The sequence below is a fragment of the Stakelama marina genome, assembly GCF_018122655.1.
Lineage (GTDB): Bacteria > Pseudomonadota > Alphaproteobacteria > Sphingomonadales > Sphingomonadaceae > Sphingomonas > Sphingomonas marina.
Genome location: NZ_JAGRQC010000001.1, coordinates 1244528 through 1301566, shown reverse-complemented (window position 1 = coordinate 1301566; position 57039 = coordinate 1244528). Strand labels below are relative to the sequence as shown.

At 63.3% G+C, this 57039-nt stretch carries 53 protein-coding genes, 2 tRNA genes and 3 pseudogenes (2 of these 58 only partly in view); 24 read left to right on the top strand and 34 right to left on the bottom strand.

The genetic code is table 11. The features are described 5' to 3' along the window. On the bottom strand, positions 1 to 294 hold the start of the coding sequence (gene wecC / locus J7S20_RS06240; protein WP_284053343.1) for a UDP-N-acetyl-D-mannosamine dehydrogenase. It extends 1005 nt beyond the left edge of the window; the window shows 294 of its 1299 coding nt (coding positions 1–294); the start codon lies at positions 292 to 294; the stop codon falls past the left edge of the window. Then, positions 278 to 1411 carry a non-hydrolyzing UDP-N-acetylglucosamine 2-epimerase gene (gene wecB, locus J7S20_RS06235; RefSeq protein WP_284053342.1) on the bottom strand — a complete coding sequence of 378 codons (1134 nt, stop codon included), beginning with the start codon at positions 1409 to 1411 and terminating at the stop codon, positions 278 to 280. The genes wecC and wecB overlap by 17 nt, the downstream gene beginning before the upstream one ends. 107 nt (positions 1412 to 1518) lie before the next feature. Between wecB and galU the strand changes: the two genes are divergently transcribed. Continuing rightward, positions 1519 to 2385, top strand: coding sequence for a UTP--glucose-1-phosphate uridylyltransferase GalU (gene galU, locus J7S20_RS06230; RefSeq protein ID WP_284053341.1), 867 nt, complete (start codon positions 1519 to 1521; stop codon positions 2383 to 2385). Between the two features lie 91 nt (positions 2386 to 2476). Here the strand turns inward: galU and J7S20_RS06225 are convergent, their stop codons facing one another. The 10 genes from J7S20_RS06225 to J7S20_RS06180 form a co-directional block, all read right to left on the bottom strand. Then, entirely contained in the window at positions 2477 to 2776 is a 300-nt protein-coding gene (locus J7S20_RS06225; protein ID WP_284053411.1) for a DUF2061 domain-containing protein, read from the bottom strand. Between the two features lie 144 nt (positions 2777 to 2920). Beyond that, on the bottom strand, positions 2921 to 3244 hold the full coding sequence (locus J7S20_RS06220) for a DsrE family protein (protein ID WP_284053340.1): 324 nt from the start codon (positions 3242 to 3244) through the stop codon (positions 2921 to 2923). Continuing rightward, positions 3232 to 3981, bottom strand: coding sequence for a HesA/MoeB/ThiF family protein (locus J7S20_RS06215; RefSeq protein WP_284053339.1), 750 nt, complete (start codon positions 3979 to 3981; stop codon positions 3232 to 3234). The genes J7S20_RS06220 and J7S20_RS06215 overlap by 13 nt, the downstream gene beginning before the upstream one ends. 3 nt (positions 3982 to 3984) lie before the next feature. Next, the gene (locus tag J7S20_RS06210; protein ID WP_284053338.1) at positions 3985 to 4392 is read right to left on the bottom strand and encodes a hypothetical protein; all 408 of its coding nucleotides are present in this window, start codon (positions 4390 to 4392) and stop codon (positions 3985 to 3987) included. Continuing rightward, complete coding sequence (gene dut / locus J7S20_RS06205) at positions 4389 to 4835, bottom strand: dUTP diphosphatase (protein WP_284053337.1); 447 nt, start codon at positions 4833 to 4835, stop codon at positions 4389 to 4391. The genes J7S20_RS06210 and dut overlap by 4 nt, the downstream gene beginning before the upstream one ends. Continuing rightward, positions 4832 to 5581 (bottom strand): alpha/beta hydrolase, encoded by a 750-nt coding sequence (locus tag J7S20_RS06200; RefSeq protein WP_284053336.1) that lies wholly within the window; start codon positions 5579 to 5581, stop codon positions 4832 to 4834. The genes dut and J7S20_RS06200 overlap by 4 nt, the downstream gene beginning before the upstream one ends. 37 nt (positions 5582 to 5618) lie before the next feature. Further along, positions 5619 to 6794, bottom strand: a complete 1176-nt coding sequence (coaBC, locus tag J7S20_RS06195; protein ID WP_284053335.1) for a bifunctional phosphopantothenoylcysteine decarboxylase/phosphopantothenate--cysteine ligase CoaBC — start codon at positions 6792 to 6794, stop codon at positions 5619 to 5621. Continuing rightward, complete coding sequence (locus J7S20_RS06190; protein WP_284053334.1) at positions 6791 to 7906, bottom strand: hypothetical protein; 1116 nt, start codon at positions 7904 to 7906, stop codon at positions 6791 to 6793. The genes coaBC and J7S20_RS06190 overlap by 4 nt, the downstream gene beginning before the upstream one ends. Then, positions 7906 to 9435 carry a 2-polyprenylphenol 6-hydroxylase gene (gene ubiB / locus J7S20_RS06185; RefSeq protein WP_284053333.1) on the bottom strand — a complete coding sequence of 510 codons (1530 nt, stop codon included), beginning with the start codon at positions 9433 to 9435 and terminating at the stop codon, positions 7906 to 7908. The genes J7S20_RS06190 and ubiB overlap by 1 nt, the downstream gene beginning before the upstream one ends. Positions 9436 to 9451: 16 nt before the next feature. Next, entirely contained in the window at positions 9452 to 10183 is a 732-nt protein-coding gene (locus tag J7S20_RS06180; protein WP_284053332.1) for a class I SAM-dependent methyltransferase, read from the bottom strand. A gap of 60 nt (positions 10184 to 10243) precedes the next feature. Here J7S20_RS06180 and mutM point away from each other — a divergent pair, with 60 nt between their 5' ends. The 3 genes from mutM (at position 10244) to dnaA (ending at position 13248) form a co-directional block, all read left to right on the top strand. Further along, on the top strand, positions 10244 to 11056 hold the full coding sequence (mutM, locus tag J7S20_RS06175) for a bifunctional DNA-formamidopyrimidine glycosylase/DNA-(apurinic or apyrimidinic site) lyase (RefSeq protein ID WP_284053331.1): 813 nt from the start codon (positions 10244 to 10246) through the stop codon (positions 11054 to 11056). Between the two features lie 101 nt (positions 11057 to 11157). Further along, complete coding sequence (rpsT, locus tag J7S20_RS06170) at positions 11158 to 11421, top strand: 30S ribosomal protein S20 (RefSeq protein ID WP_284053330.1); 264 nt, start codon at positions 11158 to 11160, stop codon at positions 11419 to 11421. A 420-nt stretch (positions 11422 to 11841) separates the two neighbouring features. Beyond that, on the top strand, positions 11842 to 13248 hold the full coding sequence (dnaA, locus tag J7S20_RS06165) for a chromosomal replication initiator protein DnaA (protein ID WP_430980908.1): 1407 nt from the start codon (positions 11842 to 11844) through the stop codon (positions 13246 to 13248). 114 nt (positions 13249 to 13362) lie between these two features. Here dnaA and trpS read toward each other — a convergent pair whose 3' ends face one another. Genes trpS through secB form a run of 3 tightly spaced genes read right to left on the bottom strand, consistent with a single transcriptional unit; the run spans position 13363 to position 16504 of the window. Continuing rightward, entirely contained in the window at positions 13363 to 14370 is a 1008-nt protein-coding gene (trpS, locus tag J7S20_RS06160) for a tryptophan--tRNA ligase (protein ID WP_284053329.1), read from the bottom strand. An 11-nt stretch (positions 14371 to 14381) separates the two neighbouring features. Next, positions 14382 to 15953, bottom strand: coding sequence for a murein biosynthesis integral membrane protein MurJ (gene murJ / locus J7S20_RS06155; RefSeq protein ID WP_284053328.1), 1572 nt, complete (start codon positions 15951 to 15953; stop codon positions 14382 to 14384). Between the two features lie 26 nt (positions 15954 to 15979). Beyond that, positions 15980 to 16504, bottom strand: coding sequence for a protein-export chaperone SecB (gene secB / locus J7S20_RS06150; RefSeq protein WP_284053327.1), 525 nt, complete (start codon positions 16502 to 16504; stop codon positions 15980 to 15982). 157 nt (positions 16505 to 16661) lie between these two features. Here secB and J7S20_RS06145 point away from each other — a divergent pair, with 157 nt between their 5' ends. The 4 genes from J7S20_RS06145 (at position 16662) to J7S20_RS06130 (ending at position 20879) form a co-directional block, all read left to right on the top strand. Further along, a complete protein-coding gene (locus J7S20_RS06145) occupies positions 16662 to 17306 on the top strand; it encodes a Tim44/TimA family putative adaptor protein (protein ID WP_284053326.1) in 645 nt (214 codons plus the stop codon). Positions 17307 to 17311: 5 nt separating this feature from the next. Beyond that, the gene (gene mltA / locus J7S20_RS06140; RefSeq protein ID WP_284053325.1) at positions 17312 to 18577 is read left to right on the top strand and encodes a murein transglycosylase A; all 1266 of its coding nucleotides are present in this window, start codon (positions 17312 to 17314) and stop codon (positions 18575 to 18577) included. After that, positions 18558 to 19127 carry a Smr/MutS family protein gene (locus J7S20_RS06135; protein WP_284053324.1) on the top strand — a complete coding sequence of 190 codons (570 nt, stop codon included), beginning with the start codon at positions 18558 to 18560 and terminating at the stop codon, positions 19125 to 19127. The genes mltA and J7S20_RS06135 overlap by 20 nt, the downstream gene beginning before the upstream one ends. A gap of 78 nt (positions 19128 to 19205) precedes the next feature. Further along, positions 19206 to 20879: a putative bifunctional diguanylate cyclase/phosphodiesterase gene (locus J7S20_RS06130; RefSeq protein ID WP_284053323.1), complete on the top strand. Its 1674-nt coding sequence runs from the start codon at positions 19206 to 19208 to the stop codon at positions 20877 to 20879. On the opposite strand, the gene dapE is transcribed toward J7S20_RS06130, so the two are convergent. Further along, positions 20869 to 22008, bottom strand: coding sequence for a succinyl-diaminopimelate desuccinylase (gene dapE, locus J7S20_RS06125; RefSeq protein WP_284053322.1), 1140 nt, complete (start codon positions 22006 to 22008; stop codon positions 20869 to 20871). The genes J7S20_RS06130 and dapE overlap by 11 nt on opposite strands. A gap of 11 nt (positions 22009 to 22019) precedes the next feature. Here dapE and J7S20_RS06120 point away from each other — a divergent pair, with 11 nt between their 5' ends. Further along, a complete protein-coding gene (locus J7S20_RS06120; protein ID WP_284053321.1) occupies positions 22020 to 22463 on the top strand; it encodes a cupin domain-containing protein in 444 nt (147 codons plus the stop codon). 4 nt (positions 22464 to 22467) lie between these two features. Here the strand turns inward: J7S20_RS06120 and J7S20_RS06115 are convergent, their stop codons facing one another. The 9 genes and pseudogenes from J7S20_RS06115 to J7S20_RS06075 form a co-directional block, all read right to left on the bottom strand. Further along, the gene (locus tag J7S20_RS06115) at positions 22468 to 22644 is read right to left on the bottom strand and encodes a glycine zipper domain-containing protein (protein ID WP_284053320.1); all 177 of its coding nucleotides are present in this window, start codon (positions 22642 to 22644) and stop codon (positions 22468 to 22470) included. Next, positions 22641 to 23306 (bottom strand): glutathione S-transferase family protein, encoded by a 666-nt coding sequence (locus tag J7S20_RS06110; RefSeq protein ID WP_284053319.1) that lies wholly within the window; start codon positions 23304 to 23306, stop codon positions 22641 to 22643. The genes J7S20_RS06115 and J7S20_RS06110 overlap by 4 nt, the downstream gene beginning before the upstream one ends. A gap of 57 nt (positions 23307 to 23363) precedes the next feature. Beyond that, a complete protein-coding gene (locus tag J7S20_RS06105; RefSeq protein WP_284053318.1) occupies positions 23364 to 24014 on the bottom strand; it encodes a DUF4893 domain-containing protein in 651 nt (216 codons plus the stop codon). Positions 24015 to 24169: 155 nt separating this feature from the next. Beyond that, the gene (gene yihA, locus J7S20_RS06100) at positions 24170 to 24811 is read right to left on the bottom strand and encodes a ribosome biogenesis GTP-binding protein YihA/YsxC (RefSeq protein ID WP_284053317.1); all 642 of its coding nucleotides are present in this window, start codon (positions 24809 to 24811) and stop codon (positions 24170 to 24172) included. A 12-nt stretch (positions 24812 to 24823) separates the two neighbouring features. Next, entirely contained in the window at positions 24824 to 26545 is a 1722-nt protein-coding gene (gene yidC, locus J7S20_RS06095) for a membrane protein insertase YidC (RefSeq protein WP_284053316.1), read from the bottom strand. Positions 26546 to 26582: 37 nt separating this feature from the next. Further along, positions 26583 to 26795, bottom strand: coding sequence for a membrane protein insertion efficiency factor YidD (gene yidD, locus J7S20_RS06090; protein WP_284053315.1), 213 nt, complete (start codon positions 26793 to 26795; stop codon positions 26583 to 26585). Next, positions 26792 to 27097, bottom strand: a pseudogene (gene rnpA, locus J7S20_RS06085) (ribonuclease P protein component); the annotation flags it as partial. The gene yidD and the pseudogene rnpA, both read right to left, overlap by 4 nt. A gap of 17 nt (positions 27098 to 27114) precedes the next feature. After that, a complete protein-coding gene (gene rpmH / locus J7S20_RS06080; RefSeq protein WP_109806156.1) occupies positions 27115 to 27249 on the bottom strand; it encodes a 50S ribosomal protein L34 in 135 nt (44 codons plus the stop codon). Between the two features lie 89 nt (positions 27250 to 27338). Further along, positions 27339 to 27623, bottom strand: a complete 285-nt coding sequence (locus J7S20_RS06075) for a hypothetical protein (protein WP_284053314.1) — start codon at positions 27621 to 27623, stop codon at positions 27339 to 27341. 104 nt (positions 27624 to 27727) lie between these two features. Here J7S20_RS06075 and J7S20_RS06070 point away from each other — a divergent pair. From J7S20_RS06070 to J7S20_RS06035, 8 genes and pseudogenes are all read left to right on the top strand, one after another. Next, a pseudogene (locus tag J7S20_RS06070) lies at positions 27728 to 28366 on the top strand (magnesium chelatase domain-containing protein); the annotation flags it as partial. Between the two features lie 65 nt (positions 28367 to 28431). Then, positions 28432 to 28758 carry a hypothetical protein gene (locus J7S20_RS06065; protein ID WP_284053313.1) on the top strand — a complete coding sequence of 109 codons (327 nt, stop codon included), beginning with the start codon at positions 28432 to 28434 and terminating at the stop codon, positions 28756 to 28758. Positions 28759 to 28938: 180 nt separating this feature from the next. Next, on the top strand, positions 28939 to 29304 hold the full coding sequence (locus J7S20_RS06060) for a ribbon-helix-helix protein, CopG family (protein WP_284053312.1): 366 nt from the start codon (positions 28939 to 28941) through the stop codon (positions 29302 to 29304). Then, positions 29301 to 31109, top strand: a complete 1809-nt coding sequence (locus J7S20_RS06055) for a type IV secretion system DNA-binding domain-containing protein (protein ID WP_284053311.1) — start codon at positions 29301 to 29303, stop codon at positions 31107 to 31109. Before J7S20_RS06060 ends, J7S20_RS06055 begins: the two co-directional genes overlap by 4 nt. After that, positions 31109 to 33907: a MobF family relaxase gene (mobF, locus tag J7S20_RS06050; protein ID WP_284053310.1), complete on the top strand. Its 2799-nt coding sequence runs from the start codon at positions 31109 to 31111 to the stop codon at positions 33905 to 33907. Before J7S20_RS06055 ends, mobF begins: the two co-directional genes overlap by 1 nt. Positions 33908 to 34027: 120 nt before the next feature. Beyond that, entirely contained in the window at positions 34028 to 35278 is a 1251-nt protein-coding gene (dcm, locus tag J7S20_RS06045) for a DNA (cytosine-5-)-methyltransferase (RefSeq protein WP_284053309.1), read from the top strand. Further along, positions 35220 to 35735, top strand: a complete 516-nt coding sequence (locus J7S20_RS06040; RefSeq protein ID WP_347709219.1) for a very short patch repair endonuclease — start codon at positions 35220 to 35222, stop codon at positions 35733 to 35735. Before dcm ends, J7S20_RS06040 begins: the two co-directional genes overlap by 59 nt. Continuing rightward, positions 35732 to 36961 (top strand): type II restriction endonuclease, encoded by a 1230-nt coding sequence (locus J7S20_RS06035; RefSeq protein WP_284053307.1) that lies wholly within the window; start codon positions 35732 to 35734, stop codon positions 36959 to 36961. The genes J7S20_RS06040 and J7S20_RS06035 overlap by 4 nt, the downstream gene beginning before the upstream one ends. Before the next feature lie 856 nt (positions 36962 to 37817). On the opposite strand, the gene J7S20_RS06030 is transcribed toward J7S20_RS06035, so the two are convergent. Both J7S20_RS06030 and J7S20_RS06025 read right to left on the bottom strand, forming a co-directional pair. Next, entirely contained in the window at positions 37818 to 37949 is a 132-nt protein-coding gene (locus J7S20_RS06030; protein WP_284053306.1) for a hypothetical protein, read from the bottom strand. A 736-nt stretch (positions 37950 to 38685) separates the two neighbouring features. Then, complete coding sequence (locus tag J7S20_RS06025; protein WP_284053305.1) at positions 38686 to 40380, bottom strand: recombinase family protein; 1695 nt, start codon at positions 40378 to 40380, stop codon at positions 38686 to 38688. A gap of 31 nt (positions 40381 to 40411) precedes the next feature. On the opposite strand from J7S20_RS06025, the pseudogene J7S20_RS06020 reads away from it, so the two are divergent. The 6 genes and pseudogenes from J7S20_RS06020 to J7S20_RS05995 form a co-directional block, all read left to right on the top strand. After that, positions 40412 to 41293 (top strand): annotated as a pseudogene (locus J7S20_RS06020) (YifB family Mg chelatase-like AAA ATPase); the annotation flags it as partial. A 36-nt stretch (positions 41294 to 41329) separates the two neighbouring features. After that, positions 41330 to 41755: a DUF805 domain-containing protein gene (locus tag J7S20_RS06015; RefSeq protein WP_347709221.1), complete on the top strand. Its 426-nt coding sequence runs from the start codon at positions 41330 to 41332 to the stop codon at positions 41753 to 41755. 54 nt (positions 41756 to 41809) lie between these two features. Next, positions 41810 to 41894 (top strand) — tRNA-Leu (locus J7S20_RS06010). 22 nt (positions 41895 to 41916) lie between these two features. Further along, positions 41917 to 41992: transfer RNA gene (locus tag J7S20_RS06005), tRNA-Thr, on the top strand. A 217-nt stretch (positions 41993 to 42209) separates the two neighbouring features. Beyond that, on the top strand, positions 42210 to 43667 hold the full coding sequence (locus J7S20_RS06000; protein ID WP_284053303.1) for a CYTH and CHAD domain-containing protein: 1458 nt from the start codon (positions 42210 to 42212) through the stop codon (positions 43665 to 43667). Positions 43668 to 43975: 308 nt separating this feature from the next. Further along, positions 43976 to 44668, top strand: coding sequence for an imm11 family protein (locus J7S20_RS05995; RefSeq protein WP_284053302.1), 693 nt, complete (start codon positions 43976 to 43978; stop codon positions 44666 to 44668). Between the two features lie 415 nt (positions 44669 to 45083). Here the strand turns inward: J7S20_RS05995 and J7S20_RS05990 are convergent, their stop codons facing one another. Further along, the gene (locus J7S20_RS05990; protein WP_284053301.1) at positions 45084 to 46382 is read right to left on the bottom strand and encodes an APC family permease; all 1299 of its coding nucleotides are present in this window, start codon (positions 46380 to 46382) and stop codon (positions 45084 to 45086) included. Positions 46383 to 46695: 313 nt separating this feature from the next. After that, positions 46696 to 47160 (bottom strand): hypothetical protein, encoded by a 465-nt coding sequence (locus J7S20_RS05985; RefSeq protein ID WP_284053300.1) that lies wholly within the window; start codon positions 47158 to 47160, stop codon positions 46696 to 46698. A 207-nt stretch (positions 47161 to 47367) separates the two neighbouring features. Between J7S20_RS05985 and J7S20_RS05980 the strand changes: the two genes are divergently transcribed. Beyond that, a complete protein-coding gene (locus J7S20_RS05980) occupies positions 47368 to 49008 on the top strand; it encodes a winged helix-turn-helix domain-containing tetratricopeptide repeat protein (protein WP_284053299.1) in 1641 nt (546 codons plus the stop codon). A 558-nt stretch (positions 49009 to 49566) separates the two neighbouring features. On the opposite strand, the gene J7S20_RS05975 is transcribed toward J7S20_RS05980, so the two are convergent. The 5 genes in view from J7S20_RS05975 to J7S20_RS05955 are tightly spaced (at most 46 nt apart) and all read right to left on the bottom strand, a layout consistent with a single transcriptional unit that may run on beyond the window. After that, entirely contained in the window at positions 49567 to 50589 is a 1023-nt protein-coding gene (locus tag J7S20_RS05975; RefSeq protein WP_284053298.1) for an SMP-30/gluconolactonase/LRE family protein, read from the bottom strand. 11 nt (positions 50590 to 50600) lie between these two features. Continuing rightward, a complete protein-coding gene (locus J7S20_RS05970) occupies positions 50601 to 51941 on the bottom strand; it encodes a GntT/GntP/DsdX family permease (protein WP_284053297.1) in 1341 nt (446 codons plus the stop codon). Next, complete coding sequence (locus J7S20_RS05965; RefSeq protein ID WP_284053296.1) at positions 51941 to 54214, bottom strand: glycoside hydrolase family 3 N-terminal domain-containing protein; 2274 nt, start codon at positions 54212 to 54214, stop codon at positions 51941 to 51943. The genes J7S20_RS05970 and J7S20_RS05965 overlap by 1 nt, the downstream gene beginning before the upstream one ends. 46 nt (positions 54215 to 54260) lie before the next feature. Further along, positions 54261 to 56813, bottom strand: a complete 2553-nt coding sequence (locus J7S20_RS05960; RefSeq protein ID WP_284053295.1) for a cellulase N-terminal Ig-like domain-containing protein — start codon at positions 56811 to 56813, stop codon at positions 54261 to 54263. A gap of 31 nt (positions 56814 to 56844) precedes the next feature. Beyond that, positions 56845 to 57039: the end of a glycoside hydrolase family 9 protein gene (locus J7S20_RS05955; RefSeq protein WP_284053294.1), read on the bottom strand. It continues 2325 nt past the right edge of the window; the window shows 195 of its 2520 coding nt (coding positions 2326–2520); its start codon lies off the right edge, out of view; the stop codon is at positions 56845 to 56847.

Here is a 57039-nt window from a genome sequence, read left to right as displayed (position 1 = left end):
GATATTGGGGGCATGGTCCTCGGCAAAGGGCGTCGGAACGGCGATGACAAAGACATCGGCGGGCTCGATCTGCGTCGAGGCGCGAAGATTTCCGCGAGCGACGACACCCGATACCAGCCCGTCCAGATCGATCTCCTCGATATGTACCTTGCCCGAATTGACCGTCGCGACCACTGTTTCATCGACGTCGAGACCGAGCACCTGCGCGCCCGATCGGGCGATTACGGCAGCAGTCGGAAGGCCGATATAGCCGAGCCCGAGAACGGCAACCCTCAGTTCAGTGTCCGAAACCATCGACGACAACCCTCGCAATCCGTGTTGCGGCATGGCCGTCGCCGAACGGATTGTGGGCGCGGGCCATTGCCGAATAAGCTGCCTTGTCGTCCAACAGGGTTGAGATTTCGGTAACAATGCGATCGGCATGCGGACCGACGAGTTTCGCGGTGCCGGCGGAAACACCTTCGGGGCGCTCGGTCGTGTCGCGCATGACGAGCACGGGTTTCCCGAGCGCCGGGGCCTCTTCCTGAACGCCGCCCGAGTCGGTCAGTACGATATCGGCGAGCGACAATGCGCGGATGAAGTGCGGATAATCGAGCGGGTCGATTCGTGCGATATTGGGCCGGTCGCCAAGCAAGTCATCCATCACCGACACCACGTTCGGGTTGGGATGGATCGGAAAAATAACTGCCGTATCGGGGCGCGCGGCGATCTTGCCGATCGCATCCGCGATCTCTGCCATGCCGCTTCCGAAATTCTCGCGACGATGCGTTGTGACGAGAATGATGCGCTTGCCCGAAAATCGTTCGGCGAGACCGTCGAGACCGCTTGCAAGGGCGGGGTCGGCGTCGATCCGGGCGCGCGTGGCATGCAGGGCGTCGATCACGGTGTTGCCCGTAACGAGCATGGCCGCCGGGTCGATATTTTCGCGCCGCAGGTTATCGGCAGCGGTCGTGGTCGGCGGAAAATGCTGGTCGGCGATCGTTGCGACGATGCGGCGGTTCACCTCTTCCGGCCAGGGTTGATAATTGTCGCCCGAGCGCAACCCCGCCTCGACATGCGATACGGGGATTTTGCGATAATATGCGGCCAGTGCCGCGACCATCGCAGTCGCCGTGTCACCCTGTACGATCACCCGGTCTGGCTTTTCACTATCCAGCGTCGCGCCAAGGCTGTTCAGCAGGCGGGCGGTGAGCGCGTCGAGCGACTGGCCCGGCTCCATCAGGTCGAGGTCGATATCCGGTGTAATACCGGCGATTTCGAGGACCTGGTCGAGCAGCCCGCGATGCTGCGCGGTGACGCAGACGCGAACCTCTACCTCGCCAGTGTCGCGCAAGGCATTGACCACCGGAAACATTTTGATCGCTTCGGGTCTGGTGCCGAAGACCACCATGATTTTGGAACTCGTCGTCATGATATGTGTCGATAGTGGTCCAGGTTTAATTCCGCACTAATCATGTCGGCGCATTTGCTAGCGCGTCCGGCTCTCGCTATCTCGCCGTCAACAAGGAGAACTCTCGAATGACTTTCAAGCCGCTCCGCAAGGCAGTTTTTCCCGTTGCCGGGTTGGGAACGCGTTTCCTGCCCGCGACCAAGGCGATGCCCAAGGAAATGCTGACCGTCGTCGACAAGCCGTTGATTCAATATGCGGTCGAAGAGGCATTGGAAGCCGGGGTCGAGCAGATCATCTTCGTGACCGGCAGGAACAAGACCGCGCTCGAGGACCATTTCGACATGGCCTATGAGCTCGAGGCGACGATGCAGGAGCGCGGCAAGTCGCTTGAGCCGCTCGCATCGACACGGATGACGCCCGGTTCGCCGGTCTATGTGCGTCAGCAGGAGCCGCTAGGGCTCGGCCATGCTGTCTGGTGCGCGCGCGAGATCGTGGGTGATGAACCGTTCGCGGTTCTGTTGCCCGACGAACTGATGGCAGGAAAGCCGGGCTTTCTAAAGCAGATGATCTCCGCCTATGAGCGCGTCGGCGGCAATGTGATCGGTGCCCTCGAGGTCGATCCTGGCGAGACCGACAAATATGGCATCATTACCCCGGGCGACCGTGATGGACGCGTGACGGAGGTGAAGGCGCTGGTCGAGAAACCCACGCCGGGATCGGCACCGTCCAACCTGATGATCCCCGGACGCTATATCCTTCAGCCCGAAGTGATGACCATCCTGAACGATCAGGACCCGGGGGCGGGCGGTGAAATCCAGCTGACCGACGCGATGGCGAAGCTGATCGGCAAGCAGCCCTTCCATGGCTACACGTTCGACGGTGAACGCTATGATTGCGGTGACAAGGCGGGTTTCATTCGCGCAAACCTTGCTCTGGCCCTACAGCGCGATGACCTCGGGGCGAAAGTTCGCAGTTTCGCAAAAGAACTACTTTGATGGCGCGGACGAAAGCCTCGACCGAGTGAACTGCATTTAAGTCTTGATCGCGATGCTCTTCCCGGGTCGCTGAACCAGGTCGGAGAACCACCTACCTCTCACTGCTTAGCGGCTGCTCAGTAGTGTCGGAGCGCTCGTGTCCCGACGACTGTGGATTATTCTCCATCGATGGCCTGACATGTCCCCATCGCACCATCGCCCACAGGCGTTCATGAAAGTAAAAAAGAAATATTTTCGTGAACACTTCCGTACCAGCAATCGAAACAGCGATTGCAGGGTTGCCGCTGAACAGCCAGCTCAGGATGAACGTATCGATACTACCGAGAACCCGCCAAGACAGCGCTTTAACCAGCGAACGAGGGTGGCTTTCGACCCCACGAAATAGAAACACTCTTCGACCTCGGTTGTGGGTGTCTGAATCTGAATCGACGGACAGCCGCGATACCCAGACGAAAGCTGCTTGGGCGAAAGCTTGCTGCAATTCAAGTCCTGCACATAGCAAATGCAGAAAATCGCTGTCTGAGGAATGTTGGCACTAGACCGTAACCAGCCTATCATCGGCCAGCTCCGCGAGGAGGCTGACCATGCCGGTCATCTCCACTTCGGGGATCAACCGGTCGGTCGAAAGGTTTGCGTCCGCAAGCCCGGTCTGACAGGCAAGCAGCTTCACACCCGTTTCTAGGGCGGTCGTTACAAGCGGTCCGTGCGGGCCGTCGCCGCGTTGCAGCAATTCCACGGCGGCTCCGTGACAATAGATTCGCGTGCGCGCACCCAGCGCAGCATGGGCGCTCGCCAGCGTGAGCGCTGCGTGGAAGCGATCATGGTCGGACGTTGCAACGATGATGGTCAGCCCGCGCATGCCGGGCATCCTGGGTCGTTTGGCAGGCTAAGCGTGCGAAAGCGCAGGCTTAGCGTGTCGGCGATAAGGAGCTTGCCCGCGCTGTCGTCGCCGAACGGCACGAGCTGACGGATCGTCTCGAGCGCGGCGAGACTGCCGATCACGCCGGTCAGCGCACCCAACACGCCCTGTTCGGCACAGCTGACCGCTTCGCGGTCGGGCCGATCGCCGACGAAGCAGCGATAGCATGGCTTGCCGTCTTCCCACCCGCGGAACACGCCGAGTTGCCCCTCGAACTGACCGACTGCAGCCGATACCAGCGGTATCCGCGCCGAAAGGCAGGCATCGGCGACCGTAAGCCGGGTAGCAAAATTGTCGCACCCATCGAGCACGACATCCGCATCGTCGAGCAGGCCCGCGACATTATCGTCTTCCAGTCGCTCGCGGCGCGCCGTTACCGCGATTTCGGGATTGAGGCGCGCGACATGGTCGGCTGCGCAATCGGCCTTTGGGCTGCCCTGATCGCCGGTGACGAAGATCGTCTGTCGCTGAAGGTTGGAAAGGTCGACCATGTCATCGTCGATGATGGTCAGCCGTCCGACCCCCGCCGCGGCAAGATACTGGATGGCGGGCGAGCCGATGCCGCCCGCGCCGATCACCGCGACGTGCGACTTGAGGAGCTGCGCCTGTCCTCCGCCGCCGATCTCCTTGAGCACGATATGGCGGGCATAGCGTTCGAGCTGGGCATCGCTCAGCATCGATCAATTGTCCCAGACATAGACCACGGTTGCCCGATACCAGCCGGCAGCGGCGCCGGGATCGGCTTTCAGATTGTTGCGCGCGAACGTGGTGACGAGACCCGCGGTAAACTGTTCGACCGTCGGACAATGTACGGCGTGGGGCACGGTGGCGCGTATTTCGGCATCTGCCGACAGGAGCACGGCGACATCGACGCGCAGTTCGCGGTGGCCGTTGACCTTCGTCGGGCGCGAGCACCCGCCGGTCAAAATCTCGCGGCCGACGAAATCGGTCATTTGTGAAGTGATCTTCGGAGGATCGCGATAGGGCAGCGGCGTCAGGGTTTCCCAATCGACCGGAAAGCGTAGTTCCGGCGCCCCGGCCTGGCCGACCGAGGCCGACAGGAAGACGAGGGCCGCCGTGCGGATCATCGTCCTGTCGATCCGAATCCGCCGGAGCCGCGCGCGGTCTCGTCGAGATCGGCGGTTTCGATCAGTTCGGCGCGCTGCACCGGCGCTGGCACCAGTTGGGCGATCCGGTCGCCGCGTGCGACAGCGAAGGGCTCGCTACCCAGATTGGCGAGGATGACCTTCACCTCGCCGCGATAGTCGCTGTCGATCGTGCCGGGCGTGTTGAGGCAGGTAATGCCATGTTTCAGCGCAAGCCCGGAGCGTGGGCGAACCTGAACCTCATAGCCGTGCGGGATCGCCACGGCGAACCCCGTCGCAACCGCGTGCCGCGCACCCGGGGCGAGTACCAGCTCCTCTGCCGCGACAACGTCCATGCCTGCTGCCCCCTTTGTTGCATAAGCGGGCAGGGGGAGCCCCACGCCATGGTCCAGCCTGCGGATAAGGATGTCGATCGGGTCGGTCATGGTGTCTTTCTCGGTAACGATGCCGCCAGCCGTTCGGTGGCGTTCAGCACGTCTGCATCGTTGAAGATGTCATGTCCTTGGGCCGGCAGCACTCGGTAATCGGTGTCGATCCCGCGCAGCGCTATCGCTTCGGCATAGGTGCGCGAAAAGCGTTCGGGCGTGGTCTCGTCGCGACCGCCGACCAGGATCGCCGCGCGCATGTCGGATGCAATGCCGCCCGCCGTCTGAAGCGGATCGAGGCTGTTGCTCGGCAGCGCATAGCCGCCATCGGGATCGCGCCCGGCCATGTATTTCCGCCATTCGGGCAATGTGCAGGGGCAGGAGACAAGGACCATGCCGTCGATCAGGCCGCCGCGCGTGCCCGCCAGGTCGGCCGCCATCGCGGCGCTTGTCGAATGCCCGACCAGAATAACGTCCGATTGCGGATAGCGCGTCTTCAGCCGTTCGATATCGTCGCCAACCGTGCGAATGCGGTCGGGGGTAAGCGCATCGCCAGTCATGTGACCGCGCTCGCCCGGCGAGCGATTGCCTTCGGCATCGGAATAGCCGGGGCGTAACAGTGTCACGACCGCCGAATCGGGTATCTTTTGCGAAGCGGTTCGCGCGAAATGATAGCTGTCGGATGCCGCATCCGGTGCGTCGCCATGAAGGACGACGATCAGTGAGCGGACGTTGCCTGGTTTGGTCTCGGAAAAGGTGCGCGAGTAAAGATTGAGTGGTTGCGCGGGCGGCTGAACCGTTCCCATCGCGCAGCCGCCAAGCAAGAGAAGCGGAAGGAGAAAGCTAGAGCGCATCGGCGATCCGATCCGCCAGACGCCGCGCGACTTCGCGCTTGTCGAGCCGCTCCCAGCTTTCGACACCGTCGGCGCTGACAAGGTGGATGCTGTTCGCATCGCCCCCCATGACGTCGCCCGAAACGTCGTTTGCCACAATCCAGTCCGCTCCCTTCGCCGCGCGTTTCGCGGTCGCGTGTTCGATCACCTTTTCCGTTTCCGCCGCAAAGCCGACCAGCAGGGCCGGGCGGCGAGGGCTTTTGCCCAGCATCGCGAGAATATCGGGGTTCTCGGTCAACGCCAAGCTCGTGGGCGCATTCGCCTTTTTCAGCTTCTGCCCGGCGGCGTCGACACGCCAGTCGGCAACCGCCGCGACCATGATCGCGGCATCGGCGGGAAGCGCGGCTGCGACCGCGTTGGCCATTTCCTGTGCGGTTTCGACGTCGGTGCGCTCTACTCCCGGCGGTGTCGGCAGGCTGACCGGCCCGCTCACCAGCGTAACCTTGGCGCCCAGTCGGGCGAGCGCATCGGCGATCGCGAAGCCCTGGCGACCCGACGAACGATTGGCGAGATAGCGAACCGGATCGATCGGCTCGTGCGTCGGGCCCGCGGTGACGAGGACGTGCTTTCCAGCCAGTCGCTGCGGCGTCGCGTCGCCAAGCGCATCTTCGATAGCGCCCAGGATTTGAGCCGGCTCGGGCAGTCGGCCGGGCCCGAACTCGCCGCACGCCATCGCCCCCTTATCGGGATCGAGTACCGTTACGCCGTCGTGGCGCAGCGTCTCGACATTGCGCCTGGTGGCGGGATGTTCCCACATCCGGACGTTCATCGCCGGCGCTGCCAGCACCGGCTTGTCGGTCGCAAGCAGCAGCGTCGTGGCGAGATCGTCGGCAATGCCGCCCGCCATCCGCGCCAGCAGGTCGGCAGTCGCGGGAGCGACGACGACCAGATCGGCCTCCCGACTGAGCTGGATATGCCCCATTTCCGCTTCGTCCTTCAGGTCCCACAGGCTGGTATGGACGGGCGCTTCGGACAGCGCGGCAAGCGTCATCGGCGTGACGAACTGCGCGCCGCCTTCGGTCAGGACGCAGCGTACCGATATGCCCGCCTTGCGCGCCAGGCGGATCAGCTCGCAGGCCTTGTAGGCGGCAATGCCGCCGCCGACGATCAGCAGGATTTGCTTCATCGGGAAATTCTCTGCACCGTCACGCGGCGCCTGTCGAGCGCTGCCCGTGCCACATCGCGCAGACCGTCGGGTGCGAAGACGATGCCGACAAGGACCAGCGGCGCGATCATCAGTCCCCAATGGATGGCGCCCATCGGCGCTGCGACCGAAAGCAGCAGCGCATAGGTCAGCAAGACAGACCATGCGCGGAGCGCCAGCGGGCTTTCCCAACATGCCCAGCCGAACAGCGCGATGCCGATGGCCAGGCCTGTAAGCCAGAGCGGGAACACCTGAAGCACGGTTGCGCCGGATACCGCGTTGATGAAAAATCCGAACCCGTCCATCCCGAACCAACCCGGCGTCGAATGGTCGAGCGGTCCGGCGAATTTCGCTACGGCGAGCACATGGAGCGTCAGCGCGGCGGCGAAAATCGCGAGCACTGCGGCCCATCCCAAGGCTTCGCGGCGACGGCCTTCGTAAATCGCGATCGCGCCCATCACGATGACGTAGAACGCCGCAGTCTCTCGCACGAGCACCGCCATCAGTCCGATCGCGGCGGCGTCGATCCAGCGATCGGGGCGGCGCAGCGCGAGCGACAGCGCGATCAGCAACGCGGCCCAGATTTCATGGATCGGCGCCATGCCTGCCTGCGCGCACGAGATCATGCCAGCCGCGGCGAGCACGATTGCGCCATAAAGCGGGACGGGACGCGCCACTGCCTCTCTCAATCGGAGGAACCAGGCCCAAAGTGCCAGCGCCGCCAGCAGATACAATAGCGACGAGACCGCCCAGCCGGGCATCGCGGCCTGGACGACCGCGAGTGTCGGAAGGCGAAAATCGAGAAACGGGTCGAGCGGCAGCTTGGTCGCGCTGAGTGCCGAAGCGGCGACCGTGTAATAGTCACCGCCGGCGCGCATCCCATCGACGATCGATCCGTACAGATAGATGTCCTGTTGCGGCGCCGGTGTCCCGAAATCGGGCAGCCCCCCGGCGGCGTCGGGCGCTGACGGCAATGTCAGGCAGGCGGCGAACAGCACTGCGACAAGTGTGGCAACGATCAAGGCCTTGCCGCGGCTTGCCCCGGCAAACCTGCTCGGCTGGGAAAGCCAGAGCGGGGCGGCCTTGCGCGCCATCAGGTCAGGAGCAGCGTCGCCGCCACCGCGATCGCGGCGGAGATGATCGCCACCAGAACGTACCGCAGCCCGCCGATGCGAACGACCTCGACATCCTTGAGCGGCGGGGAAGGGGGCGCGCCGCCGGGGGAAGGATAGCGCGATTCGATATTGCGGATCAGCTCGGGAAGCCGCGCCACTGTCTTCAGGTCCTTGACGAGACGGTCCGCGATCGCCGCTTCAGGCCCCAGTTCTGAACGGATCCATTCCTTCACGAACGGTGCGGCGGTGTCCCACATATTGATGTCGGGATCGAGCGCCGTGGCAACACCTTCGACCATCACCATCGTCTTTTGCAGCAGCAACAGGTGCGGCTGCGTCTGCATGTCGAAGTCGCGGGTGATGTTGAACAGCCCTTCGAGCATCGTGCCGATCGACATGTCCTTGACCGGAAGCCCGCGCATCGGCTCGCCGACCGCGCGAAGCGCCGTTGCGAATTCGCCGACATCATGATGCGCCGGTACATAGCCCGCTTCGAAATGTATTTCGGCGACGCGGACATAATCGCCGGTAATCAGGCCATAGAGGATTTCGGCGAGCCAGACGCGCGCGCGGCGGTTGATGCGTCCCATGATGCCGAAATCGATCGCCGCGATCTTGCTGTCGGACAGTGCGAACAGGTTCCCCTGGTGCATGTCGGCATGGAAAAAGCCTTCGGAAATCGCCTGGCGCAAAAAGGCATGAACCAGTGTCTTGGCCAGCGCCTTGGTGTCGTGCCCCGCTGCGTGAAGCGCCTCGCGGTCGGAGATCTTGACGCCTTCGACCCATTCCAGCGTCATCACGCGGCCCGTTGTTCGCTGCCAGTCGATCTTGGGCACGACATAATTGGGCTCGGCTTCCATCGCTTCGGCGAGTTCGGAAGCGGACGCGGCCTCGCGGCGCAGGTCGAGTTCGCGCGCAGTCCAGCGCCGGAACGTCTCGATCACGAGCCGGGGCCGCAAGCGAGCAGCTTCGCCGCCGAGTGCCTCGAGCTGGGCCGCGGCCCATTGATAGGTGTCGATCGCGCGAGTGAATTCGCGCTCGATGCCCGGGCGCAGGACCTTGACCGCGACGTGCTGGCCGTCGGTCGTGACCGCGCGGTGGACCTGGGCGATCGACGCCGCGCCGATCGGTTCCTCGTCGATCGATTCGAACAGCGCGTTTATCGGCCTTCCGAACTCTGCCTCCATCTGCCGGCAGATCGTGTCGAACGGCACCGGCGGGAGCGCGTCCTGAAGCCGCATCAGATCATGCGCGGCTTCTTCTCCGACCAGATCGGGGCGCGTGGCAAGCGTCTGCCCGAGCTTGATCGCGGCGGGCCCCAATTCCTGGAAGGCGTCGGCGTAGCGTGGCTTTTTGGGCACCCGCGCGCCGAAGCGGGCAATCCGCGCAAGGCGTCGTACCGGGGCGGGCGTCAGCGGATCGCGTTCGATCCCCCTCAGCGCGCCGTGCCGGGCGAGGATGCGGCCCCATTTGAGCAGCCGCCAGAGATGCACCGCTGGTGCCGTCACGCCTTTTTCATCCTTCTCAGATTTTCCAGCCGCTGTGGATCGCGACCAGCCCGCCGAGAAGCGGCTCGACCTTGGTCTGGGTAAAGCCCGCTTCCGCGATCATGCCCTTGAAGCTTTCCATGTCGGGGAAGCGGCGGATCGATTCGATCAGGTAGCGATAGCTGTCCTCGTCGTTGGCGAGCAGCTTGCCGAGCTTCGGGACCAGATGGTGCGAATAGGCATCGTACACATCGGCAAAGCCGGGCCAGAGCGTGGTCGAGAATTCGAGGCAGAAAAAGCGCCCTCCGCGCCGCAGCACGCGGTGCGCCTCGCGAAGCGCCGCCGGAATGTCGGTTACGTTTCGGATGCCGAATGCGATCGTATAGGCATCGAAGAACCGGTCGGGAAAGGTCAGCGTCTCGGCATTGGCTTCGGTCCACACCAGCCCGTCGAAGCCACGCTTCTGGGCGCGCTCAATGCCCACTTCCAGCATCGCCGGATTGATGTCGGCCACGGTGATGCTCGCGCCGGATTTGGCAAGCCGGAACGCGATGTCGCCGGTGCCGCCCGCCATATCGAGGATCTGTTCGCCCTCGCGCGGTTTCACGCGGCGCACGAAACGGTCCTTCCATAGTCGGTGCATGCCGCCCGACATGGCGTCGTTCATGATGTCGTAGCTGGACGCCACGCTGGAAAACACGCCGCCGACCCGGCGGGTCTTTTCGCCGGGCGCGACATCTTCATATCCGAAGGAGACGGTATCGGTCATGGCGATCGCTCTAGCCAAGGCTTGTGGCGGGGGCAAACGCTACCTAGCTGCTGTTTCGCAATGCCCGAACTTCCAGAGGTGGAAACCACCGTCCGCGGCCTTCGCCCGGTCCTCGATTCGCAGCGCCTGTCCCGTGTCGAGGCACGGCGAGCCGATCTGCGTCGCGCGATTCCGGTCGATATCGTCCAGCGATTGACCGGCGCCGTCGTTACGGGGCTTCGCCGCCGCGCCAAATATGGGCTGATCGATACCGATCGGGGCGACACGCTGATCTTTCACCTCGGCATGTCGGGGCGCTGGCGGCTGCAACCGGATGCGTTGCTCCCGCACGATCACTTCCTGCTCGAAACCGAATCGGGCAGCGTCGCGGTGCTCAACGATCCGCGACGTTTCGGCTCGCTCGATATCGTGCCGACCGATTCGCTTGCCGAATGGCCCGCCTTTGCCGCGCTGGGGCCCGAGCCGCTCGGCCCCGATATCACTGCCGACTATTTTGCCGCGGCATTTGCCGGTCGCAAGGCGTCGGTAAAGACGTTGCTGCTCGATCAACGGGTCATAGCCGGGCTCGGCAACATCTATGTCTGCGAAGCGCTGCATCTTGCCGGCATCTCGCCGAAGCGTGCGGGCGGGCGTATTTCACGACAGCGGCTGGCGGCGCTGACAACAGCGATTCGGCGCGTGCTCGAAGAGGCGATAGCGGCGGGTGGTTCCACCCTGCGCGATTATGCGCGGCCCGATGGCGAGCTGGGATATTTCTCCAAGAAATTCCTCGTCTATGGCCGCGAAGGGCTGGCGTGCGAGTGCGGCGGAACCGTGCGCCGCTATGTCGAAGGCGGGCGTTCGACCTTCTGGTGCCCGGCCTGCCAGCGCTGAACCGGTTGACCGCGGCGGCAACAGCCGCTAATGGGCGCGCTTTCCCGAGCGCTTCGGCGTTGCCGGGACCTCTTTTTACGCAGATCAGGAATTTAGCAAGCATGGCGAATACGCCGCAGGCCAAGAAGCGCATCCGTCGCAACACCCGTCGCGCCGAGATCAACGGCGCCCGCATCAGCCGCATCCGGACTCAGGTGAAGAAGGTCGAAACCGCGCTCGCCGCCGGTGACAAGACCGCTGCTGCCGACGCGCTGAAGGCTGCCCAGCCCGAACTGGCGCGCGGCGTTGCCAAGGGTGTGCTGCACAAGAACACTGCTGCGCGGAAATTCTCGCGACTGACGAAGCGCGTCGCCGCGCTCGGCTGACAGCCGACAGTTTCACCGATCGAAAAGCAATTGCCCCGTCGGCATCGCCGGCGGGGCTTTTCGTCGTTCTGCTTCCGCAATGACGATCCTCAATCATAGCGACGGACTCTCCACGAGTCGGATTGGCTTGGCAGCGTGAACCAGGAGATAACTAGTTGAAAAATAGGCATAATCGAAGAAATTCGACGCATTTCCTACGTCGCCGGGCTGTCAACAACTATATTTCGGTTTCGTTACATGTCCGCCTCTTGATCGACTCGCTCCGCTCTCTCTAAACAATCTCTCCCAGGCGATGTTCTCGCCGTGTGGGGGTCAAACGAAGCTTTGTACGTCAGCCGGATGTCGATTCCGGCTGGGGGTGAGGTTTTGCCGGTGATTCGGGCGGCGGGGGCGGCGCCCGTGACAGGGGGATGCGTAACTGTGATTCGGGAGGCTGAACTGGAGAGGACCGCCGACAAGACCCAGGCATGGACTCGCATTCGCGAGAACCTCCGCGCCTCGGCCGGCCAGCGGCTCTTCGACCAGTGGCTGAAGCCGATTGCGCTGATCGATTGCGCCGACCCCGATGTCGTGCGTCTGGGGCTGCCGTCGGCGTTCATGACCAATTGGGTCAAGAACCACTATGCCGACCGGCTAACCTATGAATTTCGCGCGCTGTTGCCGCATGTCCGCAGCGTGCAGGTCGAAACGGTGCGCGAGCAAAAGGCACCGCGCGTCGTAAAGGCCGAGGAAGCCCCGCAGCCGCGTGTCGACCCGCAGCCGCGTGTCGAAAAGCTCGCTGCGCCGAAAAAGCCGGTTGGCGAGCGCTATCGCTTCGATCCGCGCTTCACCTTCGACCGGTTCGTCGTCGGTGCTTCGAACCGGGTCGCGTTCAACGCGGCTCGCGCGCTTGCCGAAGCGGGGCGGCCGCGGTTCAGCCCGCTGTATCTCCACAGCACGACCGGGCAAGGCAAGACGCACCTGATGCATGCGATCGGGCACGAGTTCCTGAACGCGAACCCCGAAGCGACCGCGATCTACATGCCCGCCGAGCGCTTCATGTTCGAGTTCGTTCAGGCGCTGCGATCGCGCGACACCTTTGCGTTCAAGGCGCGGCTTCGGGCCGTCGATCTGCTGATGATTGACGATCTGCAATTCATCGCGGGCAAGGATTCGACGCAGGAGGAATGCCTCCACACCGTCAACGAGTTCATGAGCGAGGGGAAGCGGCTGGTAATCGCAGCCGATCGCCATCCCCAGGCGCTCGACGGGGTGGACAGCCGCCTCGTCGGGCGCCTGGGATCGGGGCTGGTCGCCGACATCAAGGCGCCCGAGCTCGACCTGCGCCGCGCGATCCTCGATCGCAAGCTTGCCGATACGCCGGGTGCGGAAGTTCCGCAGGATGTTCTCGACCTGCTCGCCAGCCGGCTGAGCGGCAGCGTTCGTGAACTGGAAGGCGCGCTCAACCGTGTCATCGCCTATGCGCAGCTTATCGGTGAGAAGGTCACGATGGACTTTGCCGTGCAGACGCTGGGCGAGGTGCTGCGCGGGCCGCAGCGGCGGATCACGATCGACGAGATCCAGCGCGCCGTGTCCGCGCATTTCGAGGTGCGCCAGCTCGACCTCGTATCTGCGCGCCGCGCCGTGGTCATCGCACGCCCGCGCCAGATCGCGATGTATCTCGCCAAACGGCTGACGACTCGCTCACTGCCGGAGATCGGGCGCAAATTCGGCAACCGCGATCATTCGACCGTCATTCATGCAGTACGGCGTATCGAGGATTTGCGCGGCAAGGACGCGGAGATCGACGGCGCAGTGCGTACGCTGATGCGCGAACTGGAAGGTTGATCGGCTGACCGGATCCCCCTTGGGGGCGGGTCGGGGTGGAAAACGCTGAAGTCGGGTCGCTCGCGATTTCTTTCCACCCCGACCTAGGATCGGTCCAGCGCTGTAAGCGGACGCTCAGACCTGAAGGCCGACCGCTTCCTGTGCCTGTTTGAGGATTGGCGCCGCGAGTGCATCGGCGCGTTCGGCGCCTTCTTTCAGATGCGCCGCGACCGCCGCCTTGTCCGCCAGCAGCTGATTCAGCCGACTGCGGATCGGGCCGAGCCTGGCGACGGCCAGATCGGCCAGCGCCGGCTTGAACGCGCCGAAGCCCTGACCGGCATATTCTTCCACCACCGATTGCGGTTCGTGATCGGCGAGTGCAGCGAATATCGTGACCAGATTGCGCGCTTCGGCACGCGATTCGAGTTGGTCGAAACTGTCCGGAAGCGGTTCGGGATCGGTACGCGCCTTGCGGAATTTCTGCGCGATCACGTCATCATCGTCGGTCAGGTTGATGCGCGTCATGTCCGAAGGATCGGATTTCGACATCTTCGCCTGGCCATCGCGCAGTGACATGATGCGCGGCGCGGCCTTTGAGATGAACGGTTCGGGAAGCGTGAAGAGTTCGGTGTCGAAATCTGTGTTGAACTTGGTGGCGATGTCGCGCGCCAGCTCAAGATGCTGTTTCTGATCCTCGCCCACCGGCACGTGCGTGGCGTTGTAAACGAGCACGTCGGCGGCCTGAAGCACCGGATAGGTGAACAGGCCGACGCTTGCACCCTCGCGGTTCTTGCCCGCCTTGTCCTTCCACTGCGTCATGCGGTTCAGCCAGCCCATCCGCGCGGTGCCCTGCAGAATCCAGCATAGCTCCGCATGGGCTGGAACGCGTGCCTGGTTGAACAGGATCGCCTTGGCCGGATCGATGCCGGCGGCGATCAGCGTCGCGGCCATTTCGATTGTCGTCGCGGCGCGTTCCGCCGGCGGAATCGCGACGGTCAGCGAGTGCAGATCGGCGAGGAAGAACAGGCAGTCGCCGCCCTTTGCCGCGACATCGTCCTGCATCGCCACCCATTGCTTGATCGCCCCCAGATAATTGCCGAGGTGCAGATTGCCGGTGGTCTGGATGCCGGAGACGATACGCATGGTGGTCCTTGTCAGTTTGCGGGGCTTCGACGCAGCATCGCGCGAAGGTCGGCGACGCCATATGCGCGTGTGATGAAGCAGGCCAGCGCGTAGATGGCAATGCCTGCGGCCACCATTGCACCGAGCGTCGGCAGCGTGATGAACAGCGAGCCGTGCGTGTAGGGCCGGATCGGGCTGCGGAGGAAGAACAGCGCAACGCCCATCACCGCCGCCGCGAGCGCGAGCCTGGGGATGCGGCGTTTCAGCCGGGCGTCGGCCGTAAAATGCCCGCGCTGGACCAGCGTGCGATACAGGAGCGCGGTGTTGACCGTCGCTGCGATCGCCGTGGCGAGCGGCGGGCCGACGGTGCCGATGGTCGGAATCAGAATCAGGTTGCCGACGATGTTCACGCCGACCGAGATGATCGCGAAGCGCACGGGCGTGCGCGTATCGTGGCGGGCATAGAAGCCAGGTGTGAGTACCTTCACCAGCACATAGGAAGGCAGGCCGAGCGAAAACGCGGCGAGCGCCCAGGTCGTGCGTACCGTGTCGGCGGCGTCGAACTGGCCATGCTGGAACAGTCCGCGCACGATCGGTTCGGCCGCAAAGATGAAGGCTGCGGTCGCCGGAAGCGTCAGGAACAGCGCGAGTTCGATGCCGCGATTCTGCGTGTCCATCGCCTGCGCATCCTGCTTCGCGCCGAGCTGGCGCGAGATCGTCGGCAGCAGAATCGTGCCCAGCCCGATACCGATCATGCCGAGTGGAAGCTGGTTGAGACGGTCGGCATAGTAGATCGCCGAGATCGACCCTGCGCCGAGCAGGCCCCCGGCGAGCGCCGTCGAGACGAGCAGATTGACTTGCGTCGCACCGGCGCCCGCCGCGGCGGGCAGGATCAGCTTCAGCAGGCGCTTGATATCGGGATCAAGCCTGGGGCGGCGCAATTTCAGGCTGACCCCGGCCTTGTGGCAGGCGAGCATCAGCCAGCCGAGCTGGAGCATCCCGCCGATCGTTACCGACATGGCCTGGATGCGCGCGGTCTGTTCGGGCGTATCGCCGTGGAAAAACCACAGCGCGCTGACCATTGCGACGTTCAGCAGAATAGGGGCCGCGGCATTCACCCAGAATTTGTTGAGCGAATTGAGGATTCCGCCCAGCAGCGAGGCGAGCGAGATCAGCATCAGATAGGGAATGGTGAACCGCGACAGCGTCACCGCATAGTCGAACTGTTCGGGCGAGGGGTTCTGCTCTTTGAAGCCGAGCGAAAGCATCCAGGTCAGCGGCCACGCGGCGGCCAGCATGACGATCGTCATCACCAGCAGCACGGGGAACAGGACGGCAAGCGCCTGTTCGGCGAATCGCAGTCCCGCGTTCAGATCGTCCGCCTCGCCGACCTTGCGGTTGAACATCGGGATAAAGGCCGATGCGAACGCGCCTTCCGCGAATAGCGAACGGAACATGTTGGGCAGCCGGAAGGCCACCAGAAACGCATCGGATGCGAAACCTGCGCCGACGAATGTCGCCTGCAGCGTGTCGCGGCCCAGCGCCAGGATGCGGCTGACGAGCGTCAGTCCGCCGACCGATCCCAGCGATTTGGCGAGGTTCATCGCGGCAATCCCCCGCTACGGGGTCGTCAGGCGTTGCCGGCTTCCGGGCTGACCGAGCCGGTGCCTTCGACATTGCCGCCCTGCTGCTGCGACTGCTGCAGATAAAGGCCGTTGAAATCGATCGGCTCGAGCATCAGCGGCGGGAAGCCGCCGTCGCGAACCGCGTCGGCCAGAATGCGGCGGGCAAAGGGGAAGAGCAGGCGAGGCGCTTCGGCAAAGAGAAACGGCTGCAGATGCTCGGCGGGCACGTTGCGGATGCCGAACAGGCCAGCATAGCTGAGATCGACGAGGAACGAGGCGGTGCCGTTCGTCTCCGCCTTGGCTTCGATCTTCAGGATCACTTCGTGCATATCGTCGCCGACCTGGTTGGCGCCGATGTTGAACTGAACATCGATCTGCGGCGCGTCGGTCTGCTGATAAACGGCCGGCGAATTAGGATTCTCGAACGAGAAATCCTTCACATATTGCGAAATCATGTTGACCATCGGCCCGGTGTCGGCGCCGTTCGCTGCGGGTTCGCCATTGGGGTTGCCGTTTTCCTGCTCGGCCATCTCATCATCCTTTTCGTCGGAAAATCGAAGCGGGGTACCCGCATTCCATATCGCGCCGCGCGTAGCAGGCGGTCGCCGTCAGTTCAACGGTCGGTGCGCGGCATTTGAATCGGCGCGCGCTTGCCCTTATGTATTCGGTCAGAAGTTCGGAGGAATAGTGCTTTATATCGTTCTCCTCGCCATGGTCGCCGGTTTTCTGGCGCTGCGACTCTATTCGGTGCTCGGCAAGCGCACCGGCCATGAACAGCCGCTTGTGAAGCCGGCCGAAGAACGGCTTGCGACACAACCGACGCCGCGCACGATCGACATGCCGACCGAGTTGCGCGACGCAGGAACGCGCAGTGTCGACAGCAATGCGGAACAGGGCATCCGTGCGCTGGTCGCGGCCGATTCGGAGTTCGACGTCGCGCAATTCCTTGAAGGCGCGAAATCGGCATATCGGATGATTCTGGAAGCCTTTTGGAAGGGCGACCGCAAGACGCTGGAATGGCTGGTGGGCGGCGATGTGCAGGAAGCGTTCGTCACCGCGATCGACGAGCGCGAAAAGGCCGGGCATACGCTTGAAAACCGCCTCGTCTCGATCGAGCGCGCCAATATCGTCGATGCCTCGGTAGAACGCGGCGCAGCGCAGATCACCGTGCGCTTCGACGCGGATATTGCGGCGGTCACGCGCGATGCGGATGGCAATGTCGTCGCCGGATCGTTGAGCGATGCCGTCGAAACGCATGATCTCTGGACCTTCGGGCGCACGCTGAAGAGCGATGATCCGAACTGGAAACTGGTGGAAACCGACGAGGCCTGACGGGCATGAAAAAATGGGGGGTGGCGGCGCTCGCGGTGCTGCTGGGCAGTTGCACCGGCGGGATCGTTCCTCCTGCGGCAGGGCCTCCGGCAACCGCCGGATATGGCTATGGCAGCAACAGACCGCTGCCCGTCCGCCAACCGCCGCCGGCAACGCCGATGTCGCCTGTTGCCGCACCATCCGCTCCGACAGGCGCCGCTACTGCCGCGCAGAGCGGGATCGTCGCCGGACCGGCGGTATCGCAGCTTCCGATAGGTCAGGTAGGCGCCGCGCGGGCGTTGCAGGCGTTTCGGCGGTCCTGCCCCTCGCTCATGTCGCGCAACGATATTTCGGGTCTTACGACCGCGAATGACTGGGCCAGGGTATGCCGCATAGCCGATTCGGTCGGCGACGCCGGTGCGTTGCGATTCTTCCAGCAGAATTTCGCCACCGTGCAGGTGGGGAGCGGCGAAGCATTCGCGACGGGTTATTACGAGCCTGAAATTCATGCTTCGCGCCACCGCGGCGGAGCCTATCAGACCCCGATCTACGCCAAGCCCGACGACCTTATCGATGTCGATCTGGGGCTGTTCACCGACAATCTGCAGGGCAAGAAAATTCGCGGGCGCGTTCAGGGCGATGCTTTCATTCCCTATTACGACCGCACCCAGATAGAGGAGGGCGCGCTTGCCGGGCGCGGGCTGGAACTCGCCTGGGCAGCCGATCCGGTCGAGGCATTCTTTCTGCAGATCCAGGGCTCGGGGCGGCTGCGCCTGCCCGATGGATCGGTGATGCGCGTCGGCTATGCCGGGCAGAATGGCCGCGATTATACGAGCATCGGCAAACTGATGCGCGAACGCGGGCTGCTCGCGCCCGGACAGGCTTCGATGCAGGGCATGGTCGCGTGGCTCCACGCGCACCCGGCGCAGGGCCAGGCGATCATGCGCGAGAACAAGAGCTTCGTCTTCTTTCGCCGATTGACCGGTGCCGGACCACTTGGCGCGCTCGGGCTGCCGGTGACGGGAGAAGCGAGCGTTGCAGCCGATCCCGATTTCATGCCGCTTGGCGCTCCGGTATTCCTCTCGCTCGACCGTTCGGACGCCACGGGATTGTGGGTGGCGCAGGATACCGGCGGCGCGATCAAGGGTGCCAACCGCTTCGATACTTTCTGGGGCGCCGGCGATACGGCTCGCGCGATAGCCGGCGGCATGTCCGCGCACGGCACGGCGTTCATTCTCGTGCCGCGCAGCGTAATGGCAAGGCTGGGTGCCGATGGCCGGACGACGCCTTAGCGACGAAGAGGCGGCGTTATGGGCGAGGGTGAAAGCCGAGGTGCGTCCGCTGCATCCGCGCGCTGAGCGGAAACAGGCCGCACCGTTCGTTTCGCCGCCAGAGCCTCGGGTCAAGAAACCTGCGCAACGCCCGCTGCCGATGCCGCCGCGCACCTTGGCACCGGTACGCAAGGCCGCGCCCCAACATGCGACGCTCGATTCGGGATGGGACCGGCGCATCGGGCGTGGTCAGGTCGCCCCCGACACGATCATCGACCTCCATGGTCATTCGCTGGCATCGGCGCATGCGATGCTCGATGCCGGGCTGGATGCGGCGATAACGCGCGGAGAGCGGGTGTTGCTGCTGGTGACCGGAAAGCCGCCGCGTGCCGGGTCGGAACGCCCGCATGCGCGCGGTGCGATTCGTGCCGCAATTCATGACTGGCTGGCGGTTTCGCGTCATTCGTCGCGTATCGCCGCAGTGCGCCAGGCCCATCCGAGGCATGGTGGTGCGGGAGCGCTCTATATCGTGCTCCGCCGTACAAGAACGACCGCGTCCCGAAAATCTTAACTCTTCTGCGCGATTATACTGGCCGATGAAGCGCGGGCGACCTGATCCGCGTCCAGAAGCGGGATTGCAAACAGCCGGATGAACGGATTTTCGCTCACCAGCCGTGCGGTGGTCTTCGCCATCTGCGCAGGGGCGTTGGCGTTCATCCTCGCGCTGTTCGCAACGTCGCACGGCAGCTGGAGCGCCGAGCATGCGGCGACCGCGCTGATTCCGGCAATCGTTTGCGCGGTGATGTGCTGGGCGGCGGCGGAGCGGACCGTCGCGGGCACCGCCTCGGCAATCGATTCGGCGATCGAGCGGTTGGCGCAAGCCGCCAATGGCGATCTGCAAAGCCCGATTCCCGGCGCCGTGTCGAAAGAAGTTCCGCAGCTTGCCGATGCGATGGACGGGCTGTTTCAGCAGCTTCACGCGAATCTGGAAAGTGTACAGCGGCTGGCGATGTTCGATCCGGTGACCGGGTTGCCCAATCGCGTCAGTTTTCGCCGTAATTGCGAGCGGCAGCTCGCCGAATTGCCGCGCGACGGCAAGGCCGCTTTGTTCTTCGTCGATCTCGACCGCTTCAAGACTGTCAACGACACGCTCGGCCATGCCACGGGCGACGCGCTCCTGGGGATGGTGGCCAATCGGCTGCGTGCGGTCGCGGATCGCTATGCGGCTACCACCGGCGCGGCTCCGTTGATCGGTCGGCTGGCCGGTGACGAATTCACGCTGTTCTTCGGCGCGGTCGCGAACGCGGGGGAAGCGTCGCGGATCGGTCGGGGTATATTGTTCGCGATGAACGAACCGTTCGATATCGCAGAGCAGGAAATCACGGTCGGAGCGTCGGTCGGGATCGCGATGCGGCCCGATCACGGCGCGACGCTTGCCGATCTGATGCGCGCGGCCGACGCCGCGATGTACCGCGCCAAGGCGGCAGGCCGAGGGCGCGTAGAACATTTCTCCGATAATCTGGCCGCCGAAATTGCCGACAGCATCCAGCTTGAAAGCGACTTGCGAGAGGCGATCGACCAGCAGCAGTTCGGACTTGTCTTTCAACCGCAGATCAGCGTGCGCCGGGGAGAGATCGTCGCTGCCGAGGCATTGCTGCGCTGGCGCCATCCCGACGGCGAGCGGCTGCCGGCGAGCTTTATCAGGCGGGCAGAGGAAACCGGGCTGATCGTCGAGATCGGCGACTGGGTGGTCGCCGAGGTTGCAAAGACGATCACGCGCTGGGCGGATGCAGGTGTCGAACAGCGTCTGGCAATCAATGTCAGCCAGCGCCAGCTCGACCATGTGGCGTTTTTCCGCGGGCTCCGTCAGGCGATGCAGAATGCGCGCGCACCCGCAGCGATGCTGGAACTGGAGATCAGCGAAACGCTTGCGATGAATTGCAACGAGGATGTGATCGACGCGATTGCAGCACTTCGCCGCGACGGAGCGACCATATCGATCGACGATTTCGGCACGGGCTATTCCAATCTCGCCCGGCTGCGCGAACTACCGCTCGACCGCGTGAAGCTCGATCCCAGCATGATCGCCAATGTCGTCGAAAGCACGGAGGCGCGAGCGGTTATCCAGGCGGTCATCAGCCTCGTTCACGGCCTGCAATATGAAGTCGTGGCAGAGGGGATCGAATCGTCCGCACAGGCCAAGGTGCTGGGCGTGATCGGTTGCGACGTGCTCCAGGGCTATGCCGTCGCCCGGCCCATGCCCGAGGACGCGTTCATCGCATGGGCGCGCAACCGTGACGACCGGGCCGCGGTCAGCGCCTGAAAACCCTGTCGATCACCCGCGCATAGACGCGCTCGAGCGCTTCTAGATCGACCACGGCCACTGCCTCGTCGAGCTTGTGCATCGTCGCGTTGATGAGGCCGAATTCGACCACCGGGCACAGCTTCGACAGAAAGCGCGCATCGGACGTGCCGCCGCTTGTCGACAGTTCCGGCTGCATGCCGAGTTCGGCCTGGATCGCGGCGCACATGATGTCCGACAGCTCGCCCGGTTCGGTCAGGAACGCTTCACCCGACACCTTTGGCGTGACGATCGCGTCCGGGGCGTGGCTGCGGACGATCTCGGTAATCCGGCGACCGAGGTCGTCGCCGCGATGAAGATCGTTGAACCGGATGCTGATCCGCGCACTTGCTTTGCCGGGAATGACGTTGTGCGCGGTATTTCCGACGGTCAGATCGGTCGTTTCGATATTCGACGCCTGAAACCATTCGGTGCCGGTGTCGAGCGTGATCGAGTCGATTTCCGCGAGCGCCGCCACGAGCTTGGGGATCGGATTGGCGGCGAGGTGGGGATAGGCGACATGCCCCTGCTTGCCGGGAATATCGATCCAGATATTTACCGATCCCCGTCGCCCGATCTTGATCGTATCGCCCAGCCGCTTGACCGAGGTCGGTTCCCCCACCAGGCACATATCGGGGCGAATGTCGCGTTCGTTCATCCGGTCGATCAGCGCGCGCGTGCCGAAAATCGCCGGTCCCTCCTCGTCGCCGGTGATGATGAGGCTGGTCGTGCCATCGGGGTCGGCATGCGCGCAGGCGGCCGCGAACGCAGCGATCGCGCCCTTCATGTCCACGGCACCGCGCCCGTATAGCAGGCCGCCGCGTACTTCCGCGTCGAAGGGATCGCTTCTCCAGCCGTCACCGGGGGGGACGACATCGAGATGGCCGGCAAAGGCGAAATGACGCCCGCCCGAGCCGCGCGTCGCGAGCATGTTCTCTACCGGACCGTCGGGCGCTTCGCCGCTCACGAACCTGTCGATTTCGAAGCCGGCCGATCGCAGCGCGGTTTCGAGCACGTCGAACACTTCGCCACGCGCGGGGGTGACGCTTTCCGCATCGATCAGCTGCTTGGCGAGAGAGACGACGTCGGGCATGGTAGTATCGGCTTTCATGGGAGAGGGCATTGCCCAAGCTTGATCTCGATACAATCCCGCAAAGCAATGCGACCGGATATCCGGGCGATTATGCGTTGCCCGTGCAGGGCCGCTGGTACCGGCGGCTGGCACCCGCGAGCGGTATCGACGATTTCGGTGTCAGCCATGTTGTGCTGAAACCCGGTGCATGGTCGTCGCAGCGGCACTGGCATGAGGGCGAGGACGAATTCGTCGTCATGCTTTCCGGAGAGGCGGTGCTGGTCGACGATGCCGGAGAAACCGTCATGCTTCCAGGTGATTGTGCCGCTTTTCCGAAGGGCGATGGTAACGGGCATGTTCTGCAAAACCGCAGCGGCGCCGATTGCGCGTTTATCGCGGTAGGCAGGGCTTCGCAGACCGATTGCCATTATCCCGACATCGATATGCACCTGACCGATGGCCGGTTCGTCCATAAGGACGGCAGCAGCTTCTAGGACCTCAGTCCTCGTCGTTCTTCTTGTCGTCCTGCTCGCCTGCGCTGGTGCCGAAGGCTGCGCCCAGCGCGACGCCGATGGCGACACCGATCGCGATATTGCCCATCGCGACGCCGATGCCGGCTCCGATGGCGATGCCCAGGCCCATGCCGGTGGCCAGCTTGTCCTTGCGGCGCTTCACCGTGTCGGCTGCTCATATTGTTCGATCACCCAGTCCTCTTCCTGGGCAGCGGCAATCCAGTCCTGCATGAAGGGGTGGCTGATGACGGCCTGCATATAGGCCGGGGCAAAGCGCGCGACGGGCAGCGAATAGGTGACGATTCGCGTCACCACCGGCGCGAACATGATGTCGGCAGCCCCGAATTCGCCGAACAGGAACTCGCCCTCGCCGCCGAACCGGGCGCGCGCCTGCGCCCACAGCTCCATGATGCGGGTCAGTTCGGCGATGACTTCGGGTTCCGGCTTTTTCGGTTCGAAGGTCTGGCGGATGTTCATCGGGTGCTGGCGGCGCAGCGCCGGAAAGCTCGAATGCATTTCCGCCGCCATCGATCGCGCCATCGCGCGCGCGGCGTCTCCCTGCGGCCAGAATTTCAGCCCGCCAGACTTGTCATCGAGATATTCGATGATGGCGAGACTGTCCCAGACCACGGCATCGCCATCCCAAAGGATCGGAACCTTGCCCGAGGATGGCGCGAATTCATCGCCCTCGCGCCGGCGATCCCATTCATCATCGTAAAGCGGAACGACCACTTCCTCGAACGGGAGGCCCGATTGTTTCGCGGCCAGCCAGCCGCGCAGCGACCAGGAGGAATATGCCTTGTTGCCGATGATGAGTTTTAGCATGCCGTCGCTGATACCGTTCCGCAGCAGCCGGGGCAACGGAGCCGGGCGTATCGGCACTCAGTCCGGTTGCTGATTCGGCGGAACCGGGGTCAGCGCATAGATATCGAGCCCGTCGGGGTCGCGGTGCGGCACGACCAGCCGCCATTCGAACGGCCCGACACGTTCGACAAAGCCTGCAATGTCACGACTGCGGTCACGGCCATAGGCGAGTGAATTGTCGCCCGGTTCGTCCTGCTGCGCACCGAGAAAGACATAACGCTTGTCCCCGTCCGGGTAGAGCCAGCCGCTCGGCAGGTCGGTCCCCGTCTGCTTGAGGAAAGTCAGCTGATCCGGGCCGGCGCTCTTTACATGGCAGAAGAAGGGCGGGAAGCTCTTGAATCCTGATTTGTCGGCATAACGGCCGATGCGGATGACGCGGCAGCGATAGGAGCCGGGCGGCAACGCCGGATGATCCAGTGCCGCGCCGGGTTCGATCATGGCGCCCTCGGCCTTCACCTTGGCCGGTGAATGTTCGGTCGCGAATGCGAGGCCGGTGGACCAGATTTCGTCTAGCCCGTCGAGCATGGTCGCGTCTTCGGGTTTGGCGATCGAGCGCCATGCCGGCTGCGCGGGTTCTTCCGCGGCCGGTGTTGCGACGGACCGGGTGGTCGTCTGGGCACAGGCGGCGAGCATTGCCGCCAGTGAGAATATCAGAATTCGGGGGCGCATCTGCCGATCCTTCGGTCACGGGTTCGCGTTACCGAAAAGTTAAGATCGACTGGTAAACGAAACGTTAATTTTTCGCAGCCGGGCCTCTGGAAGGCGCGGAAACCCTGCCATTTTGCGGCCAAGCGTTCGTTTGCAGAGGCAAAGCGCCGGCGCGCTTAACCGATTGCTTCGACGACAGCCGCGCGCAGCTCGGCGATGCCCATGCCCTTTTCGCTCGACGTGGCGAGGATGTCGGGATGCGCGGCAGGGCGCTTGCGTGCCTCCGCAGCAGTGCGTTCGGCAACCTCGGCCAGCGCGCTTGCCTTCACCTTGTCGGCCTTCGTCAGAACGATCCGGTAGCTCACCGCCGCCTGGTCGAGCATGTCGAGGATTTCGCGGTCGATATCCTTGATGCCGTGACGCGAGTCGATCAGCACAAGCGCGCGCTTCAGGACCGCGCGACCGCGCAGGAAATCATTGACCAGATAACGCCATTTCTTGACGACATCCTTGGGCGCCTTGGCAAAGCCGTATCCCGGCATGTCGACCAGCCGGAAAGCGAGCGGTTCGCCCACGTCGAAGAAATTGAGTTCTTGGGTGCGTCCCGGCGTGACCGACGTACGCGCAAGCCCGTTGCGCCCGGTAAGCGCGTTCAGCAGCGAAGACTTGCCGACGTTCGATCGGCCGGCGAACGCAACCTCGGGCACCTGCGGATCGGGCAGGTGCTGAAGCTGCGGCGCCGACTTAAGAAACGCGACCGGCCCTGCGAAGGTCTTGCGCGCGCGCTCGATCAGGTCCGGATCGAAGGCGTCAGCCATGACGGTTCCCCATCATGCCTTCGCCTTCGCTTCCTCTTTCTGCTTCTTCAGCTGCGGATGGCGGCTGTACAGATATTGTTGCTGCGCGATGGTCACCAGGTTCGAGGTGATCCAGTAGATCTGCAGACCAACCGCGAACGGCGCCATCACGAACATCAGCACCCACGGCATCAGGCCGAAAATCTGCTTCTGCGTGTCGTCCATCGGCGCCGGGTTGAGGCGGAACTGGAAGAACATCGAGATGCCGAGCAGGATCGGAATAACGCCGATCGCGATGATGTGCGGCGGGGTGAAGTGCAGCAGCCCGAACAGGTTTACCGGCGTCAGCGGGTCGGGTGCTGACAGGTCCTTGATCCACAGGACGAACGGCTGGTGACGCATCTCGATCGTCAGTTGGAGCACCTTGTACAGCGCGAAGAACACCGGGATCTGAAGGAGGGTAGGGGCGCAGCCGCCGAGCGGATTGACCTTTTCATCCTTGTAAAGCTGCATCATCTCCTGCTGGAGGCGCGGCTTGTCGTCCTTATAGCGTTCCTGCAACGCCTTCATCTTCGGCTGGATCGCCCGCATGCCGGCCATCGAGCGGAACTGGCGCTGCGCGATCGGGAACATCAAACCACGGATCGTGAGCGTCAGCAGGATGATCGCGACGCCGAAATTGCCGATATGGCGGAACAGCCAGTCGAGATAATAGAAGATCGGCTTTTCGACGATTTCGAACCAGCCCCAGTCGATCGCCTTGTCGAACAGCGCGATATGGCCGTCATTCTGATAGTGCTGGAGTACCGAGACTTCCTTGCCGCCGGCAAAGAAGCGCGAGGTGTAGCTGGTCTGCTGGCCCGGCTGGAGCAGGGCGGGAGAGGCCGGTGTGTAATCGGCCTGGAAAGTGTCGTTCGCGCCGGAGCGGAACTGCGCGCTGGTCGCCGAGGATTGATCCGGGACGAGCGCGGTCAGCCAGTATTTGTCGGTGAAGCCCAGCCAGCCGCCGGTCGTGTCGAACTTGGCGGGCGCGTCCTTCAAATCCTTGAAATCGATATCGTAATCGGCCGCGCCGTCATGTACTGCCATCGGCCCGGTGTGGATCGTCCAGGTATCCTTGTCGGCCGATTCGCCGCTGCGATTTACCAGTGCATAGGGACGTACCTGAACCGGTCCGCCGCCGGTGTTCGCGACCGTCTGCTTGATCGTGAACATATATTGGTCGTCGACCGCGATGGTGATGCGAAAGCGCTGACCCTGACCGTTATCGGCCTCGAGCGTTACCGGCTTGCCGGGCGAAAGGACGTCACCCTGCGCTTTCCAGACCGTATCGGGGCCGGGCGCCTTGATGCCGTCGCTGCGCCAGCCGAATCCGGCGAAATAGGATTTCTCAGCACCTGCCGGGGATAGCAGACGGATCGGCGGCGAGTTTTTCGCGACGGTCTGCTTGTAGTCGGACAGGACGAGGTCGTCGATGCGCGGGCCCTTCAGGTTGATCGAACCCTGCAGGCTGGGCGTCCGGATCGGGATACGCGGGGTCGACGCAAGAACCGCCTTGCGGTCGCGCAGCGCCTTGGGCGCGTCGGCGGTCGGATCGGCCTTTGGGTTGGGCGCGGGCTTTTCCTTGACGCCGCTTTCGACGGTCGTGGGCTTCGGGTTGGACGGAAAGAAGCGATTGACAATCGGCTGCCACGCGAACAGCAGCGCGGCGGCGATCACCGCGAAGATGGCGAGATTTTTCTGTTCGTCTTTCACTTCGTTCCCCGAATGACTTTGCCCCGAGCGGCTGGGATCATGGCACCGGATCGTGCCCGAACCCGCCCCATGGATGGCAGCGCGCGATCCGCCGGATGGCGAGCCAACTCCCCTTCAGCGCCCCATAGCGGCGAAGTGCCTCGATTGCATAGGCCGAACAGGATGGCGAGTAGCGGCACGTCGGCGGCATCATCGCCGAGGGGCCGAGTTGCCATAATCTTGCCAGCAGGATGAGCAGTTTCGCGATCATCGCGCGATCTTTCCCAGCGCCTTGCCGAGTTCGGCGCGAAGCCGTGACCAGTCGCGCTCTATGCCGCCCTGTCGGCCGATCAGCACATGGTCGGCGCCGGCAATGCCACGTTCGGGCAGAATGTCCCGCGCAAGTGCGCGAAAACGCCGTTTCATCCGGTTGCGGACGACGGCGTTTCCCACCTTTTTCGATACGGTAATGCCGACCCGGATCGACGGGTCGCCATCGGCGCGATCATGGACAAGCAGAACGAAACCCGGCATCGGCGCCCGCTTGCCGCGGTTCGCCGCCAGATATTCGCTACGCTTCTTGAGTCCGCTTACGCCGACAGCTTCTTGCGACCGCGCGCCCGGCGCGCCCGGATCACCTTGCGGCCGCCCGGGGTCGCCATCCGCGCGCGGAAGCCGTGACGACGTGCACGCACGAGGTTGCTCGGCTGAAAGGTCCGCTTCATCGTTCATCCTTACGAATTCTGAATAGAAAAGGGTCGCCCCAACAGGACGACCACGTTGCGCGAGGCCATAAGCGAGGTGGGCGTCCAAGTCAACGCGCAGATTTCCGGTCGCGCGCGCGTCGCCGCTTGAAGCTGCGCCGTTGCAGCGCGTGCTCGGCGACATGGCCCAGCTTTGGCCAGCGATGCTTGGCGCGCACGAACAGGCGCCGCGCGAGCAGCGAATTACGCAGAACGAGGATTAGTCCGGCCGCGAAGACAAAGATTCCGCCCGGCCCCGGAATCGCGCCGACCAGGGGAGAGGCGAGCATCACGATCACGCCGAGGCAGAGCAGCGTGATCCGGGCAATGGTGTTGGGACGCGGGGTACGGGGCACTGATCCTATCTGGTGCCACTGTGTTAGATTCGCAAGACGCGGAGGCGACGGATGGTTCCCTGTCGGCGAAAAGCCGTTATGCATAAGCCGGTTGGGGGGAATGCATGGTCGCGATCGTATCGACGGTAGCCTATCTTGGCCTGGAAGCGCGCGCCGTAGAGGTGCAGGTTCAGGTGGCGCCCGGTGTGCCCGCCTTCGTCGTCGTCGGACTGCCCGACAAGGCGGTAGCGGAAAGCAGGGAACGCGTGCGCGCGGCGATGGCGGCGATCGGCCTTTCGCTGCCGCCCAAAAGGATCACCGTCAATCTGTCGCCCGCCGACCTGCCGAAGGAAGGCTCGCATTACGATCTGCCAATCGCGCTGGGGCTGCTCGCGGCGATGGGCGTTGTCGATGCGGAAACGCTGTCGCAATATGTCGTTGTCGGCGAACTTGGCCTCGACGGACGGGTAGCGCCGTCGCCGGGCGTTCTTCTGGCGGCGTTGCACGCCGGTTCCGTGGACAAGGGACTGGTATGTCCGGCAGCGCAGGGCGCGGAGGCCGCCTGGGCCGGATCGGTGGAGGTGATCGCGGCGTCCGACCTGATCGGACTGCTCAATCATTTCAAGGGCGATCAATTGCTCGCAGCCCCGGCGCCCGGCGAGGCTGAACTGCCGGCTATCGGCCCGGACCTGAAACAGGTGAAGGGGCAGGAGACCGCGAAGCGCGCGCTCGAGATCGCGGCGGCGGGCGGCCATAATCTGCTGAGGTGAAATAAAGCTACACCCTCGAGTCGGCCACGATCTGTGCCGGCAGAATGGTGGAGCTTTCTATGAGCCAGAATCTTTTTGTGAAATATGAGGTGGTCCTCCGGGATGGGGGGGGCGGCTACTGGCTGACGGTGGACCCGCAGCACCCCTCGTTTCCAGACGAGTTCCTGGTCAGCCGGAACGACCTGGACCGGCGCGCAGTCGAGGTCCTTGGGACGCTGCGCAATTCGACTTGCCGGGACGAGTCGACCGCCGCGAACACGAATACGGAGCCGACCGCGCTTTACTTCGCCTCGCGTCAGCCTTGGGCAAACAACGATTACGTTGAACCGACCGAAGAGCGTGAGCCGTCGTTCTTCGACGCCCACCTCCTGACCGACCGGCGCTAGCAATCGTGTGGAGTCGCTCCGCGAGGATGCTTCGCATCCGAGTTTCGGAATTCACACCTCACGCACCCGTGCAGCGCAAACCCGCCAGCGTTCTCAGATCCCTAGCTGTATCGCCCTGTATGCGCGAGCAGATAAGTCACTGAGAATAAATTGTATTAATCCCGAGACACCGAGACGCCTATGTCCGTCACCGTTCCCGTCCAAGTGAGGCTCGACCACAGCCTCGTCAAGGCCATCGACCAGCGCGCGACCAGCGCCAAGATGAGCCGCGCCGATGTCCTGCGCGAGTTGCTGGCAGCGGCGCTCGCCACCCCGCAGCCGAGCGTCCCCGCCATCGACCCGCTGATGGACCGCATCCTCGACGCGCTCGCCCGCCTCGCCGTCAAGGTCGACGCGTGCAGCGAGGCCAGCGAGCACGCGGCGGTGAACGCGTTCGCGGCCTACGCAACGACCCGCCTCCACGCGCTCAAGATGCTACCGCAGGAGCAGCAGCGGCCGTTCGTCGAACAGCTCGCCCCCAATGTCGCGCGCGTAGTGCAGCCATGAGCCGCGCGCTTGAGGCAAGCCGGGGCCGCGTCATCGAGGCGCACCGTTCCAACGCGGTCCTGACGCTGCTGCGCGTCGCGGCGCTGGGCGGGCTGCTCGGCATGGTGCTCGGTGCCGTGCTCACCTGGACGACCACCCGTGTGGGGGATCGGGTGCTGGCGCAAGCGTGGCTGCGCCATGAGATCAACCAGCATCTTAACCCGGCCGCGATGCTGCGGGCGCAGCAGACCATGCCGACCGGGTTCGAGGCGGTGCCGTCCCCGGAACAGGTCGCCGCGACCGGGATGCTGCACAGGCTCGGCTATATCGGCGTGCCGCTCGCCGTGCTGTTCGCGATCGGCATCCCGGCGTTGCTGGCGCGCCAGTGGGTCAGGGCGTCACGCGAGGCGGCACGCGACCAGGTGAAGCGCGGCAACCGTATGGTGACGGCGCAGGAGCTGGCATCGCTGCTCGCATGGGCACGGAAGAACGGCACCCCCATCGAGTTGGGCGGCGTGCCCATTCCGCCCGCGAACGAGACCCGGCACCTGCTCGCGGTCGGTCAGTCCGGGTCGGGCAAGTCGACCGCCTTGCGCGGCCTCGTCCGCCAGATCGCCGCGCGCGGCGAACACGCGCTCCTCTACGACCCCGACACTTCCTACATCCGCAGTTTCTACCGCCCGGAGCGTGGCGACATCATCCTCAATGTCTGGGACGCAAGGACCGCCCGCTGGAATCCGCTGGCCGACATCGCCGACCCGGCCGACGCCTATCGGCTCGCCGCCATTCTGCTACCGCTCCCCAAGGGACGCAGCGACAACGATATCTGGTATGAGCAGGCGCGCGCCGTCATCGCCCGCATCATCTACCGCTTCGTGCGCGAGGGCCGCACCGACCTCCACCAGCTCGCCACCACGCTCACCGTCGCCAACGTGGACGAGCTACGCGAACTCGTCGCCAGAACCGAAGCCGCGCGCGCTTTCGAACCGGGGGCCGAGAAGGCCAGCTCCAGCGTCGCCTTCATGCTCAGCCAACCCGCCCGCATCGTCGCCATGCTCGCGGCCGTGCCGATGTCGGCGCAACCGTTCAGCTTCGATGCGTTCTACGCCGCCCTCGACCAGCACGAGGGGGACAAGCCCCTGATCTTCCTCACCGCCCCGCGCCGCTACCGTGACGCTGGCCTGCCCGTGGTCACCGCATGGCTGGACGCGGCCGCAGCCGCCATCCTCCAGCGCGGCACCGACGCGCCGTGCCGGGCCTGGCTCTTCCTCGACGAGCTGCCCTCGCTGCCGCCTATCACCTCGTTGATGACCCTGTTCCCGGAGGGGAGAAAATACGGCGCGGCCATCACCATCGCCTTCCAGTCGGTCGCCCAGCTCCGCGACAAATACGGCGAGGAGGGCGTCCACATCATCACGGGGCAGACCGCGACCCAGCTCATCATGGCGGTCGGCGACCATGCCACCGCGACATGGGCGGTCGAGCTGTGCGGCCAGGTCGAGGTCGAGAACCAGCGCACGACCGAATCGCTCGACGACAAGGCCAAGGGCGAGCGCGGCTCGTTCGCGCTGCACCGCGAGCGCAAGTCGCTCATCCTCGACAGTGAGGTCATGGCGTTGAAGACCGGCCAGGCTTTCCTGCGCGTGTCGGGTTCGCCCCTAGCCAAGATCACCATCGACCAGGGACCGGCCCTCCCGCCCATCGCGCCCGCATGGGTGCCGGCCCCCATCATCATGCCCGACATCGCCCCGGCACCGGACGACGCCGCGCCGGCACCCGCTCGCATCGAGGACGGCGACGACTGGCTCATGGCAGGACCCTGCTGATGGTCGCCACCCTCAAGGAGCTCACCAACCCCGACGACGCCCTCGGCTATTACGAGGCGGATGACTATTATGTCGGCGACGCCAAGGCTCCCTCCGCATGGCACGGGCGCGGCGCCGCGAAGCTGGGCCTGCGCGGCGAAGTCGAGCCGGACACCTTCGCCGACATGCTCCACGGCAGGTTGCCCGAGGGCACCGTGCTCGGCACCGTCCGCCATGGCGAGCGCCAGCATCGCCCCGGATGGGACCTGACGTGTTCCGCACCCAAGTCCGTATCGGTCGCGGCGCTGGTCGCGGGCGACCGGCGCCTGCTCGACGCGCACGACCGCGCCGTCCGGGTCGCGCTCGACTATGCCGAGCGGCACGCGGCCGTCACTCGCATCCGTCACGGCAAGACCGTCGAGCGGGTCGCGACCAACAGCTTCGCCATCGCCACCTTCCCGCACTTCACCGCCCGCGAGACCGAGGAGGTGCCCGACCCGCAGGTCCACACCCACTGCGTCATCCTCAACGCCACCTGCGACGACGACGGCACATGGCGCAGCGCCGAGACGCAACCCCTCTACGCGCTCCAGATGGCGGTCGGCGCCGTCTATCACCAGCAGCTCGCGGCCGAGGCGCAGCGTCTGGGCTATACCGTCACGATCACCGGCGAGAACGGGCTGTTCCAAATCGACGCCATCACGCCCGAGGTCCACGAGGCCTTCTCCAACCGCTCCCGCCAGATCGAGGCGGCGCTCGACTCGCGCGGACAGTCCCGCGCCAGCGCGACCGCAGCCGAGAAGGCCGTCGTCGCGCTCGATACCCGCGCGCCCAAGGAAGCCGTCGACCATCGCCAGCTTACCGCCGCATGGCGCGAGCGCGCCCATGCCCTGGGCTTCACCGAGGACGTGCGCCGCACCCTCGTCGCCCAAGCCGAGGCCCGCGCGGCCGAGGCCAGCCCCGGCACCCGCGCCAGGATGCGCGTCGCCGACCAGGCCGTCGCCTGGGCCACCGCCCATATCGGCGAGCGCCACGCGGTGTTCGCCGCTGCCGCGCTTGAACGTGAAGCCGGCGACCACGCCTTCGGCAAGGCCTTCCCCAGCGATATCGTCGCCGCCATCGCCCGTGCCGAGCGCATCCAGGACATCGTCATCCGCGCCGCCCCCGGCATGGCGCGCGGTGTCGTCGGCTTCACCACCCGCGACGCCATCGCTACCGAGGAGCGGATGCTCGGGCTGGAACGCGCCGGACGGGGCACGCTCGATCCGCTCGCCGACCATTTCGACGCGGCCACCATCGTCGCCCGCGCCGAGGCCGCGTCCGCGAAGATGGGCCACGCATGGAAGGACGGACAGCGCGCCGCCACCAAGGCGCTGCTCGTCTCCACCAACAGCGTTGCCGGCGTGCAGGGCAGCGCCGGCACCGCCAAGACGACCACGGTGCTGCGTGTCTATGCCGAAGCCGCCAAGGCGCGCGGCCACACCGTCCGCGCGCTCGCTCCCACGGCGACAGCCGCTGAGGAACTGGCGCGCGCGATCGGGGCCGAGCCGATGACCGTCGCTTTGATGCTCACCACCGGACCCACCACGACCCCATGCGGGCCACCCAAGCCCGAAATCTGGATGGTCGACGAGGCCAGCATGTCGGGGGCCCGCGACACCGAGGCGCTGCTCGCCCAGGCGCAGAACCAGCGCGCGCGCGTCGTGCTGGTCGGCGACGTGAAGCAATTGGGCAGCGTCGCCGCAGGCCGCGCGTTCGGCCAGCTCCAGGACGCCGGCATGGAAACCCACAAGCTCGCCGAGATCGTCCGCCAGTCCAACCCCGACACCCGCCGCGCGGTCGAGCATCTGCTCGCCGGCGATGCCGAGACCGCCTTCGTCGCGCTTGATGATGGAGGCGGCGAGGTCATCCAGCACGCCGACGACGACGTGCGGCGCGCGCGGCTCGCCCGCGACTTCGCGCGCCTGTCGCGGCAGGAGCGCGCCCGTACGCTCGTCCTCGATCCGACCCGCGAGGGCCGTCAGGCGCTCACCGACGCCATCCGCGCCGAGCTGGTCCGGGACGGCACGCTGGGGACACGCGCGATGACCGTGCTCGTGCTCGAATCGCTCGGGCTGACCGAGGCCCAGCGCGCCCGTGCCGCCAGCTACCGTCCCGGCACCGTTTTGACGTTCCGCCAAGGCGGCGAGGACGGCGCGCCGCGCCGCAACACCGGCTATCGTGTCGAGGCCGTCGACGCCGAGGCCGGCACCGTCCGCCTGCTCGACCCCGAGGACAAGCCGTTCCTCTGGTTCCCCGGCGACGGCAGCGGCGCCCAGGCAGACGCCTTCGCCGAGGTCGAAAAGGAACTGCGCACCGGCGACCGCATCCAGTTCACCCGCAACAACTATGCCGCCAAGCGCCTCAACGGGCGCACCGCCGAGGTGCTCGCGATCGACGTGAAGGAGGGGCTGGTCGTGGTCGGCATGAAGGGCGGCAAGCGCCAGACCCTCGACATGACCAACGTCGCCGACCGCCACATCCGTCCCGCCTGGGTGTCCACCATCCATGCCGCGCAAGGGGCAACGTGCGATCGGGTTATGGTGCACCTGAAATCGTTCCGCCGCAACGTCGACGCCAACCTCGCCTATGTCGCCGTGTCGCGAGCAAAGAAGCACGCGTCCATCTATACCGACGACCGCAAGCGGCTTGTAGCTGTGATCGAGGGGCGAGATGGCGCGCAGGTTGGTGCCATTGACGAGATGCTGGTCAAGACGGGAGCGGCGGCGCTAACGGTCCCCGAGCCCGTTGTGATTGGAGGCTTCGCGATCGACGCCTAATCCTTCCGAGCCTGTTGTGCGCCGCAACAAGCATCGACCTTCTCTTTTTGTTCTTGCACGTAGGGAATTGCTAGGCCACAGTGGCACAAATTGTCCCAGAGGTGCTGCTTGCGTTCTAACGTGTCAGAGTTTTCCCGCCTTCGCACAAGCGCGGGCATCAGCGTCGATGCGTTCGCTGAGAGTTCCGGCTTCTCGCGCCGAACTGTATATCGGTGGGAGAAGGGCGACGTTCCGCCCCGTCGAGCGGCCCTCAAGCTACTCGATGGGATGATCCGGGAGAGTAGGGCGGTGCGGCCGCATCGCAAAGCCTTTCGGTTCATCGACCTGTTCGCGGGTATCGGTGGCCTGCGCCGAGGCTTCGATGAGTGGGGCGAATGCGTATTCACCAGCGAATGGGACCGCTACTCGCAGAAAACTTACCTAGCCAATTACGAGTGCGAGCACGAGGTCGCCGGCGACATAACCAAAGTGCCGGTGAAAAGCATTCCCGCGCACGACTTGTTGCTGGCGGGCTTCCCTTGTCAGCCGTTTTCGATCGCAGGGGTGTCGAAGAAGAACGCGCTTAACCGGCCGCACGGCTTCGCCGACGAAACACAGGGCACCCTGTTCTTCAACGTGGCAAAGATCATCGAGCATCATCGCCCGCGCGCGTTCTTGTTGGAGAACGTGAAGAATTTGGTCAACCATGACAGGGGCCGGACATTCGAGGTGATTCACCGCACGCTGACCTCCGAGCTGGGCTATCAGGTACATTGGAAGGTCATCAATTCTAAGTCGTTCGTGCCCCAGCAGCGCGAGCGCATCTTCATCGTCGGCTTCCGCGATCCGAACGACTTCACCTTTGCCGACTTCGTGCTGCCCGACCCGCTGAACGGGCCGAAGCTCGGCACCATTCTTCATCCCGAGGACGGCACCGAGGAGCTCGACCCACCTTACACGCGCGGCAACATCGCCTCGGTTTCAGAAAAATACACCCTGACCGATCACCTCTGGCGTTATCTGCAGGGATATGCCGCAAAGCACAAAGCGGCTGGGAACGGTTTTGGATTTGGCTTGGTCGGGCCGAACGACGTCGCCCGCACCCTGTCGGCGCGATATTACAAGGACGGGTCGGAAATCCTCGTTGAGCAGAAGGGCGACAATCCCCGCCGCCTGACACCGCGCGAATGCGCCCGGCTGATGGGATTCGATGAGCCAAGTGGGCGTGATTTCATCATCCCCGTGTCGGACACGCAGGCCTATCGCCAGTTTGGCAATGCCGTCGTGGTGCCAGTGGTGAAGGCTGTCGCCGAGCATATGCTGCCGTGGCTGATTGATCGCTCCGAGATCGAGCCGGAACAGCTCCAGCGGAAGCTGCCTCTTGCCGGGTGACATAGTTGATGCGGCAACGCGCAGCCGCATGATGGCCAGTATCAAGGGCAAGAACACCAAGCCCGAGTTAGTGGTGCGACGGGGGCTTCACGCTGTCGGTTTCCGGTTCCGGCTTCACGATTGCGCGCTCCCCGGCAAGCCCGACATGGTGCTGCCGCGCTGGCACGCGGTCATCTTCATTCACGGCTGTTTTTGGCACGCACACGATTGCCCGTTGTTCCGGTGGCCCGGCACACGGCAGGAGTTCTGGCGGCAGAAGATCGGGCGCAACCGAGAGCGCGATGCGGAGGTGGAGGTCTCGCTTGACCAAGCCGGATGGCGCGTGCTGAAAATCTGGGAATGCGCGATGAAGGGCTCCGGCCGGATCGGGGCCGATGCCGTTGTGTCGCTTGCCGCTGACTGGTTGCAATCCGATCGACGCGAGGGCGAGATCAGGGGGGGCGGACCGTGCCGGTGAGTGATCTTGTCGAATGGTTGGACGAATATTGCGGATCAGGATTCGTTTGGTATGTCAAACGCTTATCGGGCAACGATACGCTGGCGAACGAAAGCCACCAGGCAGGACCTTACGTCCCACGAGATGTGCTTTTCGACTTCTTCCCGACGCTCAATCGGCCGACCGTAAAGAACCCGGACGTGTGGTTCGATCTTTACGTCGATTCCCACCCCGATCATCAGCAGGTTAGGGCGGTCTGGTACAACAACAAACTGCACGGCAATCCGAAGAGTGGACGCAACGAGACGCGGCTAACTAACTTCGGCGGTCAGGCGTCGGCGCTGCTCGATCCGGAAAGTACCGGCGCGCTGACCATCTTCGCATTCAACAGGCCAGAGCCGCCGAAGATTCCTGACTGCCACGTCTGGGTCTGTAGGCATGAGACAGAAGAAGATCTGGTAGAGGACCGCATCGGGCCGGTAGAGCCCGGCAAGTGGGCGCTGTGGCCATCAGTGCAGGGCGGATTGCTCGGTCTGTTACAGCCACCGCCTGTGCGAGCGAGCTGCTGGTTGGCCGATGACGAGATTCCGACGGCATGGCGGGCGAAGTTCCCGACCGGGGCCGACATCATCCGTAGGGCAGTCGAGCTGCGCGCCGACGCCTGCCTCGACCCCGATAAACGGCTGATGCGCCGTCGCGATTGCGAGTTCGAGATTTTTCGCAGCGTGGAGCAGGCGATCGAATTGCCCTTCATTCAAGCTGGCTTCGCAACTGTGGACGACTTCATTGCCCGCGCACAGACCGTTCTCCAGCGCCGTAAGGCCCGATCCGGCCGATCGCTGGAGCTGCATACCCGGGCGATCTTCATAGAGGAGCGGCTGGTTGAGGGCATGCACTTCGCGCATCAGCCGGAGTCCGAACCTGGGAAGCGGCCCGACTTTCTGTTCCCTTCGGTCGCCGCGTATCGCGATATGAGCTTCCCAGCCGATCGGCTTCGAATGTTAGCAGTCAAGACAACGTGCAAGGATCGCTGGCGGCAAATCCTCAACGAGGCTGACCGAATTCCTGCAAAGCACCTGTTGACGTTGCAGGAGGGTGTTTCGGAGTCGCAGTTCCGTGAAATGACCCATGCCGGTGTGCAACTCGTGGTGCCGGCGGGTATCGTCGATACGTTTCCTAAGGACGTTCGACCGCACCTGCAGACGCTAGAAAGCTTCATCGGCGACGTGCGGCTTCTGCCCTTATAAACGCGTGATAAGAGCAGGTGGTGTCGAAATTTAGGCCGCTAGCTTTTGTAGGAGCCGCGCGGCTTAGGTGCCGGAGCATCGGAATTGATCCGCGCGATCACGCGGTGTTGATCTAAACGTCGGCAACTCCGCTGATCGACCGCATAGACGACCCTTCGAACAGCTTGACGAGAATTTGGGGGGCTTGACGAGAGGCAGCATGTTGGCGCCTCATTTCACAATGAACCATTATGGCTCATGCAAGCATAAGACTCTTGAATACCATGTAGAGTGAGTCGGCAGACAGATTATCGCTCGATGACAGATAGGCGCACATTGTGTGGATGTAGGCATCGCTTATGGCTACGGGGTTTTCCTCGTACATTGTGCATACGTTATATGCATATCCGAACGACATCATCTCATTATGATAAAGCTTAAAAGTCCTGCCCAAGGAAAGTGCATATTCTGCGTCAGAGTACGAAACACCGACTGGGGCAAACAAGCTATCGAATTCGTCTAGTGGAGGATCAAATTCGACGACGGTTATTGGCTTGATGCGATAGAGCGCACGCAAAAGTGCGCCGCATCTTTTATAATGATCTGGGTCGCCGGAGTCCAAACGAATTGAAAATTCGCTGACTCCTTGCTGGTACTCTGTATGAGCCCACTTCAGCCGATCTTCGTCAACGGTGACTGCGCATGATAGCATATCGCCGTAATCATCTGTGTTTCTAAAGTGGCTTCCGACTTGGTCTACAAAAAAGTCTTCGCCTTGAAGCTCGCGGAGAATATTCGCAACCAAAGTCTAGCCCCCAGAAACGCTTGAGCCCCCCATCCTTTCGAACAGGGGGCTCCGTATTGTGTAGATGAAAAATTACTTCGTAAAGGTGCTTTTCACCACATCTGCGAAGCGGTTACGGTACGGGTTAACCGGCTCACGCAAGCTGTTGTTTGGATACATGCGGACGGCCTCGCGGCCGTCAGCGCCGGCTTCCTTCGTCTGCATATTCATATCACCTGTCTCTTTCTCTCTTTGACCAACGAAGCCTTTGCAGCCTTGTTGGCGATATCTGCCCTTGTCTTCGGCGCGAGTTTGGCGGCCCTCGCGACACCTCCGGCGGTTTTACCTCCTGCCCGTCCGGAAATCTAAATATCGTCTTCAACGTCGCCCGTAGCGATCTGCGCCACATGAACGGCAAGGCCGATCGCGTCAGCAGGTCGCTTCTGTCCTTGCGGACCCTTGGGCATTTCAGTCCTCACTTCCGATCATTTCAGTCCTCACTTCCGATAACGTTATCGGAGATCGTATCTGAATGAAGGTTGACAAATTGGAAACTCCAATTCTTCAACGCTCAACACCGAATGATATGTCCGTCGCTTATCTATTTTGGCCAATTTGGCAACGGAAATCATTTCCGTACAAACGCGTAGCGCCGTGGTGGGGGAAGCATAACGACTACGTGCGCATGACCGCACGTAGTCGTAAAATGATTGAATGTCAATCAAACTTTTGTGGAGATATCGCCTACGTTGCGCTGATTGATCGTCAATCCGAGGCCGAAAACGCGCGCGCTCTACACGATGATTCGGAATGTTATGTCCATTCGGTTAATCGCCGACGGTATTCGATATGATGATCCTCAAGCCTCAATACCAGCGTGGCACCGAGCACCTATCAAGACTAAACTGAAACACTGCCCACGATCGCCGTTCGCTGACCTCACCAATCAATTGCCGCCGGATCACTTCGTTGGGCGCCTCGCGCGATTCGACCTCAGCACGCGGCTGCGTACACGCACTTGCCGCTCAGAAAGTCCATCGACGGGCGCGCTCACCATGGGCGGGATGATGTCGAACGTCACGCGGCCATCATCCGCACTGATCGTGATATTGCGCGATCCGCTCAGAAGTTTTACGCCTATTCTCTTGGCTTTCCTGTGAAAGGTCAGTTCTTGAACGAGCTCACTGATTGCTAGCCGAACGGTCGTTCGAGCACGAAGGCGGGTTTCTTCGTCCATGCTGCTCATATCAGCACGAACGGAAGCAATACGAGCAGCATGTTCCTCGGGAGTGGCCTTGCCTCTGGCGGTCATCAGCTTGACCGCGATTTCGTCGATAGCAGCCTTCAGGACTTTATGATCTTCCCTGGCCTTGCGATATGCGTGCTTAGCGTCCTCGTCGTCACGGTCATCTTCCCAGAGCTCAAGCATCGACTTCGACTTCCGCTTGAGTCGCTCCCACTCTATCTTCTTCTCCGCGTGCTCAATCGCGAGTTGATGTACTAGCGTTACATCAGCGAAATGAGTGTCGTCCATCGCGTCCGATAAGATGGCATCTAGGACGCCTTTTTCTAAAATGCTATAATTGTAGCGCAGATTATTGCGGCACTTCTCCCCAGTTTCGCTTATTATCCCGCGCTGCATTTTGTCGCACACTAAGTAGTCCTCATACACGACACGGCCGTCCGCACGGGTCTTCTTCCCTTTGCTGCGGAGTGTCATTTTAGAACCACAGGTGCCGCATCGGGCAAGTCCCGAGAAAAGGTTGGCGATTCTTCGGCCACGACCTAAGCTCTTTCGAGAGCGGGATTGCATGCTTGTGCGAGCTCTAGAATAAAGATCAGCGTCAATTACGGCTGGATAGTAGTTGCTTATCGGCTGATCGACCAGCTTCCGTTTGGCTCCTCTCGGCTTTACGCCAGGTTGAAACTCGCCAAGCACGGCAGGGCTGTTCAATATTTTCTGAATATATGAAGCGTGCCAAGCTGCTGATCGCCCAAAGGTTGGGACGCCCTCGGAATTGAGCTGGCGGGCGATTGTGTGCTTGCCAGAACCTTGAGCGGTTTCCTCGAAGATGCGCTTTATGATTGCCGCCCTGCCGGCGTGCAGCGAGAAGGTGCGATCGTCGTTCACCGAAAGCCACGCCGGAACGCGCATTGTCATCGCGTGCCTGTCACCCGCCGCTAGCCGTGCCCTCTTGCTCGCCCATGCGGATGCAACCCGCCTGCTCTTCGCGACCGATTCGTCGTTAGCCAACGAGGCCTTCACCACAACCTCGATAATAGAGGCCATATCTAAGCTGCCGCTGTAAGTGCGGTCGCCATCAACGGTGGCCACCGTCACGCCGTTCCGGGTTATCGCATCAAGCCAGAGGTAGAATTGGCTTGGCGCTTCCCGCGAGAGGCGATCGAGACGTTCAACAAGGAGGATGACGCCATTCGGATAGCGTTTGTCCCTGATCTCCTGTTCTAGCTTGCTCAGCTCACCCATCTGCCGATGTTCACCAGTAAATGCGGACATGCCGTTGTCGATGAAGGTTCGGACCACATTCCAGCCGCGTTGCTGCGCATGAGCGCGACACAGGCTGAGCTGCCGCTCTTCTGACTGACCCTTGGATTGTTCCGCACTGGACCAACGGACATAGATGATGGTATCCATATTTATTGTGCTACCATGAGGTGTAGCTTGACACAACATGCTGATGGTCGGACCGCCCGGGGCGGGCAAGTCGCTGCTCGCCTCGTGCCTGCCAGGCATATTGCCGCCGCTCGATCCGGCGGAAGCGCTGGAGGTGTCGATGGTGGCGTCGGTCGCCGGAACGCTGGACGGCGGCAGGCTGACGCGGACCCGCCCGTTTCGCAGCCCGCATCATTCGGCGTCGATGGCGGCGCTGACCGGGGGCGGGCTGAAGGTGAAGCCTGGCGAGGTCTCCATGGCGCATCTCGGCGTTTTGTTTCTCGACGAACTGCCGGAGTTCCAGCGCGCGGTGCTCGATTCGCTCCGCCAGCCGCTCGAAACGGGCAAGGTGAGCGTCGCGCGCGCCAATGCGCATGTGACCTTTCCCGCGCGCGTCCAACTCGTCGCGGCGATGAATCCCTGTCGATGCGGCCACCTTGGCGACGCAGCGCTCGCCTGCGCGCGGGCACCCAAATGCGCCGCCGATTATCAGGCAAAGGTATCGGGGCCGCTGCTCGACCGGATCGACCTGCATATCGATGTCGAGGCGGTGAGCGCGGCAGACCTCGTCCTGCCGCCGCCCGCCGAAGGATCGGCCGAGGTCGCCGAACGGGTCGCGGCGGCGCGCGAAACCCAATCGAAACGATATGCCGATGTCGCGGCGCGGACGAATTCCGAAATCGACGGCGATCTGCTCGAAACATTTGCGACGCCCGACGAAGCGGGACGCAAGCTGCTCGCCCAAGCGGCGGAGGCGATGCGCATGTCGGCGCGCGGCTATACCCGTGTCCTGCGCGTCGCACGCACCATTGCCGATCTCGACTGTGCGGAGGAGGTCGGGCGCGTCCATATCGCAGAGGCGCTCAGCTATCGCCGCCGCGCACCGGTGGCGTAGTCAGGTCAGGAAGGAGAGGGGGAAGACGTGGAATGGATGCTGCTGCCGCTAAAGCGGTATTTTCAGATTTCCGGGCGTTCGCGGAGGATGGAATATTGGATGTTCTATCTGTTCACGATTCTGGTCGGCGTTGCCGCGACGATGGCGGACCGGGTGATCGGTGTCGGCGCCTTGTGGTCGAGCGGGTTCGACTGGGGTGTGTACGCCCACTGGACGGTCGATGGACCGTTCAGCACGGCGGCGTCGCTGTTCTTTTTCATTCCTGGCATCACGGTGGCCGTGCGCCGGCTGCATGACATCGACCGGTCGGGCTGGTGGCTTTTGCTGATATTCGTGCCAGTTCTCGGCTGGATTCTGCTGCTGATATTCATGCTGCTTGACGGAACTCAGGGCACTAACCGCTTCGGCCCCGATCCCAAGGAGCCAACCGACCGGCAGGACGTCGACGAAATTTTCAGCTGACGTGATCGTTGCGGCCCGCCCCGGCCTGCGCTAGGGCCCATTTTTCGCGACGGAGCCCCTGTGGCGAAATTGGTAGACGCGCTCGACTCAAAATCGAGTGCCGCAAGGCATGCTGGTTCGAGTCCGGCCAGGGGCACCAACGCTTTCGCGGTCATCGCGACGCCGGTTTAGCTCAGTTGGTAGAGCAGCGGTTTTGTAAACCGAAGGTCGCGGGTTCGAATCCTGCAACCGGCACCATTAACATTTGAAAACACCTCCTCGGCTTTATGGCCGCGAGGAAGGACGTTCTCAGCGAGATGGGGAAGCGACAGACCAGTCCGTCCCATGGTCATCTGAAATACTCTCATGGTCGGCTCGAATGTTATAGATTTTACTTCACCGATGGCGCTTGGCCGAGAAGGTTCCGGGTAGATCCTGATTGGCAGCGCTGCACCGATGCCGCCATCTTTTCGCAATGACCATGCATCGAACCGCGCGCGCCTCCTGGCCGCGCGAACTGGAGATAAAGCTCGATTTGGGCATCGAAGATGCCGGAAAGCTCAAAAAGTGGCTCGCCTTGCGGGGAAGCCCGGAATGCGCCCGCCAACATTCTGTCTATTTCGACACGCCTGATCGTCGACTATTCGCGTCCGATTTGGTGCTGCGTATCCGCTCGTGTGGCAACGGCCTGGTCCAGACCGTCAAGACGCTCAGCCCTTCTGCTGCGGGCATGTTTGATCGGGCCGAATGGGAAAAGCGGGTGGCTTCGCTGGCGCCCGTCGCAGATGATCGCATCACGGAGCTTATACTCGATCCGCGGATGGTGGCGGAGCTAGCATCGGTTTTCGACATTGAAACCGCGCGTTCCCGCTGGATGGTTGGAGAGCAGAAGGCCCTCTGCTTGGTAGTCGACGAGGCACTGATCCGTGCAGATGAGCGTCAGAGCGCTTTCTGCGAAGTGGAAGTGGAAATTGCCAGCGGCGATGCAACCGCTGGATTCGCTTTGGCTCGCAAGCTCGATCGTGTCGTACCGATACGTATCAGCGTATCGAGCAAGGCAGAGCGTGGGTTTCGCCTTCTAGAGCCGCTAAGAAGAGGGTATCCGGCCGAATCCATCGCGCTTTCTCCGGCACTCACCATTCGTGAGGCATTTCCCCAACTGATCGCCGCCTGCTTGCGGCAATATCGGCTGAACGAGACGGTGTTGCTGGATCGTCACGAGCCTGAGGCCGTGCATCAGGCTCGTGTCGCCCTGAGGCGGTTGCGATCGGTTCTCGCGCTTTTCGGTGGCATGCTCGATGTGCGGGCGGATCGCTTTGACGAGATGGTGCGCGACCTCGCGCGGGAGATTGGCAGGCTGCGCGACATTGACGTAGCGATCGGCAGCAGCATGTTCGAGCGCCATAGGGATATTCTCGGACAGCGGCGAACCGATGCCTATGCTCGATTGGTGGGCGTGCTGCGTGCGCCGGCGGCACGCGCGCTGCCGCTCGATCTGATCGAGTGGGCCGGGTCGCGCCGGAATATGTTGGAACGGCTTCGGACCGAAAGTGATGGTCCGATCACTGGCTTCGCAACCGAGGCGCTCACGCGCGCGCGCAATCGCCTGGCGCGGCGCGCGCGCCACTTTTCGAAGCTAGCGCCGGCGAAACGTCACCGCGTCCGAATTGCGGCAAAGCATCTCCGATATGCGAGTGACTCCTTCGCGTCGCTTTTCGAATACGATCATCCGCGCCGGACCGAGCGCTTCCTGCGCACGCTGAACCGGCTGCAAAAAGAACTTGGCAAACTAAACGATTTGGCGGTCGCGCGCGCGATGCTCGCCGAGCTGGACGGCAGCAACGTGCCGAGCGGCAATGCCAGACAGGCGAAGCGCGCTGGCCGAAGACTCCAGGAGCTTCTCGAGGCGAGGGAGTTCTGGACGGTCGCTTGAAGCACACAACCCGTCCGGCGCGCTTCTGAATGTGCATAAAATACGACCGAGCTGAGCCGACCCTAGCGGTGGTCCCGACGACCATTCTGACGACGGGCTACGAGAATTGACACAGCCGCCCGTTGTTCCGCGAGCAGTGGATGACTTGGACAGTGCTTTTATCGACAATCAGCACATTGCCCTTCTTGCAACGATCGACGCTCCTCCCCCTTTGAGTTGACTCACTCCCATTTGCTGCGACGATAGACATTGTCGCGAGCGGAACACCGCGGAGTTGCAATAGTGCTTTTGGATCGGAGGGAGCTACGATGGCTTGGGCGGTTCAGATGGAATACGGCGCGCCGCGGCGACCGGACTTCAAGTGGGACGACAGGCCGAAAGTCCTCGCGCTGTTCGGCTTCAGCCATGGCGGTGCGGTCGACGATCTATCGTTGCTTCCGACCACAGCGACCCAGAACGATAAAAAGAAGCTGTGCGACGTCTTCCCGATGCCGGGCCTGAATGCCGTCAGCGCGAAGTTCAAGGCGATCGTCGAAGAGTTCGAGCCCGACACGCACCAGTTTTTCCCGATCTCGCTCAAGGCGAAGGATGGCACGCCTTACGATGAGAAGTATTTCATCTTCAACGCGTGCCAGCGCTTCGACGCCATTCTAGCCGACCAGTCGAAGTCTCTCTACTGGTCCGAAAAGAAGGCGGGCGAGTGGAAAGGCATGCCGTTCCTCAACGGTACCGCGAGCGACCTAGTGCTGAGCAGGCCCGCGATCGGAGGCCGCCACTTGTGGGTAGGGCGTCTGATACTTGCCGGGCAGGTATTCTTTTCCGACCCGCTGAAGGCGCGCATGGAGAAGGAGAAGGTCCGGTACGTCCTCTATGACAAGGCGGAAGAGGTGGATCGCGATCTCGATCTTTCGCAGCAGATCCGTCCTACCAAAGACTGGTTGGCTGCCAATCGGCGGGACTGGGTAGAGCAGAATTTTCCAGAATGGCTTCGCGCCGAATGAGCCGCGCGGGCTTTGTACAGAGGGTTGAGAAGGCTGTTTAGCTAACGACGCGGCGGAATACGCTGCCGAAGCTGCGAGCGCTGGGCGATCATCCGCGAGCCACTGACAGGCCAAAATGCGTCGCCACGGGTTCCTCCCACTGCTATCTTCTCAAAGATGGCCCGACGGTTGGCGCCGATGCGGTGCGCCAGGTCGCGTGATCGCGAGCCGGGCCCGGACGATCTGTTGGCCGAGACGGGGCACATGGCCGACTGGCGGCTTCGATTGCGAGCCTCCGGCAGCCATCCGGCCGTTCGCGGTCGATCTGCTATCGGCCGCGGGCCGGAAAGCTGGCCGGTAGCACGCGGGGCGCGTGGCTGAACGAAGGATGCTGCTGCAATCTACAGCATCTCAGCCTCCACATACGCTTTGCGGATTATTCGAAGATCGGCGCTGGCCTCGCCACGCCGCCGCGGCGAGCGAGCATGCCCAAGACGCTGCCGACCAGCAGGAGCGCGACGATCAGCATGTACGCCGCAAGCGTCGCCTGCAGCGCAGCATAGATTGCGAAGGCGACAGTGACAGCGACGATGGCGATCCAGAATGGCGAAAGGCCTCGGCTCTCTTCCCCTCGCCCCCGAATGCGGAAAAGGACGAAGGCCCCTATCATGCACAGGCCGATAAATTGCGCTCCCAAGGCGGTGACCTCTGCAAGAAAGGCGAACGTTCCGCTTAGCGACACGACGGCCACCATGAGCGTGAACAATATTATTGCCCAATCCGGAGTAAGGAACCGGGGAGACAGATGCGTGAGCCTGTCCGGCAGCAGTCCACGCTCCGCCATGCCGTAGATGACCCTCGGCCCACCAACGAAATATGTCAGCGAATTGCTGGCGATTGAAAACACCGCAGCGAGCGTGAGCGCGACGGCCCCCGCAGGTCCCATCACCTTGCCCGCGGCGGCCGCCAGCGGAGTGCCATTGCCGCTCGATGGTGCGCCCGCGGCAATAAAGGCCCATTCCACGATCATGTAGAACGCCACGATCATCGCCAAGGAAAGCAGCATCGACACGGGGAGCGTTCTACGGGGCTCCTTCACCTCTCCGGCGGAATTGGCCGCGTTGCTCGCTCCCGAAAAGGCAAAGAATACCAGCAGCGCGACGGAATCGAAGGTCCCCAAGTCCGGCGGTCTGAAGCTGAAGGACATGCCTCCCTTGGCAAAGGCGGCGGCGCACAGGACCACAATCGGAGTCACCTTGAGCACCGTGCCCACGGCCAGCCCGTCGATCGCCCGTCGCATCCCCGACAGCGACACTCCGCCCAGCGCCAGGAGCAATGACAGCACCGCCACCGGACGCGCGACCGGTCCGTCGAGCGCCGGAAAAAACACGGCGAGGTAAGACACCAGCACATGCAGCGTCGCTGCGCGCCCGGCAGCCATGGCGATTACGTGGAGCCAGCCGACCTGGAAACCAAGAACCGGGCCAAACGCCGCCTGTACATAGAGTTGCGGCCCTCCTGACGAGCGGAACATGGCCGCAAGCTGAGCCGCGATCAGGGTGCCGCAGGCAAAGAGCGCTCCGAAGATCAGGAACATCCACGGGGCGAAGGCGCCGGTCTTGTCGTAGAGCAGTGCGGGCAAGGCGAAGATACCCGCGCCGATCATCCCGTTGACGCTCATCAGGCTGGCCCCGAACACGCCGACAACCCTGGGTGGTTTGGTCTGTTGGTTCATAAGGCGATTACCCTGACCAGAGTCGATGCATGGCGGGCGAGGACGATCAGGCTTTGGATCAATTCCTCAAATGGCCGCTGTGCTCGACGGAGTTTGCAGGCGCGCGGTCCAAGGCTGAAAATCCACCATAGATGCCTACCAAGTCACTTGAATGTCGTTATATTTGGGCGTCGTTCGAGACGCTCGCCAAGCGGTCATACAAGCAACGAAGCGAAGGTTCGCTTCTCATGGTGTGGACCATTGGACCGCGTGCACGCGGCTATTGAAGAGCGGCGGCGCGGCTATCCGCGGCCGCTCCCTGGAACAGCTCTCGTCAATGCACGATCACTTCGCGCATCACATAGGTCGCTTTGATCTCGCGGATCTTGTTGTAGAGGCTCCTCACGGTCTCATCGCCCTTATCGATATTGGCTTTGCCGTAGGCGTCGAGAAACTTCATGTAATTCGCCTTGCTTCCCGCCCAATCCTCGACGGAGGGATAGACGATCTCGAGCACCAGATCGAAGGTGCCGACCGTGGGGGCCGTGTTCCAGTAAATGTGGTAGTCCTTGATGATGCCAAGTTTCTTGGCGACCTCGTTGCTGGCGATCCAGGTCGATTTCAGGCCCTGCAAATAGGTCTCGAACTGACCGTCATCGACTTGCACCGTGGTCATTTCGACGACCTGCGGACTTGGTTCGTAATCCTTGTAGAGTTCGATCTGCGCCGATGCCGGTGCCGACATGGCTGCCGCCGACACTGCTGCGGCAACGGATAGTAACAGGTGCTTACAATTCATCGTGATGCTCCCTTACTTCCTGAACTTCGCGGTTCGCAGACGGCGCCCGCGTTGCCTTGTGTGGCAGTTGGAAAATGAATAGTCCTGAGGGAAAGCTGAGGGCGCCGATGCTGGCGTGGCTCACGTTGATTATTCACGACTTTCGGGCATAATCCTTGCAACACCTGCGGGTTTCTCTCGAGGAGGGACACAGATGCAGTTGGCAAGATGATCGTTGCTGGGAGCGATAGAACCAGCAAATCCGTTGGCCCGAAAGGCGCCCCGGCGGTCGCTTCAGTGCGCTTTCGCGTGGGCGCTTTCACAGTCGATCCGGCAAGCAACCTGCTCGAATATGCGGGGGCGGCCCACCCCGTGGAGCCACTGGTCATGGATGTGCTTTGCTTGCTCGCACAGAGGGCTGGCGATACGGTCTCGCGCGACGAACTGATCGAGCATGTCTGGTTCTTCAATCCGTATGCGGACGAAAGTCTGACCCGTGCCATCTCACTGCTGCGTAGAATTTTTCGGCAAGACCTGCATGCGGGCCATTACATCGAAACCTTCTGGAAACGCGGCTACAAGCTAACCGCTCCGGTAACGCCACTGTCTACCACGTCGCATGCGCGTGCCCTGTGCCATGTTCATGCGCGGGAGGACGAATTTGCGGTGGCCGTGCTTCCATTCCGTCGGCAGTCGATGGAAGAACATGACATCTACCTGGCCGATGGCCTGACCCGAGATCTTACCATGCTGCTCTCGCGCGTTCCGCGCCTTCGCGTCGCTGCGTACAGCTCAGCCCAGACCGTGCGCGAAGGGACAGACCGCGCGCCGGTCATCTCGGATCAGCTCGATGTGCGCTATCTTGTATCGGGTTCGCTTGCGCGACAGGGGGAGAATTTTCAGCTGCGAGTGGCGCTGATGGACGGCGTCGACGATGCCCAGCTCTGGGCGCAGCGGATCGACGCCCGTCTTGATCAGTTCTATTCGGTGCAGGACAAGATCGTGCTCGATGTGTCGACCTCGCTTTCATCGGCTCTGCACCTGTCGCATGCGGCAACGCTTCAAAACCGCAGGCCCTTTCAACTCAATGCCTATGAACTTGTCCAACGGGCCGAGGCGCTGCGGCTGAACTATAACGGCGAAACAGCACACGAAATTGTTATGCTTTTGGAACAAGCGTTGGTGCTCGATCCAGAAGACGGCGCGGTGCATGCGGCCTTGGCTGTGCAACACACACAGAACGTAACCAGCAAGTTTTGCGACGCGCCAACAGAAACCTTCTCGCTTGCCAAGCGCCACATCGACATGGGCCTCGCCCTTTCGCCGCACGATCCAGACGTCTTGGCTGCCGCTGGAATAACCGCAACGATGATGGGAAATTCCCGGCTCGCGGTACGCCATTTGCGGTCCGCGTTGGAACTGGACCCGAACAATGCGCACACTCTGGCGGTGCTGGGTTGGCAACAGTGCTGGCTGACTGGCGAAGAAGAAGGCTTGCGGATGATCGAAACCGCAGAGAAGCGCGCCCCGCATCATCCACGCTATTCGGTCTGGGCGCACTATCGTGGGAATTGCGAGATCAGGCTCGGCCGAGCCGAGGAAGCGATTGAGGCGTACGAAAATGGCGAAGCCCGTAACCCTGGCTATAGCCTCAATCTCGTGACGCTGGCGGCAGCACAAGCCGTGGCGGGCCGGACGAATGATGCGCTTGCCACGTTAATTCGTCTGAGAACAATTGCACCCGATTACACGTTGACCGATTACAATGCCCTTGCACGCAGGATGGTCTACTGGTTCGGCGAAGATCTCACGCGCAAGGAAGTATTTTCTGCAATTTCGGAGGTCTGGCATTCCCTGCCGAAGGCCTGACGGCATCCGCTTTCATTGAAGATCGCGGCGAGTGAGAGCTGCTTGAAGCGAAGCCACCAGAGCAACGCTCCGAAGCTGCACCAAGAGCAACAGCCGTTGCGTTTCCCCATCATGCTCGCGTCTTGCGGCGGCTTCCGGGAGCGCGGCCCCGGGGCGATCGAATGACCGATATTGAGGCTCATGGCGATCCCAGGCATTTACACAGACGTAGCGCCCTTAATTGTTCCGCTCCTTGCCTCGCGTCGGCGTACGGACTGGCAGCGGGCGGCCACGCGCGTGCGCTTATCGAGCGTTGGCAGCGCGACCGCGATGCAGCTCCGCAAGCGAGCCGGATCATCCTCACGCACACCAATATCGAGGTGCGTGCGTTTAAAGTCGCCGCACGCGCCAATCTGCGCAAGGTTGAAGCGCTTCTATCCACCAAGCTGAGGAAAGGAAATGATAGTATTATTGTCGCGGAAGGCGGAACCTTCTTAGTGTCGTCGTCCCGGGCAGACAGTCGCGCGTCACCAGCGTTCCAAAGGCAAAATGCGGCTGTCTGGCTGCTGGACGCGTTCTCTACGCGCTGGCCGTGTGGACCGGCATTCGGATCAGCATGTCGCTCGATGTCATGTACAGCATCTTGCCGTCGCTGCCGCCGAAACAGCAGTTCGCGATCGGCTTGCCGGTGGCGATCAGGCCGAGCTTCGCTCCGTCGGGCGCCAATATGTACAGGCCGCCCGGGCCGCTGGAGAATAGCCAGCCATCGCTGTGTACGGTCATCCCGTCGGGCAGCCCCGGTCCGCCGTCAGCCAGCTCTCTGGAGAAGTCGCGCAACAGCTTCGGCTCTGCCTCGGGCAGTCCGTCCTCCCGGAGCCGATAGGTGAGGATCACCGGCCGTTTTTCGTCTGATACCGACACATAGAGCGTCCGTTCGTCGGGCGAGAGGCCGATCCCGTTCGGCCGGGTCAGCTTGTCGATCAGCGTCACATCGCCATCGGGGCTCAGCCGATAGACGCCGTTGAAATCAAGTTCCTTGAGAGGCGAATCGTCGCCATCAGCCAGCCCGTAAGGCGGATCGGTAAAGTAGATCGCGCCCGAGCGCGACAGGACGAGATCGTTGCAGCTGTTGAACCGCTTTCCCCGATAGCGGTCGGCGAGGATCGTCTTGGCCCCGGTGGCGAGGTTCAGCCGTGCGATCGCGCGCGTTCCGCTGTCGGCCATCAGCAGCGTATCGCCACCGGCATAATAGAGTCCGTTCGATCCGGCTTCGCGAATTGCCGCAGGAACCGTGCCGGCCAGCCCGGACGGCTGGAGGAACAGTTCGTCGCCGCCATGCTCGCTCCAGCGCCACATCTGGTTCTTCGGCACATCCGAATAGAGCAAATAGCCGCCGCCCGTTACCCAGCTCGGCCCTTCGACCCATTGGTGCCCCGTCGCCAAGACTTCGATCGGCGCGGAAGCGTCGAGGATCGCATCGAGTCGCGGATCGAGGCGGGTGACGCTGCCGATTGTGCGGCGCCCGGCTTCGACCAGGCGCGACGCGCACGCGGCGAGCGGCAGCGCGGCGCTGGCGGCAAGAAGGGCGCGGCGGCTTTGCATGGTTCGTCTCCCTAGGCGGCGAAAGGCCACAGGATCAGCGCCATAACGAACATGGTCGCGCCTGCAATGCTCGATGCCGCGGTCCAGCTCTTGAACGTCTGCGCTTCGGTCACGCCCAGATATTGTTTGACCAGCCAGAATCCGGTGTCGTTGACGTGGCTCGCGATCGAGGCGCCCGCGCCGATCGCCACGGTTACCAGCGCGACCCGCCCGGGCGATAGCGAGGCGGCGGCGACAAGCGGCGCTGCGAGTCCGCCTGCGGTGACCATCGCCACGGTGGCGGAACCTTGCGCCACGCGGACGAAGCCAGCGAGCAGAAAGGCGAAGACAAGCGGCGACAGGTTCGCCGCCGTTACCGCGGCGGTGATTTCCGCGCCCGCGCCCGACTGGATCAGCACTTCCTTGTAGGCAGCCCCGGCGCCGACGACGAGGACCAGCACGCCCGCGGGCTCCAGCGCCTTGCCCATGATCGTCGCGGTGGTCGCAAGCGGCGTGCCGCGCGACCCGAGTACGCCCCAGACGAGCAGACAGGCGATTGCGAGCGCGACGAAGGGGTGGCCGATAAAGGTCAGCGCCGTCTTTGCCGGGCCGTCTGCGATTGTCGCGGTCGCCACCGCGCCCAGCAGGATGAGCGCGAGCGGCACGAGCATCGCGAAGATCGCCATGGCGAAACCGACCGGTGCCGTCCGCGGCGCTTCCTCGTCGAGCATGACCGGCGGGGCATAGTCTCCCATGCCGGGCGTGCCGTGCGCCAGCTTGGCAAAGACCGGACCGGCAACGATCGCGGCGGGGATGCCGCAGGCAAGGCCGTACATCGCCATCAGCCCGTAATCGGTGCCGAGCAGTCCGGCGACCGCGACCGGCCCCGGATGCGGCGGCAACAGAGCGTGCATCGACATAAGGCCTGCGAGCACGGGGATGGCGAAATAGACGACACGACGCCCAGCCTTCACCGATAATGTCGTGATGAGCGGCGTCAGAATGATGAAGGCGACGTCGAAGAATAGCGGAATGCCGACGACGATCCCGACCGCCAGCAGCGCCCAGAGCGCACGCCTTTCTCCGAAGATGGCCAGAAACCTGCGCGCGATCGCGCCGACGCCGCCGCTCGCTTCCAACAACCCGCCCAGCATCGCGCCCAGTGCGATCACCACTGCGACGAAGCCGAGCGCTTCGCCCGTCCCCTTTTGCACCGCGGCGAGCACGTCTGCCGGGCTCGCGCCCATCGCCAGCCCGGTCAGCAGCGCCATCAGCAGGAGTGCAAGCACCGCCGGCAGCCTTACGCGCAGCACCAGCAGGATGACGATGGCGATGCTGGCGCCGACGAGCAGCAGCGTGAACCCGCCCGACATCAATCGATCTCCACCGTCGTCGGAATGGCGGCGGCGGGGTCGCGCCCGTTGCCGCCGCGTGCGATCGTGAAGCTGCCGCTCGCGCGGATATCCGCCGAGGACGCGCCGATGAAACAGTCGATCCTTCCCGGTTCGATCACCCACTCGCCACGCTTCCAGATCGCCATCTGTTCGGGCCGCACGGTGAAAGCGATGCTGCGTGTCTGGCCCGGTTCAAAGGGCACGCGGGCAAAGCCGCGCAGTTCCTTCACCGGTCGCGCGATGCTCGCGACCGGATCGCGCAGGTACAGTTGCACGACTTCCTCGGCGGTCCTGTCGCTCGTGTTGGTGACGGTCACGCTGATGCGCACTGCGTCGCCGCGCGGTTCGACCGCCACGCCCGAATAGCGGAAATCTGCGTAGCCCAGCCCATGGCCGAATGCGAACAGCGGCCCGATGGCGACATCGTGATAGCGCGAGCTGTCCTTTGAAAGATCAGGTTCGGCGCGGCGGCCCGTGGGACGTTCGGCATAGGTCATCGGCAATTGGCCGGTATCGCGCGGCATCGCGATCGGCAGCCGCCCGGCGGGCGAGAGCTTGCCGGTCAGCATGTCGACCAGCGCGGGGCCGCCCGCGATGCCCAGAAACCAGCTTTGCACGACTGCGGGCACGCCCCGCAACGCCGCTTCGATCGCCAGCGGCCGCCCGCTCATCAGCACGACCACCAGCGGCTTGCCCGTTTGCTTGAGCGCTTCAAGCATTGCCGTCTGATGGCCGGGCAGGCCGATATGGGTATAGCTGCGTGCTTCGCCGCTATAGTCGTAATCCTCTCCGACCACGACGACCACCACGTCCGCTGCTTTCGCGGTCGCCACCGCCGGCGCGATCGTGTCGGCCTGCGCATCGCGCGGCCCGACGCCGGGATGATAGGTGACATCGATGTCTGAGCTTTCCATCGCGTCCTTCAGTGTCACGACATCGCCCGTTTCGCCGCGGCACCGCCACGGCCCCAGCGGCGAGCTCTTGTCGTCGGCGAGCGAGCCGATCAGCGCGACTTTCGTACCGGGCCTGAGCGGCAACAGACCGTCCTCGTTGCGCAACAGCACGATCGAGCGCTCCGCCGCCTTGCGCGCCGCCCGCCGATGCGCTGGTGACAGGATTTCGGCTGCCTCGCGCCCGGCATCGCCGAATCGGTGTGGATCGTCGAACAACCCGATCCGCGCCTTGGCGAGGAGCACATGGCCGACCGCTTCATCCAGCAGGGGCAGGAGTGCCTTGTCCGCCGTCACCGATGCGGCGAGCGTGGTGGCGAAGCTTTCGCTCGCCATGTCCATGTCGAGTCCGGCTTTCAGCGCCAGCACCGCCGCCTGCGCGTCATCGGCGGCAACGCCGTGGTCGATGAGCTCGCGGATCGCGTTCCAGTCGCTGACGATCAGTCCGCCATAGCCCCAGCGTTCGCGCAGCAGATGCCGGACGAGATCGACATTGGCGGTCATCGGCACGCCGCCCAGATCGTTGAACGCGGTCATGAACGTGCCGCACCCCGCCTTGGCCGCGGCGTGAAATGGCGGCAGATAGACTTCGTTCAGTGTCTGATCCGACAGTTCGGCGCTGTTGTAATCGCGGCCGCCCTGCGCCGCGCCATAGCCGACGAAATGCTTCGCACAGGCAAGGATCGCATCACGGTTCCTAGGATCTTCGGTCTGGTATCCCAGCACCTGCGCGCGCGCCATTTCGCTGCCCAGATACGGGTCTTCGCCAGCACCTTCGACGACGCGCCCCCAGCGCGGATCGCGCGCGATGTCGACCATGGGCGAAAACGTCCAGTGAAGTCCCGCAACGAAACTCTCGGTCGCCGCCACGCGCGCCGCGGCGCGGACGGTCGCCGGGTCCCAGCTCGACGCCAGCGCAAGCGGCACGGGAAATATCGTGCGATAGCCGTGGATCACGTCCATCGCGAAGAGCAGCGGTATGCCGAGCCGACTTTCGCGGATCGCCACTCGCTGCAATTCGTGCAGCGCATCCGCGCCGGCCGCGTTCAGCAGCGACCCCACATCGCCGCGCCGGACGCGGGCAAGGAGCGCGTCGTCGAGTTTGGAGTTGGGCGTCTTCTGCCGCCCGGCGGCAAGCTGGACGAGCTGCCCGACCTTTTCCGTCACGTTCATTCGCCGGAGAAGGTCGGCGATCATCGCGCCGTGGTCGCGTGTGTCGGTGGCGGCATGCGCCAGCCCCGCAAAAGGCGCAACAGCGCCCAGCAGCGCGCCCGCCGCGACGAATCGGCGCCGGTCGATCATCCAGTCACCGGCGATGCGCGCGCAGCGGAAATGACGGTGGGCCGCGTCATCGCTTTCCGCCGTAGAGCCTGTCGGCGGCAAGCGCGAGGAACATGTAATTGGTCGCGCCGCCGCCCATCACATATTCGGTCTGCTGCCAGAAATATGGCCAGGTTTTCAGTTCGGGCAGGTCGGGGCGGATCAGGTTGGTGCCCGAAATCACGCCGCCCGGAATATAGCTCCAGTCCGCGCGGTTGGCGCCATATGCGACCGTTGCCGACGCCGATCCGACTCCGGATACGAAGCTGGCGGTGTTTTCGCCCGGGTGAACGCCCAGCACGAAATCAAGCGCGTTCATATAGCTGTCGGTGGACGTCGCCCGCGGCCAGCCCTTGTGAAAGAAATACTGCTCGACGCCGCGCTGCTGGATGTCCCAGCCGGCACCCCAGATCTTGGGCTTGTAGGGAATGCCATAGGGTGAATCGGTCTTTGCATCGGCTGCGACTTTCGCCTGATAGTCTGCCACCGCCTGAGCCAGATCGGCGCGGAATTTGCCGGGAAGCTGATCCTGTATCTCCGCGAGCATCCAGCCGGTGCTGTCGATATGCGCGAGTATATAGGGCTCCAGCGCGGCCAGTCTGGCTACATAGGCCGGATCGTGTGTCGTATGGATCAGCTCGGCCAGCGCGAACACCGCCTTACTGTTGTCCTTTTCGCGGCCCAGCGCCCTGGCGGCGATATTCTTCGCCGCTGCCAGCGCCTCATCCGCCATCGGGCGACCGGCCGCCTTCAGCACCCGCGCGGCGCCGGCAAGGCCGCCGGCGACATAGAGTTCGCGGTCGGGATTGTCTTCGGTGAAGACCCAGCGGTCGTCCCATTTGATCGGGTCGCCATTGGTATCGAGGCCGAGGCCCTTTACGGGCTTTTTGGAGACATTGTCGGTGTGGTTCGCCGCATCGCCCAGCATCACATAGCGCCTTAGCGACGGCGTGATGATCCCGCGGTAGAGCCTGCCGAGCGCCCGGTAGCCGCCGAGCACCGTCAGAAGACCGTGTTCGATCTGCTGGATCGCGTCGTTGGTGCCGTCGGGATCGTGGATTTCGACGATCCGGTTCTTTTCGTCGATCGTGGTCGCGTCGTAGTTCAGGCCGAATTCCTCGACCATCTTGGCGAGCATCCAGGTCGTCCCGATCTGCGATTCGACGCGCAGATCGTAATCGCCCGCATCGTGCCAGCCGCCGCGATCGAGTCCCGGGACCACATCGCCGGGCTTGTACCGGGTCAGCGTCGAGGGGCCCTGCGCATAGCCGTCGATATGATTGAGCCCGGTCGGCGCCATCAGCGCGTCGTCCTGATGGTCGAGGCCGTGCCAGACGCGGTATTTCTCGTTCACGCGCATATGGCACATCTGGACGGGCAGGAAATATTCGAGCGTCGGTTGCCACGCGCCGCGCGCATAGACGTTGCCGTCGATGCGGAATGGATGCGACAGCTGATCGCCATAGCCGATCTGGTACATCCCGGGATCGCGTATGCGGCTGAAATCGAGCGTGACATAGCGATAGCGCAGGAACTTGCCCCATGGTTCGCCCTTGCCGGCCATCACCTGTTCGCGGCCATGGTCGGTGAGGCGGAAGAGCGTCACCGGTTTCAGCTGCGCATCGGTCGTTCGCCCGTCGAGTTCGATCACCGCGCGTTTCGGTTGCGCGGGCGCGTAGCCGATCTGCGAAACCTGGATGACCGGCGTATAGCGCCAGTCAGGAACGGTGTTCGGCGTCACCGTCCACGTAATCGCATTCTTCGTCGCACCCGCGGGAATGGCGGAGCGTATGACGAACCATCCATTGTTATGCGGCAAGCGCCCGTCGAGCAGTTCGAGCGGTGCACCGTCGCTGGTGATCGTCATCCGCTGAGCATCGGTTTCAGGCGCCACGACCAGCTTGTGTCCGGTCGCCATCGGCACCGGCAGCGGTTCGCCATTGGGATCGGGCGTCGGCCCGTCGCCGGTGACGTTGCGCGGGACCGGTACTGTGCCACCGTCCTGCAAGCGGATTGGCCCTTCGGGCTGTGGAGCGAACACCCCCGACTGTTTGTCCATCAGCCAGGACTTGCCGAACAACAACCCCGGAAACAGTTCGAGATTGAAACCGGCTTTTCCCACCCATTCGGGAGGAAGCGGCTTGTCGAGATCGACGCTGATCCGAAAGCTGCCGCCGGCAAGCGGCGTCACGCGCACGGCATAACCGAGATCGAGGTCCGGATAGAAGATCGGATTGAACCCGTGGCCGTTCTTCGCCGGATCGGGGAAATGCATCGTCTGCGTGATCGTGCCGGTTTGCTTGTCGACCGTGCGCTTTCCGCTCGCGGGCATCGGCGACCATTGGCCGGGCGCGGGGCTCAGCCGCACATCGCCATTCGCTGCGACGCGAACCCCCTGCTGGATCACGGTTACGCCGGTCTGGTGGCCGTCCGGATAGATGTCGTCGAACACGATGACGTCGAGCCCGGGCGCCGACAGATAGCCCGCGGGATCGAGATGGAGCGCCGGCGCCGCGGCATCGGACGCCGCCACAAGCGCCGGCAGGGCGAGCGCTGCCAGCAACCGCGCTTTCGCGTTCATGCCGCGCGCGTTCCCGCCGCGCGCCGGGCGATCATTGCTTCTCTCCCTCGCGATCTTGCTGCAACAGCGCGTGTGCAGCGTTCGTCAGTTCGATGAAGTCCGACCCTTCGGGCACGACATATTCGTTTTCGCCCCAGAAGAACGGCCAGTCCTCGTGATTTTCGGGAAAATCGGGCTTGATGATCAGCGCGCCCGGCACCACGCCGCCGGCGATGAAACTGAAATC

Bases quoted from the DNA above. Each gene is read 5' to 3' on its own strand.
- J7S20_RS06220 (WP_284053340.1), bottom strand. From the start codon at position 3,244: ATGCGCGGGCTGACCATCATCGTTGCAACGTCCGACCATGATCGCTTC.
- J7S20_RS06180 (WP_284053332.1), bottom strand. From the start codon at position 10,183: ATGACCGATACCGTCTCCTTCGGATATGAAGATGTCGCGCCCGGCGAA.
- J7S20_RS06105 (WP_284053318.1), bottom strand. From the start codon at position 24,014: ATGCGCCCCCGAATTCTGATATTCTCACTGGCGGCAATGCTCGCCGCC.
- J7S20_RS06110 (WP_284053319.1), bottom strand. From the start codon at position 23,306: ATGCTAAAACTCATCATCGGCAACAAGGCATATTCCTCCTGGTCGCTG.
- J7S20_RS06065 (WP_284053313.1), top strand. From the start codon at position 28,432: ATGAGCCAGAATCTTTTTGTGAAATATGAGGTGGTCCTCCGGGATGGG.
- J7S20_RS05975 (WP_284053298.1), bottom strand. From the start codon at position 50,589: ATGCAAAGCCGCCGCGCCCTTCTTGCCGCCAGCGCCGCGCTGCCGCTC.
- J7S20_RS06200 (WP_284053336.1), bottom strand. From the start codon at position 5,581: ATGGGAACGGTTCAGCCGCCCGCGCAACCACTCAATCTTTACTCGCGC.
- J7S20_RS06055 (WP_284053311.1), top strand. From the start codon at position 29,301: ATGAGCCGCGCGCTTGAGGCAAGCCGGGGCCGCGTCATCGAGGCGCAC.
- J7S20_RS06130 (WP_284053323.1), top strand. From the start codon at position 19,206: ATGAACGGATTTTCGCTCACCAGCCGTGCGGTGGTCTTCGCCATCTGC.
- J7S20_RS05970 (WP_284053297.1), bottom strand. From the start codon at position 51,941: ATGTCGGGCGGGTTCACGCTGCTGCTCGTCGGCGCCAGCATCGCCATC.
- J7S20_RS06190 (WP_284053334.1), bottom strand. From the start codon at position 7,906: ATGGCGCGCAAGGCCGCCCCGCTCTGGCTTTCCCAGCCGAGCAGGTTT.
- dapE (WP_284053322.1), bottom strand. From the start codon at position 22,008: ATGAAAGCCGATACTACCATGCCCGACGTCGTCTCTCTCGCCAAGCAG.
- J7S20_RS06015 (WP_347709221.1), top strand. From the start codon at position 41,330: ATGCTGCTGCCGCTAAAGCGGTATTTTCAGATTTCCGGGCGTTCGCGG.
- J7S20_RS05990 (WP_284053301.1), bottom strand. From the start codon at position 46,382: ATGAACCAACAGACCAAACCACCCAGGGTTGTCGGCGTGTTCGGGGCC.
- coaBC (WP_284053335.1), bottom strand. From the start codon at position 6,794: ATGAAGCAAATCCTGCTGATCGTCGGCGGCGGCATTGCCGCCTACAAG.
- trpS (WP_284053329.1), bottom strand. From the start codon at position 14,370: ATGCGTATCGTCTCCGGCATCCAGACCACCGGCAATCTGCACCTCGGC.
- J7S20_RS05980 (WP_284053299.1), top strand. From the start codon at position 47,368: ATGATCGTTGCTGGGAGCGATAGAACCAGCAAATCCGTTGGCCCGAAA.
- dut (WP_284053337.1), bottom strand. From the start codon at position 4,835: ATGACCGACCCGATCGACATCCTTATCCGCAGGCTGGACCATGGCGTG.
- J7S20_RS06210 (WP_284053338.1), bottom strand. From the start codon at position 4,392: ATGATCCGCACGGCGGCCCTCGTCTTCCTGTCGGCCTCGGTCGGCCAG.
- mutM (WP_284053331.1), top strand. From the start codon at position 10,244: ATGCCCGAACTTCCAGAGGTGGAAACCACCGTCCGCGGCCTTCGCCCG.
- galU (WP_284053341.1), top strand. From the start codon at position 1,519: ATGACTTTCAAGCCGCTCCGCAAGGCAGTTTTTCCCGTTGCCGGGTTG.
- J7S20_RS06060 (WP_284053312.1), top strand. From the start codon at position 28,939: ATGTCCGTCACCGTTCCCGTCCAAGTGAGGCTCGACCACAGCCTCGTC.
- secB (WP_284053327.1), bottom strand. From the start codon at position 16,504: ATGGCCGAGCAGGAAAACGGCAACCCCAATGGCGAACCCGCAGCGAAC.
- J7S20_RS06000 (WP_284053303.1), top strand. From the start codon at position 42,210: ATGACCATGCATCGAACCGCGCGCGCCTCCTGGCCGCGCGAACTGGAG.
- rpsT (WP_284053330.1), top strand. From the start codon at position 11,158: ATGGCGAATACGCCGCAGGCCAAGAAGCGCATCCGTCGCAACACCCGT.
- J7S20_RS05985 (WP_284053300.1), bottom strand. From the start codon at position 47,160: ATGAATTGTAAGCACCTGTTACTATCCGTTGCCGCAGCAGTGTCGGCG.
- rpmH (WP_109806156.1), bottom strand. From the start codon at position 27,249: ATGAAGCGGACCTTTCAGCCGAGCAACCTCGTGCGTGCACGTCGTCAC.
- J7S20_RS06030 (WP_284053306.1), bottom strand. From the start codon at position 37,949: ATGCAGACGAAGGAAGCCGGCGCTGACGGCCGCGAGGCCGTCCGCATG.
- J7S20_RS05995 (WP_284053302.1), top strand. From the start codon at position 43,976: ATGGCTTGGGCGGTTCAGATGGAATACGGCGCGCCGCGGCGACCGGAC.
- J7S20_RS06215 (WP_284053339.1), bottom strand. From the start codon at position 3,981: ATGCTGAGCGATGCCCAGCTCGAACGCTATGCCCGCCATATCGTGCTC.
- yidD (WP_284053315.1), bottom strand. From the start codon at position 26,795: ATGATCGCGAAACTGCTCATCCTGCTGGCAAGATTATGGCAACTCGGC.
- wecB (WP_284053342.1), bottom strand. From the start codon at position 1,411: ATGACGACGAGTTCCAAAATCATGGTGGTCTTCGGCACCAGACCCGAA.
- J7S20_RS06025 (WP_284053305.1), bottom strand. From the start codon at position 40,380: ATGGATACCATCATCTATGTCCGTTGGTCCAGTGCGGAACAATCCAAG.
- J7S20_RS06135 (WP_284053324.1), top strand. From the start codon at position 18,558: ATGGCCGGACGACGCCTTAGCGACGAAGAGGCGGCGTTATGGGCGAGG.
- yihA (WP_284053317.1), bottom strand. From the start codon at position 24,811: ATGGCTGACGCCTTCGATCCGGACCTGATCGAGCGCGCGCGCAAGACC.
- mltA (WP_284053325.1), top strand. From the start codon at position 17,312: ATGAAAAAATGGGGGGTGGCGGCGCTCGCGGTGCTGCTGGGCAGTTGC.
- J7S20_RS05965 (WP_284053296.1), bottom strand. From the start codon at position 54,214: ATGATCGACCGGCGCCGATTCGTCGCGGCGGGCGCGCTGCTGGGCGCT.
- J7S20_RS05960 (WP_284053295.1), bottom strand. From the start codon at position 56,813: ATGAACGCGAAAGCGCGGTTGCTGGCAGCGCTCGCCCTGCCGGCGCTT.
- mobF (WP_284053310.1), top strand. From the start codon at position 31,109: ATGGTCGCCACCCTCAAGGAGCTCACCAACCCCGACGACGCCCTCGGC.
- murJ (WP_284053328.1), bottom strand. From the start codon at position 15,953: ATGAACCTCGCCAAATCGCTGGGATCGGTCGGCGGACTGACGCTCGTC.